Here is a 57,671-nt window from a genome sequence, read left to right on the forward strand (position 1 = left end):
AAGCCCGAGCCGCATATTATGGCAATGGCACAGGAAAAAAAGAAAACAGCGACATGAATTGAAAAACAGCCTGATTTTTTGTTAACCTGGTGTCGATCCAAAAACAAGGAAATTTCACATTACCAATTGTAATCATTAGTAAAAAAAGATCGGAAAGGGATATGCAGAAAAAAGCACCAAAGGAAAAAGCCGGCGTTGTAGCGTACCGCTGTGAAAATGGGAAAGAGCCTGTCGTACTGGTCGTCTCAGCCCGTAAGTATGAGAATCAATGGGTATTTCCCGTCGGTTCGGTTGAAAAAGGGGAATCTCTTGAAAAAGCAGCCAGACGTGAATGCGAGGAAGAGTCCGGCTATCTGGTGGACATTGGGGACAGGCTACCTTCAATTGAAACATCAGGCGATAGCCATGCCAAACGATTCACCTTTTTCCTGGCAACGGTCGTCGGTGAAACGGACGGGTGGGAAACGGACCGGCAAAGAAAATGGCTGCCCGCCTCAACGGTAGCTGAGGCCTTACCGGGCATCTTTCAAGGGGTTGCCCGTCAGGCGGTTGAGCGCATCATGGAACGTCATCAGCGCTGATCCTTAAAAAACCCAAGAAAGTCACGAATCAATCGTGACTTTTTTGGGCGGATAAGGAAGAAAGCGCAGGAATCGTCTTTTTATAAATTTTTTATTGATTCGAAAACCCGCCTTACGGTGCAGGCCAATTGATATTTTCCAGCTTGCGAACATACCGGAAATCAGATATTCGCAGCCCATCTCTTTCAGATGCCCCATGATCGAACAAAGCAGATAATATCCGACGCCCTTGCGCTGAAATTCCGGTCTCACAAAGATATATACCAAATACGCATAACCGGGCAGCAAATGCAGGGTATGCCATAAATCCAATCGGTAATCCCGAAACGTGACCCATGCAAAGGCACAAATTTTATCGCCATGCTCCAGTAACAGGCAGATATCGCCTTCTTCCAAAGCCTGGGCCATGAAGTCGATCTCCTTCACGAATCCTTCCAAAGCGGCAATGGTAAGGATATCTTTGTCTTCAGCCCAGCGCTTGGAAAATTGAATGTCAGACGGCTGTTGCAAGATGGGCTCGCTCAGATCACGAACGAGCTCGATCCAGTTTTCGGAGTCGTTTCCCTGAACAGTCAACCCATCGATAATGTTTCGTAATGTTGGCATTTCGATGACAGGTAATGCTGCACGGTTTTAGGTTGATTACTCCTATTCGCTTGTATCAGCGGCGCCTTGGGTCAAGCATGGGTCGCTTATCAGTGTATACGGATGATGCTGAAGGTGTCCACCGAAATTGCTCTAAGCGCCTGTTTGATAAATCCCTTCAACCAGGCTCTTAGCTTTTTTTCTGCTGGTCTTCTATCGCTACCTCTTCAAAGGTTTTGATATCGGCAAGGACCCGTGTGGACGCATCCAACAGTTCCATGGCCACGGCCGCCCCGGTCCCCTCCCCCAACCGGAACTGAAGGTCCAGCAGGGGCTCCACGCCCAAGTGCTTATGCATAAAGGCATGGCCGACTTCCACGCTACGGTGGCTGGCAAACAGATAATCCTTGGCTGCCGGCGCCAGCTCGCAGGCAACCAGGGCTCCGGCCGTGGCGATAAGCCCGTCACACACCACGGGAATACCTGCGGCCGCCGCACCGATAACCAGGCCGGCCAGGCCACCGATCTCGAATCCGCCGACTTTGGCCAGCACGTCCAGCGGATCCGTTGGATCAGGCCGGTGCAGTGCCAAAGCCTTTTCGATCACCCGGACCTTGTTGGCCAGGGCGCTATCGTCGATGCCCGTTCCCCGTCCGGTGAGTTTCTCAACAGGAATACCGGAAAATGCAGCGATAATCGCCGACGACGGTGTGGTGTTGCCGATCCCCATGTCGCCGGTACCCAGCATATCCAGCGGTCCCCGGGCCATCAGCTCATTGACGATTTCAATCCCCGCACAAACGCTTTGCTCGGCCTGCTCGCGGGTCATGGCCGGCACGCGGGCAAAATTGGCCGTGCCCTTGGCCACTTTCTTGTGAAAGATTGGAAGGCCTGGATCAAAATCGAAATTGACGCCCAGGTCGGCGGCAATCACCCGCGCTCCGGCATGCTTGCCAAGAACATTGATGGATGCCCCCCCACCGACAAAGTTGAACACCATCTGGGGAGTGACTTCTTGCGGAAAGAGACTGACTCCTTCTTCGGTCACGCCGTGATCGCCGGCGCAGGTGATGATCACCTTGTTCGTCAAACGCACGTCCAGGGTGCCGAAAATGGCAGCCAGACGCGCCGAAACGCTTTCCAGCATCCCCAGGCTGCCTGCAGGACGCGCCTGGTCGGCCAGACGCTGGTTGGCCTGGTTAAAAATGGCCTCATCGGGCGGTATGATCGCATTGATGCTTTTCTCAATCAGACTCATGATGACCTCCTTCGATCAACACTTAATATAATGACTTCAATTGACAAATGATTGTTTATAATCGTCGTCGGAATCGTTATCGTCGTACTTGAATCGTGTTATCCCGTCGATTACGACAACGAATACGATAACGGCTGAAAAACGGCCTGGATCCTTGGTTTTCAGAAAGATTCGGCAATTTTGTTAGCTGAAATATCTTGTTTGAACACTTCCATGCCCTTTTGCATGGCACAGAAATCCCCGCACATGGTACAGGTCTTAGGCCGCTCCGGCTGCCGGTTGTCACGGATCGCCTTGGCCACTTGCGGGAAAAGAAGCAGTTCCTGCAAATCATCCCAACGCATGTCACGGCGGGCCATGGCGGCCTGGCGGTCGCGGTCGCGCCGCTCGGGGTATTTACTCAGATCACCGATGTGCACGGCCAGGCGGGTTACCCGCACGCCCTCGCGCACATCGGCCTCTGTGGGCAGGGCCAGGTGTTCGGCGGGTGTAATATAGCAGATCAGATCGGCACCATGGCGGGCCGATGCCGCCGCACCAATGGCAGCGGTAACGTGATCGTAGCCCGCCCCCACATCGGAAGGAATCGGTCCCAGGACATAATAAGGCGCCTTCCCGCTCATGCGTTTTTCCATCATAATATTGCCGGCGATCTCGTCCAGGGGGACGTGTCCCGGCCCCTCGACCATGGTCTGACAGCCCATTTCACGACCGATCTCGGCCAGTTCGCAATTGATGATCATCTCCGCCATCTGGGCGCGGTCGTGACTGTCGTGGATGGCCCCGGCCCGGATGCCGTTACCCAGGGAAAGCACGGCGTCATATCTTTTCATCAGGGCGCAGACCCGGTCGAACTGCTCGTACAAGGGGTTTTCCTTCTTGTTCATGTCCATCCAGGCCACCATGAACGTACCGCCCTTGGAGGCCAGACCGCCGTAACGGAAGCCCTGTTTTCTCAGACGTCGGATGGTGTACTGGTTGATGCCGCAGTGAATGGCCATGAAGCTCAGACCATCGGCCAACTGCTGCTCGATCAGATCGAAAAGATATTCAGGATCCAGTTTGGCGGGATTATGGGTCTTGCGGGTGGTTTTCTTGAAGGCCTGATAAAGCGGCACGTTTCCCACGGGCCGGGTGGTGGCGGCCAGCACGGCGCGGCGCACGGCATCCAGATCCCCACCGGCGGACAGTTCCATGAGGGTATCGGCCCCCTCTTCCTCGGCGGCCACCGCTTTTCTCACCTCAAAATCGATATCACAGATGTCCGAGGAGGTGCCGATGGAGGCGTTAACCTTGGTTTTGAGCCCCCGGCCGATGCCGACCACCTTTTGCATTTTCCGAAAGGGGTTGTTGGGAATGACAATCTGGCCCCTGGCCACCCGCTGGCGGATAATTTCCACATCGATGTTTTCATCGACAGCCACGACCTGCATCTGCCGGCTGACGATACCTTCTCTGGCCATCTCGATCTGTGTCTTCATGGGGATGTTCTCCTTAGGTTGCTCGGCGTGGGAAATTGGACGGGGTCACCGCACAAATAAAAAAACCCAGGACCGAAAATGTAATTTCAGCCTGGGGCTTTGCCATCACCACCAAGACACATCGTTTCACGGCAGGTCTTCTGACTCGCGGATCATCCTACCGGCCGCCCCCTTCCCGCATCGTTTCGGTTACATTAACACGACACAGTGGTTTTGGCAGCCATCGTCCCCGCTCACAGCGACGGGTTCGTCCCGGATTTACACCGGGTTCCCTATTATCCCTTTCAAAGGGCACCGCAAAACATCACTGGTTGATGTAAAAGAAGAATCTGCTGCTGTCAATGGCTTTTTTACCCCTTCCGTCTCGATCGAATGCGTGAGAAATAGAATCTAAATGGTGATTATAAAGCTTGACTTATGTGCCAATCGAAGATAATGAGCATATCCTTGTAACGCGCATAATCGAATTTCACAACTCAGAGAAGCCGAAGCTGTCTCACGCCCGTTACAGGAAACGGTAATAGTTTTACTATCCACCGTTGATCAACGAATAAAACGAGCAACATCTTTAACTCAAGACCACGAAGGTCCATGCAACCGAATACGGTTGCGATCGCGTGGTCTTTTTTTTTAACGACAAAACCCAACAAAAAAAGAAGGCAACCCCACTCCGGCCAAGGAACGCGAGATTGCCTTCGACAAGGAGCCCCTTTCGTAAAGGCGAAAGGATACTCGAGCTGAAGATAGCATCGCAGTATCCCTTTCGTCAATGCAAAGCGCCGGCTTGTTACAATCAATCATGCACGGAGGGAAATGCGATGAAGTTCCACACCACCCCTTTGCTCGCAACGGCTGTTGTTGTTCTCTTGTTGCTGGTAGCAGGAGCCCAGGCCGCCGATGATGGGCAAAACGCGAACAGCAAAAGGGTAAAGCTCAAGGACGTGACGGTCACGGCACCGGGCAACCACAGCATGCCTATCAGCGACCCGGAAAAAACGGTCATTGATGTTGAAGATTACGAAAAAGCCGCGCCTGTCCATAATGTGGTGGATATTCTCAAAGACAGCGCGCTGGTCGATTTCCGGGGCAAAAGCGACATCGATGTCCGATCCGAACGGGGAGAATCGCCGATCCTGCTTCGGGGATTTGATGTTCGGCGTTATGTCAATGCCGTGGACGGCGTCACCTTCGATCAGCCGCTGCATTTCGGCCAGGTGGTGGATTACAGCCTGGTGCCCCTTGATCAGATCGCGTCGGTGGAGATCATTCCCGGTGCCCACTCGGCCAGATATTCGGGCAAGGCCATGGGCGGGGTGATCAATTTCAAGACCAAACCCCTCACAAGAAAAAAAACGGTCAAGCCGGACATCAAGCTTCGCTCGAGTATTGGCGAGTACGCTACCTACGACAATCGGGCCGTCCTTGAAAGCGGCTATGAAGGATTCAATATGGCCGCCACCTATCATCGGTACACAACCAACGGGTACCTGCGCCACGGCGATGCGGTGATGGACAGCTACGGCTGGATGTTGGGTTATACCTTCACCTCCGGGGCATATTTCAAGTACATGGGCAATTACGTGGAAAAGGATCGTGAGTCATACGCAAAAAACGATCCTTCCGGAGACTATGATCCAGCCTATCCGGAGGTCACTTCCAGCACGGCCGGGGATATCGCCGATGATTCGAAGTATCACCTGGAAAACACATCGCATCGATTTTCGTATTTACAACCAACACCCATCGGTGATTTTTCCTTTGGCCTTTCCTATATCGAAAAAGACAAACATTACTCCACCAGCCTGGACGACGGACAACTGGTGGTCAATCCGAATTCGGCCGGCAAAAATCTGGCATTCAACATCCAGGACGAAATCAGGCTGTTCAATGCCCATACCGTGGTGCTGGGGTTTGACTTTCTTGAATACTATGTCAGTTTCGATCCACGTGAAGATGATGACAACCGGGTGAGAAGCAGCCGGTCGGGGTTTATCGAAGACAACTGGCAGATCACGGACAGGCTGAGCGTCCGGGCCGGGTTGCGGTACGAGGAGGTAAGCCTGAGCATCAACAACTACTCCACCATCACCGGATGGGGGTCTGTGGAGGGCTATCAGGTGACCCTCGATCCGCCCCAGCGGTACATCGAGAAAGATTTCGACCAGTGGATGCCCAAGTTTTTCGCCACCTACCAGCTTGGCGATCACGCCGCCTGGCTGCGCGATACATCGATTTCGGCAGGGGTAAGCAAGTTCTGGAACGTGGCGCCATATTGCCTCGTCTGTCCGGGACGCTACGCACAGGTGGAACCTGAGCACGGGATCAACTACGATCTCATATTCAACCGCAGACTGTGGCAGAACATCAACCTCAAGGTCGATTTCTCCTACTACGAGATCAAGGATTACGTGGCGGACAACTGGGACTACGGCCAGTATTCGATGTTCCAGATGCGCGACGGAAGAAAGGTCTTCACCGGAGAAGGCCTTCCCGAGGGCCTCGAGGGCAGCGACATGTATATCAACCTTGATGAAGTGACCCGTCAGGGCGTCGAGGTGGAACTGAACGGAAATCTGCTCGATCCGCTCTCATTTTACATCAGCTACGCCTTTCAGGATTACGAATACGACGGCAGCGAGCCGGCCGGCATGGAGCTCGGTGACGTGGCCAAGCACCGGATCAGTGCCGGATTGCGCTACCGCCCCTTCGAAAAAACGGTGGTCATGCTCGACTACAAATATCAGGATGAGCAGATCGCCCATGACATTGCAGAAATCCCCGAAGGCAGCGGCAACTACGTCTCCATCGACAACCCCATGTCCGCCTACAATGTCTTTGATCTCGGCGTCAGACAGCTCCTTTTCAAAGGAAAAAATCTGATCAAGGATTTAAGCCTCGGGCTCTACGTAAAAAACCTGTTCAACGAAGCCTACGAAAATTCACGGGGGTATCCCATGACCGATCAGTCTTTCAGCGCCGAGGTGAGTTTCCGATTTTAGCATCATTGGACAAACCGAACCGGGCTGCTTAGCGTCAGCGCGTCACAGCCCCAGACTTGGAGCAACAATGAAAAGGACCCGTCCGAACATATGGCTGCTGGCCATCTGCCTGTCCCTGCTGCTGGCCGCCCCCGATTGCATTCTGGCAGCGGAGCCGTTGGTGCTGCCGGTGGCGGACGACTTTCTCAAGGGATCGATCCTGCACAAGGGCGGCGGTCCCACCGGGTCGCTGATCTACGAGGGATTGGTGACCAAAAACAGCCGGGGAGGATACGACGGCTGGCTGGCCAAAAGCTGGCAAAGCGACGCGGCAGCAAGGACCTGGACCTTCCAATTGGTAAAAAACGCCCGCTGGCACGACGGAACCCCCTTCACGGCATGGGATGTAAAATTCACCCATGATTATATGAAGGCCAACCATCTCTGGCTGTCTACGGTGTTGTGGATGGTTGAGCAGGTCCACTGCCCGGATGATCATACGGTAATCTTTCATCTCAAGGAGAGTTTTTCCGAATTCCTGGACCATCTTTCCCATTGCCCGGGAATCGCTATCATTCCCCGCCACATTTGGAAGGATATCAAGAATCCCATGCGCCATGCAGATCGCCATTTGGTGGGTACGGGGCCCTTTGCCTTTGTGCGCCGGATCCCCGGCCAGTTTTTCGAAATGAAGCGCTTCGGCGCTTACCATGGCCGCAAGCCGGCCTTCGACCGGGTGATCCTGCGGGTCGTTAAAAACACCGACATCCAGAACCTGGCTCTCAAGTCAGGCGCGATCCAGGGCATGGATGCCGTGCTGCCCTGGATCGCGCCCATTTTGGAGCGGGAAAAAAACATCTCTCTGCTGCACTGTCCGAGCAAGCGATTGTACGGTCTTTGCTTCAACTGCCGCATGGGCCCCACCGCATCACCTGCTTTCCGCCTGGCGCTGGCACATTTGGTGGACCGGGAGCGGATCACCAGGATCGTGTTTCATGGTTACGGAGCGCCGGCGTACAGCTGGCTGATGCCGCGCCATGCCGCCGACTGCATCGACAAAACCATCACAGCCGACGCCTTTGACCCGCATCGTGCGCAGGAATTGCTCGCCGAGGCCGGTTACCATTTAAAAAAGAATGTCCTTTGCGATCCCTCAGGGCAACCGGTGCGTCTGGTTTTCGTGCTGGGCGGCAAGGGGTCGGCCTGCGTGGTCGAAAAAATCGCCGCGGTACTGCGGGAGGATTTCTCACAGTTGGGCATCGCTCTGGAACTTAAACAGGTTGATTTTTCCATGTGGACCAAGGAAGTGCACAAAAATCACCTGTTCATGTCGGGAATGCCGGACCTGATGCACGATAACGCCGATGACCTGACCCATTTTCAAACCCACTCCTTTTTCGGCCGGCCCAACTGGTACGGATACAGTGATCCGGAATTCGACCGGCTGGCAGCCGATCTCAAGCAGGCAACCGCCACAGACGAGAGGCGGCGGCTGGCGCTGTCCATGCAGGCGATTCTGGCTCGGGACGTGCCGGCAGTGCCAATTTGCCTGGCCGACAGCCTGATGGCCTATCGTACGGACAAGGTTGCATTTGAAGGCACTGGAGAGACGATGTACGGAAATCTTGTGGACCTCAATACACTGCTGGCCATGACACCGGCCAGGGCAAAATAGGCGGGAATGCAAAACGATTATCTTCTTTCGCGCGGGATGTCGTCACTGCTGGCGCTGGCGGTGGGTATCACCTGCAGCTTCTGCCTGTTGCATGCCATGCCCGGGACCTATATCGACCACCTGATAGATACGGTTCCCGGCGGTCCCTTCATGGCTGTTGATGCTGACCTGCTCGGGCGCCAGTTCGACCTTGATCGTCCCATGATCGTCCGCTACATCGATTATGTGGCCGATGTCTTCCGGGGCGAGTGGGGGATCTCCTTCGCCTATGCCCGGCCGGTGGGTCAACTTATCGCCGAAAAGCTGGTTTGGTCCATTACGCTTTTACTGCCCGCCAAAGCATTTTCACTGGTCATCGGGGTGTTGCTGGGCAGCTATTCCGGATGGCATACCGAAAAGAAAAGAGATTTTTTTCTTTTATTCGGCGCCCTGTTGGTCAATGCCGTTCCGTCCTACGTCTGGGCGATCCTGGCCATCCTGGTATTTGGCTACGGTTTGAATCTATTTCCCCTGGGCGGCTTTGTCGGCATCGGGGCGCTGACGGACGGTATGGGGATAATGGACCTGATCCACCACGCCATTTTGCCGTTTATCACCCTGACGATTTGCGCGGTGCCCAACACTTACTATCTGGTGAGAAACAGCCTGGCCCTTGCGGTGGATGCAGATTATATCGTCACGGCGCGGGCGGCGGGCATCGGAGAAATGCGGCTGCTCTTTCGTCATTGCCTGCCCAACGCCCTATTGCCCGTTGTCACCCTCGTTCCCCTGCAGATCGCCCACTTGATGACCGGCAGCGTGTTTATCGAGTCGGTCTTTTCCTGGCCCGGAATCGGGCTGCTGACCTACGAGGCCATTCAGGCACGGGATCTGCCGATTCTTCAAGGCGTGTTCCTGGTTTTCACCGCCGCCGTGGTGGTCGGCAACCTGCTGGCCGATCTAACTTACGGCCGCATCGATCCACGGGTGCAAAACGGTGTATAGACGCATGATCGGCTGGTCGAGCCTGAGCATCCTGGGGACCTTTCTGGTCCTTTGCCTTATATCCCCTGTTATCCTTCCCCACAGTCCCACCGACATCGTGGCGTTGCCGCTGCAGCCTCCCGGTGACCGGCACTGGCTGGGCACCAACGAACTCGGCCAGGACCTGCTGTGCCGGGTCCTGGCCGGGGGACAAAACTCCATCATGGTCGGTCTTGTCGGGGCCGGACTGGCAACACTGATCGGGACCGCATTGGGGATGATCGCCGGCTATTTCGGGGGGCGTATCGACCAGTTCCTCTCACGGCTGACCGACGTGATCATTGCCGTGCCGGTTTTTCCGCTGCTGATCATCCTTTCGGCCTACTACGCGTTGTCGCTTCACGCCCTGGGCCTGATCATGGGGGCGTTGGGATGGTGTCCCTGCGCCCGCATCGTACGCGCCCAGGCCCTGAGCCTTTCCCAATGGCCATTCGTTCAGGGTGTTCGGGCCATGGGCGCAGGCCACATCTATATTCTCGGCCACTATATCCTGCCCTTTGTGCTGCCTCTGTCCTTAGTCAAGTTCATCTTCGCCCTGCAGGGTTATCTGCTGATGGGCGTCGGTCTGGGCTTTATCGGCCTGGGTGGCGCGCAAACCATCGACTGGGGATGGATACTCAATCACGCCTTTACCAGCGGAGGACTGTCCATGGGCTGCTGGTGGTGGTTTCTGGCACCGGTGGGGGCCATTGTCGCCACGTCCCTGTCCATTGCGATGATCGGTTACAGTCTGGAACAACGGCATGAACCCCTATCCGGTGGACGCAACCGCTGGAGCGTGCCATGAGCCTTTTGCAGATTTCGAATCTTGAAATCGGTTTTCGCTCCAAGGACCGGACGATGACCGTTGTGGACGGAATCTTTCTGGACCTACCACGGGGAGAGCGGGCAACCATCATCGGCGAAAGCGGCTGCGGTAAATCCCTGATCGCCATGGCATTGCTGGGAATCCTGCCCGCCAATGCCATGATCCGGGGGACGATTCGCTTCGACAACCAGCCGTTGACCACAAAATACACGCGCAGCCTGCGTCAAATCCGGGCAACCCGGATCGGCTACGTCCCCCAGAGCGCCGGGACCTGTCTCAACCCTGTTCTAAAAATCGACACCCAGCTCAGGGAGGTCCTGCATGCCGGGAATGCCAAGGCAGCGAATGCATCGATAGTCGCAAAAATTCTGGAACGGGTGGGTCTTGCACCGGCCGTGGCCCGTTTGTATCCGCACCAGCTCAGCGAAGGCATGAAGGGCCGGGCCCTGGTGGGAATGGGGACCTGTCGGCACCCCGACCTGCTCGTGGCCGACGAGCCGACCCGGGGGCTTGACAATGACACCAAGGCAACCCTTGTAGCCTTGCTGCGCGATCTGACCGGCGGCGGGAGGCGGTCACTGTTTCTGATCACCCACGATCTCGACGTGGCCCGGGCACTACCTGGAAAGCTGGCTGTCATGTATGCCGGGCAGTTCGTGGAAATCGGTCCCGGCCATGCCCTGCTGAACGCAAAGGCCCGTCATCCCTATACGAAAGGACTGCTGAAAAGCCATCCGGAAAATGGCTTGCACCCCATGCCGGGCCGGCCCCCCGAGGTTTTGCATCGGCCGGCGGGCTGCCGCTTCGCCGACCGCTGCCCTATCGTCGATTCTGCCTGCCGACGCCGGCCGCCTGCATGCACGCAAGTCGCCGCCGACCATTGGGTGAGATGCCACCATGTTTAGGATGCGCCATGTTTAAAATGCATCATATCACCAAATTTTTCTATCAGGGTCAGATATTAAGGCGCAAACGGCAAGTGGTGCAGGACGTCAGTCTGTCACTGGCTCCGGGAGAAACCCTCGGTCTGATCGGCCCCAGCGGGGCAGGCAAATCGACCATCGGGAAACTTGCCGTGCGTCTTATCAAGCCCAGCCACGGACGCCTGTCTTTCGAAGGACGGGATATCACCCACGCCAGCCGCAGTATAGCGAAACAGGTGCGGACAAAAATGCAGATCATTTTCCAGGATCCCCAGGCGAGTCTTCATCCTGGAAAGACAATCGACAATTTGCTCAGGGAGCCGCTGCGTCTGCACCGGCTAATGTCCCGCGCCGAGGAGCCGGGAGCCGTGAAACGGATGCTCCACCAGGTCGGTTTGAACGCGGACATCCTGAACCGCTACCCCAAAGCGGTAAGCGGTGGAGAGAAACAGCGTATCGTCATTGCCCGGGTCATGGCCGTAAAACCCAGGTTTGTGGTTCTCGATGAACCCACATCGATGCTGGACGTGTCGGTGCAGGCCAATATCCTGCATCTTCTTTTAACTCTACAGCGGGAACGGAATATGGCGTATCTGTACATTTCCCATGACATGCGCCTGGTGGCCAGGCTCTGCCAGCGCGTGGCGGTGGTGGACCAGGGTCGCATCGTCGAGCAGGGACCGGTAAACGAAATCATGGCCCGGCCCCGGCATGCATGCACCCGACGGTTGCTAAGGATCGGAAATTTATAGAAAGCAAGTGTAAGGACAATAAAAAAGGAGGAAGCGATGGAAAGACTGGCAACAGCCGTCCCACCGGTTACGGATCAATCCAAGTATCTGCGAGAGCTGGCGGGTGGATTCGAAAAGGGACAAATTTTTCTCACAGCCCTGGAACTGGATATTTTTACCCTTCTGGAAACGCCCTTATCCACACGGGAGCTGGCCGACACCCTGGGCACCCTGCCCCACATCACCAGTCATTTCCTGGATGTTTTGGTCGGCATGCGTCTTCTGATCAAAAATGGGGATCGATACGCCACGGCACCTGATGTGGCCCCCTTTCTGGTCAAAGACGCCCCCTATGCCGCCAGGTACCTGAAATTTGCCACCCAGTCACGCACCACCTGGATGGAGTTGGCCGCGGCCTTGAAAACCGGTCCCACGGAAAAGGCCAAAGCGCATGACCATGTCTATGATCAGCCATGCATCGACTGGATGGCGCGCGGGACCCTGCTCGGCAGACTACAGGGAACGGTAAAGCAATTGGAAGCACTCCCTGAATTTCACAAGGCCACAAAGCTCGTCGACCTGGGCGGCGGCCACGGTCTGTTCGGGATTGCCTTTGCGCAGGAAAATCCAGATTTGGAAGTGGTGATTGTCGACAAGCCGGAAGTAACGCCGATGACCCAGGGGTATATCGATCACTACGGCATGCAGGCTCGGGTCACCACCATGGCCGGCGACTATACCCAGGATGACATCGGATCGGGCTATGATATCGCCTTTGAAGCCTGCTCTTTCGGCGGGCACGGCGACGACGCCCAATCCTTCTACCGGCAGGTATACAGCGCACTAAAGGACAACGGGCTTTTTATCCGCCTGACCTTCACCATCGACGATGATCGCAGCGGGCCGCTCACATCCCTGATCTGGGACCTCAAGGAAAAGATCACCGGTCACAGTCACATGCATATGAAAACCACCACCGAACTGTTCGAAACCCTTGCCCAAGCCGGATTCCAGCGCGAGCGCATGATTGACATGGCGCCTTGGTCAAACATGGATACACGACTGATCATCGCCCGCAAGTCTTCTGCAGGATGACCCTATCGTTGCAAAAGCTGGAAAACTTCAGAGACAATGCGCCGAGGTTGAAGCGGGATCGCCTCATAGCGGTCCCACCGGCCTATCACCATAAATCGCGGTCTGCTGAATCGTCCCCTCATCATTCGTTCTTGCTGGCGAGGCTACACAACGTTTCCGAGCAGCACTCGCTCAAAGGCTTTTTTGGCGATGGGTTTGCAAGAATGACGGACCAGTCAAATTAGAATTTGATTAGAGGTTGTTGCCGGACACAAAACGCCCGGCAACACCATCATCTGGGGACAGTCCCATTGCCTGTTTAAAGCACTTTGCGAATACCTCTTACCGCCTGGTTGATGCGCATGTTATTTTCGATGAGGGCAAAGCGCACGTAGTCGTCGCCGTATTCACCAAAGCCCAGGCCCGGCGAGACCGCCACCTGAGCCTCGCGGATAAGAAATTTGGAAAACTCCACCGATCCCATGTGTCGGAACGGCTCGGGGATTTTGGCCCAGACGAACATGGTGCCCTTGGGGCTCTCGATTTCCCAACCGACCCGCGAGAGGCCCGATATCAAGGTATCCCGGCGGGATTTATAGGTATCGCGGATTTCGGCCACGCAGTCCTGGGGACCGTTCAAAGCAATGATCGAAGCGATCTGGATGGGCTGAAAGATGCCATAGTCCAGGTAACTTTTAATACGTTTGAGGGCAAAAATGGTTTCCGGGTTGCCCACACAAAAGCCCACCCGCCAGCCAGCCATGGAATAACTTTTCGACATGGAAAAGAACTCTACCCCGACGTCTTTGGCCCCTTTGGCCTGGAGGAAGCTGGGGGCCGTGTAGCCGTCAAAGGTCAGATCGGCGTAGGCGAAATCATGGATCACCATAATGTCGTTTTCCTTGGCGAAATCGACCACGCGCTGAAAAAATTCCAGATCGACCACTTCGGTGGTGGGGTTATGGGGATAACTGATCACCAGCACCTTGGGCCTGGGCCAGGTTTGTTTGGTGGCCTGGATCAGGTTGTTGAAAAAATCCTCGTCCGGTCCGGCCGGGATGCCGCGCACGTCCCCGCCGGAAATAATCGATGAATACGGATGAATCGGGTAGGTTGGATTGGGGGCAAACACCACGTCACCGGGCCGGATGGTCACCAGAATCAGATGCGACATGCCTTCCTTGACGCCAATGGTCACGATGGCCTCGCTGTCCGGGTCCACATCCACGTCATAACGGCGTTTGTACCAGTCGCAGATGGCCATGCGCAATTTGGTGATTCCCATGGATGCCGAATAGCGGTGATTCTGAGGTTTTTGTGACGCCTCGGTCAGCTTGTCGACAATGTGCTGGGGAGTACCGATATCCGGATTGCCCATGCCCAAATCAATAATATCTTCTCCGGCACGCCGGGCCTCCATCTTGATCTGGTTGACGGTGGCAAAAACATAAGGGGGCAGACGATCAAGTCTGGCGAATCGGGTCATGATTGATTCCTTCGTGTTTGATTGCGTTTTAGAAAACCGGCACACTTTCCGCCCACTTTGCGATGCACACCAGATATGTCCGAATCAGGCAGAAAGGTCTTGAATTTAGTGGATAAATATAATAGCAGTGAAATATTGTCAAAAAAATATTGGCTGTCCCTGCATCCTTGTCCGGGTTGGGGTTACCGTCAATTTGGCCAACCGGGGCCCTCGGAATTGCGTTTGACTTTTAAACATCACCAGATTATTTTTATACGATTTTGTGATCCAGCCGAAAAAAGCCAGGAGTACCTGAATGAAAAAAAAGCTGACCTACACCGACGCCGGTGTTAATATCGACAAGGCCGACAGCCTTGTTGAAACCATAAAAAAAATCGCCAAAAAAACCCGCCGCAGTGGTGTGATGGGAGAAATTGGCGGTTTTGGCGGGCTCTTTTCCCTGAATACCACCAATATGCAGAGCCCGGTACTGGTCAGCTCCACGGATGGGGTCGGCACCAAGCTCAAGATTGCTTTTCTCATGGACTGTCACGACACGGTGGGCATCGATCTGGTGGCCATGTGTGTCAACGATATTGCCGTGCAGGGCGCCAAGCCCCTTTTCTTCCTTGATTATCTGGCAACCGGCCAACTGAAGAGTCAAACGGTTGAAAATATCGTCAACGGCATCGGCGACGGTTGCATCCAGGCCGATTGCGCCCTGATCGGTGGTGAAACCGCGGAGATGCCCGGTTTCTACCGCGAAGGCGAATACGACCTGGCCGGTTTTGCCGTCGGCATCGTGGACAACAGCAAAATCGTGGATGGCTCTGAGATTCGGCCCGGCCACCAACTGATTGGGATTGCATCCAGTGGACTGCACAGCAACGGATACTCCCTGGTGCGAAAAATCTGCTTCGACGTACTCAACCTGACGGTGGACAGTCACGTACCGGAGCTTGGCAAAACCCTGGGAGAAGAGTTGATCACCCCCACCCGAATTTATTCTGAAACCATTCAGCATCTGCTGCGCGATCTGCCCATCCAGGGTTTGGCGCACATCACCGGCGGCGGCATTATGGACAACATTATTCGGGTCATTCCCCAAGCCTGCGGCATTGCCGTCAAAAAAGGATCTTGGGACATCCCACCGGTTTTTCCGTTTCTGCAGGCTGCCGGCAATGTGGATGAAATAGAAATGATGCGCACGTTTAACAACGGAATCGGCCTGGTGGCGGTGGTGCCTGAAAAAAATACCCAGGACGTGGTCAACCGACTTACCGGCAGTGGAGAAAAGGCCTGGGTGATCGGCGAGGTGACCAAGCCGCGCAAAAATGCAAAATCACGCGTCAAGCTGTTCTAAAAAGAGGTCCGCTAATGTTAAAAAAAATTACCGCACCACTCAATCGGCTCCTTGAATGGGTTGCCGAAGGTCAAAAAAAGCAGCCCATTTGCAAATCCTGAGCGCCTGGAGCACGGCGCCCCGGTCCGAGGCCCGAAAAAAAAGTCAAGTCACCCCGGCCCCGCTAAGAGCCTGTTTTGGAAGTCTGGATCAGGCCCGATAACAAGGCGGAAAGTGGCTCAAAAGCGGAGCATATATGTAATATGTGAGCATTTTGAGCCAGTTTCCAACGCCGTTAGCGGGCCTTAGACGGATTTACCAAACAGGCTCTAAGAGACAACGGTTCGCGTTTGATAGGGGTTCAACGACTGCCAGTCCGTTAAAATGTGTGGGAAATATGGGAAACACGAAAGATCACGGCATATCCAGCACCGCCGACAATTTAAACCTACAGCTGTTTTACTGTCAAATAATAGATGATTGTTCTGGGCATAGAATCCTCCTGCGATGAAACCGCAGCCGCAGTAATACGTGATGGCAGCCATGTCCTTTCATCGGTCGTCGCTTCCCAGGTGAGCGTCCACCACCCCTATGGCGGCGTGGTGCCTGAACTGGCCTCCCGCAAGCATATCGAAGCCATTGTTCCGGTAGTCAATGCGGCCATTGCCGACGCCGGGATCACCCCCGAACAGATTGACGGTGTGGCCGTTACCCAGGGGCCGGGCCTCATCGGATCACTGCTGGTCGGCTTCTCCTTTGCCAAAGGATTCGCCTATGGCCATGGGATTCCCTGGATCGGCATTGATCACCTGGAAGCGCATATCAATTCCGTATTCCTGGAACCGAATCCGCCTGCGTTTCCGTTTGTGGCCCTGTTGGTTTCCGGTGGTCATACCAGCATTTATCTTGTTACCTCCCATCTTGCGTTTCACCCCATGGGCCAGACCCGCGACGATGCCGCCGGCGAAGCCTACGACAAAGTCGCGAAAATGCTTGGCCTGGGGTATCCTGGAGGGGGAGTCATCGATCGCCTGGCCGCCAAGGGCGATCCAACGAAGATCGCCTTTACCCGGCCGTTTTTGGACAAGGATCAGTTTGACTTCTCGTTCAGCGGCATCAAATCGGCGGTCATGCGCCATCTTCAACTTCATCCCGATCCGAGCCAAACGGACCAGCAACATATTGCCGCGGGTTTCCAGGCTGCAGTAGTGGACGTGCTGGTCCATAAAATCATCAACGCCGCAAAAGTAAAAGGCTGTAGTCACCTGGCCGTGGTAGGCGGCGTGGCCGCCAATCATGGCCTGCGCAATGCGATTTCACATGACGCCACAACGGCTGGTATCAGCGTCCATATCCCTGCCATTGAATTTTGTGGTGACAACGCCGCCATGGTAGCGGCCGTGGGGTATCACCGGCTTAAGGCCGGCCAGCACAGTACTATGGAAGAAGATGTATACTCGCGGGTAAAGTTCAGACCCGTTGCGAATTAGTGCCTATCCACGAATGACCCGTTGACCCGACACCTGCGTGATACAAAAAAATTTATTATCGTAATACCCAATCAATAACCCCTGACAACGTTGTTTAGGGAAGCGCCCGGCACCATTATTAAAGGCCTCGATCGTGGTCCGATGGGCCGACTGCCCGTCGCCTATGACCGAATCGCCAAATCGCCTTTTTCAATAGCGGAGGCATTGATCCGGCTACCATATATTGGTGTTTTTTCATGCTTGACATACAATATGTATCCAAGTATTGTGATTACATCAAAGATGTAAAATCTAATTGCCAATCCGGCGCTACACGTTCACAACCCTTAAGCAACAAAGCGACTGAAGTCCATCAATGACTGAACAAACGCCATCCGTTCGAATGAAAGGTGTCGGTAACAGCCTATGGGTGACCATTGTTCCGGACACGCCATTTGACACGATCCAGGCAGATCTGGAAAAATTGTTCGAACCGTTGCGGCATATGGCCCACGCCACGCGTGTGGTGCTCGATACCGGTTCAGATCCCGACAACGGCGATCGTTACCGTCAAATCAAAACGTATTTAAAAGACGCATTCCAACTAAAGGAAATTGTCCCGCCACAGGAGAAAAAGGAGGGGCAACAAACGCATTATAAAATGAAATACACAAAAAACATTATCGCTCAACATCGCAGTGATACGTTGGTGCTTTCAGGTCGAGTGCGTTCCGGACAGAGCGTCAGCGCAAAAAAACATCTGATCATCCTGGGTGATGTCAATCCAGGCTGTGAGCTTGTTGCCGGCGGTGACATCATCGTCCTGGGCAGCTTGTTGGGTATCGCCGCCGCAGGCCAAACGGAAAATTTTGGCGCCATTATCTTGGCCCTTAATTTCCGGCCCACACAGGTCAAAATCGCCGGCATCGTGGCGGCCGGATTGCCGACCTCGGGTCAGGGTGTCCCCGAGTATGCCCACGTCGAAAACGGCACCATCGTCGTGGATGACTACCTGACGGCAAACCCGTTTAAACGGCTTCCGTGGCCTGCGATCAGGTGAAAAAGCATAAGGTTCGATTCAGTTAAACCGTCAATCAGAAATAAGATAGAGGTGAAACGTGGAAGGAAAAATCATCGTTATCTCATCAGGGAAAGGTGGCGTGGGCAAAACCACTGCAACCGCTTCCATCGGCGCGGCCTTGGCGATGGACGGCAAGAAGGTGGCGGTGGTCGATATGGACATCGGGCTTCGCAACCTTGATGTTGTCCTGGGCCTTGAGAATCGGATCGTCTTCAATATTGTCGACGTAGCCCGGGGTAAATGCAAGCTGCAGCAGGCCGCCATTAAAGCCCGACGTCTTGAAAATCTTTTTCTCATTCCGGCGTCACAAAGTGACAACAAAGATGCCCTGACGCCGGATGATATGATCCGTATTTCCAAGGAACTGCGCAAATCCTTTGACTTCATCCTCATGGACTGCCCGGCGGGCATCGAGCGCGGATTCGAAAACGCCGTGGCCGCAGCCGAGGAAGCCCTGGTCATCTGTACGCCGGAAGTCAGTTCGATTCGCGATGCGGATCGCGTCATCGGGTTGTTATTCTCCAAGCAGATCCCGCCTAAGCTGGTCATCAATCGTATCATCCCAGCCATGGTGGAACGGGGCGATATGCTAAGCTATCAGGATGTGGTTGATGTACTTTCCATTGACTTGGTGGGGCTGGTAGAAGTCGATGACAACGTTGTTGTCGCCACCAATAGCGGCACCCCACTGGTCCTGCAAAAGGACTCTAAAGCCGGGCAGGCGTTCAAGCGCATTGCCATGCGGTTGAACGGTCAACCTGATTTGCCCATCGAAGTTCCGGGTGCCACCAAATCCTTCTGGAAAAGAATCGGTTCTAAGATCGGTTTCGGCAAATAGGGGTAATCCAATGCTTAACAGTTTGATCAACAAGTTGTTCAACAAAACGACCAGCAAAGATACGGCCAAGAAACGGCTGCAGTTCGCCCTTGTCTATGACCGCCTGGAAGTATCCGATGATATTCTCAAAGACATGCAAAAAGAAATCGTGGATGTTATCTCTCGCTATTTTGTAATCGATCAGGAGCAGCTGAAACTCGATATTACAAGAGACGAAGACTTGTCCGCGTTGATGTTCAATACACCCATCATTTCCGCCAAACCCCGGCAGCGGATGGCCTAACGCCGTGTTGAGCATGGTCGACGCAATCAAATCAGATCATATCCGGACGTCCATCGTCCGGATAGAAAAGCGCGTTTCAAGCCGATAATTCGCTTGAAGGACCGGCCCCCCATGCGCTTAATGGTGGGATCATCGTTTAACGTGCGCCGAATCGTCCCAGCTGCGGCTTCAATATCCGGCCCTTTATGACAGATCAGGGCAATGTCCACATCGGCAGAAAGGATCTGGCCGATGGCGGTGCAGATGTCATAGGAAGGTTTGATCGCGCCCATATCCAGATCGTCGGTCATCACCACACCGTCATACCCCATGCGCCCCCGTAACAAGTCTGCCGTAATGGCCGGACTCAAGCTGGCCGGCCAAACCGGATCAATCCCCTTGTATCGGATATGGGACAGCATGATGCCCGCCACCTGATTGGCGATGGCCGTCTTAAAAGGGATCAGGTCACTGGCCTGAAGGGTCTTCTCATCGATCTCAAGGTCCGGCAGTGTATGATGACTGTCCAGAACCGTTCGGCCGATCCCCGGAAAGTGCTTGGCCACGGCCATCATCCCGCGGTGTTGCAGATGCTCGATAACGATGCGCCCCATGCTGGCGACCCATTGGGGATCACTGCCAAAGGCCCTGCCGGCCATGATGCTGTCAATGTCCGGGGGAGCAATGTCCAGCACCGGCGCCATATCCATGTTGACCCCGATCTGTTTCAATTCGGCGGCCGTCACCCGGGCAAATTCCATGGCCTCCTGCTCGCCACTCATGGCCGGATTACCGGGAAATTGCGTAAAGGGCGGTTTCAGGCGGGCGACCTGCCCCCCTTCCTGATCGATGGCGACAAACAACGGCGGCAGGCCCTGTTCGGCGGCCGCCGCCTGGCAGTCGCGACACAATTGGGTAATCTGTTCCGGCCGCCCCAGATTACGTGAGAAAAGAATGATCCCGCCGACTTTCAATTCGGTGATAAGAAATTTCAAATCGGCATTGAAATCCGTTCCGTCAAACCCAACCATCAGGCGCTGGCCGGCGAGGATCTCGATCGGTAGTGCAGTCATGGTTATGCCTCAAATGATAAGGGGTCGAGGATTCAAGGGGTCCAGGAGCCAAGGGGTGGAGATGGTTTAAGGCGATTGTACGGGAAGCCGGGTTTAATTGTCAATTATCTCAAGCAAACGGGTTAAAGGGGATAAGGAGCCAAACAGCGCTGATCATCCCCTCGCTCCATGCTCCCTGCTCGTCGCCCCCTTGAACCCTTTAACCCTCGCCCCCTTTATACCAACCCAAAATACCCCACCCCCACAAGAATCAGGCTGATCACCCGCAGCCCCTGGCCCAACAGCAAAAGTTGCAAGCCAAGGGCCGGCGAAAAAATTCCCATGTAGCGGGGCAACTGGTGACGCAACGCGCGGATGGGGAAGGCCACGATGTTTCCCGCCAGAAGGGCGATCACGGTCTGCTTGACGGTCAGCACACCGGCTGACAACAAGGCACCGGCGGCAGCAAACCCAGAGGTGAATTCAGCGGCAAAACTCAAAATTACCACCGATAGCGATTCCATGGGCAAAACGCTGGTAACCACAAATCGCGCCAGCCACTGCCGGGCCACATCAAATCCGCCCATGACATTGATCATGAAAACCAGAACATAAATAGGCACGACATAAACAGCGATGCGCCCCACCCGCCCGGGCAGCCGTTTCCTGATACCGGCAACCACGTCCGTCAGTTTGTTTGCCGAACAGGGTTGCCGGGATAACGTAGCCGCGTCTGCCAGTCCGGGCACGGGCGCCTGGCAAAACAGACGCCCGTAGGCAACAACACCGATGGTGCGCCCTACCAAAGCGATAAACGTGAGCAAAAAATAGAGTGCACCGGCCCATCCGGTCAGGGGCAGGACGATGAAAAACGTCGTGGGCAGGTGCAAAAAATACGCCGGCACCTGGTTCATCAAATTGGCCAAAAACAGCTGACGCCGATTAATGCTGCCCGCGTTGAGAAACTCAAGCAGCATGGCATTGGCCGCCGCACCGGAAAAAAACGCGGTGGTAAATGCCGCGGAGCAATGATCGCCGATGCGGCTGAAGCGAAACAGGGGCGCGGCGACAACACCCAATCGTCGCGTCCAGCCCAGGGCCTCGATGGATTGCCCGACCAAAAGGCCCAGGGTGATGAACAGCAACAGTCGCATCAGAGGCCAGAGCAAACGGGTGGCAATACGATCAAGCCCCAGCCCGTCGAGGTTCATCCAGCCCCAGCCTACAACCAGCAAAGCGATCGTCAATGACAGTCCCAGTGCCGGATAAGGAAACCGGGACTCACGGCGCCTCATGGTCCGTGTGCTTTTTGGCCAGAATAAGGGTCCAATATCCGGGTTTGCGGTGTTTGAGGGTTTTCACATCCTCAATCACCTCTTCATCATCCAGGCCGCAGTTGGCGACGGCCACGCTGCTATCGATCATCTGCTGTTCTTCCAACGCATCGCTGATGTCACCGGCATTACGGTAGGCTTTCATAAAGACCACATTGTCCACGGTTTTGGAGAGTTCTCGCAACCGCTGCCCCCCTTCCACACCCGACAATATCAAAAGCGATTCTTCACCTTCCACCAGCGGCCGATTAACCCTTGCGGCAGCCGCCTGGTAGGCGGTGATGCCCGGCACCGTGACCACCGGCACTTCAGGTGCCAGGGCCAGCACGTATTTAAGCACATAACCATAGGTGGCATAGGTCATTGAATCGCCCAGGGTGAGAAAGGCAACATCATGGCCTTTTTCCAACTCGGCAATGATCGTTTTGGCATGGCCCTGCCAACAGGTCTCTTTTTCGGATTGGTCCTTGGTCATGGGAAACGACAGCAGCTTTACCTGGCTGGTCTCGGGAATGTGCGGTTGGGCAATCTTCACCGCCTGGCTGTGGTCGTTTTTGGTGGAGGATGCAGCAAAAATCACCGCCACATGTTTAAGAATATTAACCGATTTTAATGGGATCAGATCCGGGTCACCGGGACCGACGCCAATACCGTATAAGGTTCCATATTGGTGCGTTTTCATAGTTTCGTTCTACCTGGTATTTTTTTAGTTCTGCGCTTATTCTGGAACGCTTCAGCGCCCCTTTTAATTCCGCGCAGTCGTATGATCATAAAATAGAGTTCATGTCCATCCTGAGACAAAATGGTGTTAGCTAGTGCCCGTCCAGAAATAGGAAAATTTGTTCGAGATCAAGGCGCCCGGAAAATTTAACCACAGGCATATAGCTGATATTCCGAGGATTAAATTTTTCGCGCAACGCCGATATCGGGCAAATTGGCCATTTCTGGATGGGTACTATATGGGTTGGCCGGCCATGATCACCAGGGCGTTGATAACGGCCGCAGCCACATTGGATCCACCCTTGCGGCCCACGTTGGTGATATAGGGGATATCTTTTTCCAGCAACATGGCCTTGGATTCGGCCGCATTGACAAACCCCACCGGCAATCCGACGACAAGCGCCGGCCGGGCGTCGCCCTGGTCCATCAGCTGCATCAGACGCAATAGGGCCGTGGGCGCATTGCCCACCACACAGATGCCACCGGCCAGTTCGGCAGCAGCCACATCCATTGCCGCCGTGGCTCTGGTGATTCCTTTTTGGACGGCGGTTTCACTGACCCGCTGATCGGTCATGTAACAGTGCACCTTAACCCCAAAACGATCCAAATCCCGCTGGCGCATACCCACCCGGGCCATATTGGTATCGGTTACGATGGTGCATCCGCTTTTAATGGCCTTGACACCGGCGCTGATGGCCTCAGGATGCAGTCGAACCATCTGCTGCCATTCAAAATCGGCGCTGGTATGGATCATTCGCCGCACCACCTGCCATTGATCGCTGGGGAAGCCATGGTCCCCGGCCTCGCCATCGATGATTTGAAAACTGAGTCGTTCGATCTCTTGTGGTTGCATGAATATTTTCCTTGTCTACTATTTATGAATTCGAAAAAAAGCCAAAAGCCACTTTGGGGTCTATTTTTCGGCCCACTGCCGGCAAGCTGCAACAAACGCATGCGCCGCCTGCGGACAACTGCCCAGGTGCAGGTGCACATAGCTGCCCAGTGTCTGATGGTTCAAAAATCCTTCGTGGGCCTTTTCCAAGCCCATACGGTCGGTCAGGCGGTAAACGGTTGTGGCATTATCGTTGCCTTCCACGATGGTCGAGTAGTGAAACTCATGCCCCCGCATGGTCTGCCCAATCGGCCCCAGCGGGGTAGCCCGGGTCTGGGTCACTTCCCGGTATCCCAGTGCCTTGCGCCGATCCAGCATGCGCGTTGCAAAGGGCAAACAGCCGGTCATGGGAAACACATGGCCCTTGATATCGCCCATCTCACGGCACAGGTACATGAAACCGCCGCACTCGCCGTAGATCGGCATCTTCATGCGGCTACGGGCCCGCACCTCCTGTCGCAACGAACAATTATCCGCCAGGGCGGTCGCATGCAGCTCCGGATATCCCCCGCCGAAATAAAGCCCGGCCAGATCATCCGGCAGGCGAGCGTCGGTCAACGGTGAAAAATAGACCAGGGTCGCACCCGCCGCCTCCAACAGCTCAAGATTATCCGCATAGTAAAAACAAAAAGCCGCATCCCGGGCCACCCCGATGCGAACAGAATCATCTGATCCGGGGGCGGGCGTGACCGGTTCATCGTCCGGAAAGGCATCGGGAAGCTGCGCCAGCAAAAAGTCGAGGTCCACGGCGCTTTCGATCATATCAGCCAGACGCCGGCAATGGTCTGCCGACAAATCGTGATCCTCACTGGTCATCAGGCCCAGATGCCGCTCGGGGATGGCCACGTCCATATCCCGCCTCAGGCCGCCCAGCACCGGCATGCGCACATGGCCATGGGCGGCCTCCTTGAGGTAGGCCAGATGGCGCGGGCTGCCCACATGATTGAAAAGCACACCCGCAAACGAAAGCGCGTCGTCAAAGCGTTCGTACCCCTGTACCAGGGCCGCGGCACTGCGGGCCATGGACCGCGCCCCCACGACCAGTACCACCGGCAGGCCCAGCCATTTGGCCATCTGGGCCGTGGAACCGGCCTCGCTGCGGCCTTCGTATCCGTCGAACAGCCCCATCACGCCTTCCACAACGGCAACGTCAAAGCCCTTTGCGTGCCGCGCAAAAACCGACTGGTTATAGGCTTTTGAGAGCATCCAGCCGTCCAGATTGCGGCTGACCTGGCCGGTAACCCGGCCGTGATGGCCGGGGTCGATGAAATCCGGCCCCACCTTAAACGGCGCCACCGAAAGCCCTCTGGCCTTGAGGGCGGCCATCAATCCCAAGGTGATGGTGGTTTTTCCGGCGCCGCTGTGGGTGCCACCGATTACAATGCCTTTAATGGGGGACCTCCTCTTGCGATATCAGACAAATCGATCATTTCTGGATGGGCACTATCGGGTGCCCAGTTCTGCCGACCGCAGTATCTGCCGGCCGGCCTCAACGTAAATATCAGGATAAAGCAGGCTGCCGATGCGATAGATGCCTTCGAGCAACCCCATCGTAGGCCGGGAAACAATCGTCTCATCCACCAGATAGACCTGCCCCGTCTTGACGGCGTTGATTACCTGAAAGCCCGGTTCGGCAATGATTTCCTCGACCGACACCTGATTCATGGCACCCTGTTGGGAAAAAAATACGTCGATTTCCCGGGCGTGGGAGAGCAACCGTTCCTTGCCATACACGGCGATGTTGTTGTTCTCCCGCACCGGTGCATCAGCCGCGACATTGATGCCCCCGGCGGTTTCCAGCGTGAAAACGGCCATGGCCGTAGGCGCAAAGGTTTTCATTTTACTGTGCATGGCCTCGAAATACACCCGCTTTCGATGCTTGACCTGGCCGGATAGTGTCTTGAAATCCGCCACGGCCTGATGAAATCGACGGATCATCTCCTCGGCGCTGGCCGCCTGTCCGCTAAGCTGCCCCAAACATCGCCAATAGGCGTCCAAATGCGCCACACTGGTGGGCTGCATGGAGGCCACCGCAATCCCGCTTTTTTCAAGGCGCGCTACCAACCGGGGATACCCGCGCTCAATCATGGGCCGGATTACCACCAGGTCCGGCCGCATAGCCAGAAAGCGTTCCGGATCATCATGATAGGAAAATACCGGCTTTCCCGCAGCCATTGGCATCGTTTTCGATTGGCCGTCAATTCCGATGAGCCGCTGGCCAGCACCGAACTGCAGCAGGTTCTGCGTATGCGCCCCGTATAGTGAAATAATGCGTTCAAACGGCGCCCGGGCCAGAACCGCATCATCCAGTAAAGGCCCATCGGCCATCACGGATGCGCCTGACCACAACAGCCATATGGCCATGCCAACGCCCCAGAAATACCGTTTCAACACCTCCCCCCCCTTTTGTAACGGACCTGCAACCGGCCGGTGAAATCATCCACCGCCACCCGGGCGTCAATATCAAACACCGTTTTCAGGTTTGCCGGTGTCAGCACATCTGCGGTGGGACCGGCGGCCACGACCCGCCCGTCTCTGAGCATTATCAGTTCCTGGCTGTAGGCCGCGGCAAGATTCAGGTCCTGGAACACGCCGATGACCGTGCGCTGTTGAACACTGACCAAGTCGGCCACAAGGTCCAACAACGTCAGTGCATGGCAAACGTCCAGATTGGCGGTCGCCTCATCCAGGATCAGCACCGGCGTATCCTGGGCCAGGGCCCGGGCAAAAACCACCCGCTGGCGTTCCCCACCACTCAGGGCGGTGACAGGACGATCCTTGAATGTCAATACATCGCAATCGGCCATCACCTGCTGCACCCGCTGTACGTCGTCCGTTGAGGGCACGCCGAAGCGAGGCATATGCGGATAGCGTCCCATGAAAACCATCTCTTCCACCGTAAACGGGAAATTGATCCCGTAATCCTGGGGAACCAGGGCGATCTCTCTGGCCAACGTGCGGCGGTCGTATCGGTCCAGGGAACAGCCGGCATACCGCACACTTCCATTCTGGGGAATCCGATGCCGACAGATCAAATCCAGCAGCGTCGTCTTACCACAGCCGTTGGGCCCGATGATGCCGGTAAACCGTCCGGCAGGCAGGTCCAGATCCAAACGGTTGAACACCGGTTTGCCGGGATGGGCAAAGGCAACCCCCTTGAGTGAAAAACTCACGTCTAAAATCCCCTGGCGCCGGTCTGCCGCTTGCGGAACAGATAACAGAAAAACGGACCGCCGATCAGTGCCGTAAGCACGCCAATGGGGATCTCGTGGGGCAACACCGCCCGGGTAATGGTATCGGCCCAGGTTAGCAGGATCGCTCCGCTCAACATCGAAAACGGCAGCAGCAGCCGGTTGTCCGGCCCCACCAGCGTCCGCATCATGTGCGGCACCAAGAGTCCCACAAAGCCGATAATGCCTGATACGGCCACGCAGCCGGCCGCCACCAGGGAAGCCGAAATCAGCAAAATCCATGGTACTCGGCGGGCATCGACGCCCAGCGAAGCGGCCGCGCGCCGTCCCAGACAAAGCAGATTCAAATCTTTTGCGTAAAAAAGAAACACACCTGCACCAACGGCCAAAAACACGCTGGTCAGGCCCACATCGGTCCATGTCTTGGATGCAAAGCTGCCCATCAACCAGAAGATGATCACCGCCACCTGCTCGTCGGCCACAAACTTCAAAAAACTGATTCCCGCCGAGAGGATGGCCGCCACAATAATCCCGGAAAGGATCAGGTTGTTGGCGTTGGCCCCACCGGCCGACGAGCTGAGGTAAATCACCAGCATCAGCGTGGCCGTGGCGCCCAGAAACGCAAAACAGGGCACGCTGTAGGCCCCGGCCACACTCAGGTTGAGCAGCAGCGCCAGGGCCGCGCCAAAGGCGGCACCGGCGGATACCCCCAGCGTGTAGGGATCGGCCAGAGGATTGAGCAGGATGCCCTGAAAAACGACCCCGCACAAGGCCAACCCGCCCCCCACGGCCGCGGCGGTCAATATTCTCGGCAAGCGGACATCCATAATGATCACCCGCATCAACTCATCCAAATCGGCGGTCCATGACGTAATTCCCGTCAGGTGCGCCCCCACAACGCGCAAAACGACCGTCCAGTGAATTTTCATGTAGCCCATGCCGGCGGACAGACTGATCGTGATCAACAGCACCAAGGCCAACAATATGAAGAAAAGCCCGCTATGATGCCTCCGTTTGGCGATGGGTTCCTCATTCATGGTAAAAACGAAACAGTCATCAATCTTGCGGGTTTCCCCAGTTAATAAAACAAAAACCCTTCAAACCTGATACCTGGTATGAAGGGTTGCACCCTGTCTCTTGGCCCTCAACGCTATCGCCGGCTGGAATCCTTTACCAAGAAGGTTTCTCCGGTAAAATGAAAAGGCAGGTCTTCTGGCTTCCCCTAAACATTGAGCGCCTTCCCACACCGGCAACCCGGAAACAGTGGCCTATGGCCCAACGCTCCTCGTCTGGTCTGAATGACAAGGTGAGGGTTACAGCGGCGGGACCGCTCCCGGTTTTCACGGGATTCCCTATTAAGCGCAAGCGCACCTTATTGTCCGCTTGTAGGGTATAACCGTATGCGATGTCAATGCCAAAGGGCGTAAAAAATCAACCCATGGTTGAAAATATCGCCTTAATAATGATATGTTTAGATGTTAGCAGTTCACTTTTAGCGAAGGCACATGTGAATGAGACGATTGACGCGATCTTTCGTGGCATCCGGGTCTTTTGAGGTGGGTAAGAAACAGGAATGTGTGTTGCAGGCATTTCTGGGGACCTGTGTGGGCGTGGCGGTGTTTGATAAAGTTGCCGATGTGGGCGGATTGTTCCATCTGCTGCTCCCCGAACCGGCCAGCACCGGCAGCACCGACCAGCCTGAAAAATATGCCACCACTGGAATGCCGTTGTTTTTGAAGCAGTTGATGGATCAGGGCGCCACCCCGGCAAACATGAACGCCGTTGTGGCCGGGGGTGCCCTGGTAGGACCGGTGACGCCCCAGGACATTCATTTGGACATTGGCGGCAGAACGGCCGAAAAAGCCTATATTGCCCTGCATGAAGCGGGAATCAAGGTAGAACGATCGGAAACCGGGGGTTTTTTTACCTGCAGCATTGAGCTGGATATGCTGCACTGGCAGTGCCGTATCGAACCTTCCGGGTTCGACGCGGTTGGGCCGTCAACCCCTGAGTCGTCTCCAACCAAGGCGGAGATTCAGCACGCGATCGAATCCATTCGCCCCATTCCCCAAGTGGCCTTGAAGGTGCTGCGGATTATCAAAGAGGGCGATTATGATATCCAAAAAATTACCGAAGAGGTAAAAAAAGACCAGGTCATCAGCGCCAGAACCATCCAGCTTTGCAATTCTGCGATATTCACCAAACGACACGACGTGGTCAGCCTGGATCACGCCATAGTCTTCCTTGGCCAGGAGCTTTTCATCAAACTGGTTATATCGGCCGCTGTAAAAAGCTATTATGACCAGTCCGGCAATGGGTACAGCCTGTGCAAAGGCGGACTGTATCACCACGCCATCGGCACCGCCATGATTGCCGAGAAAATTGTTGGCCTGACGAAAAATATCCCCCCGGCCATCGCTTACACCGCAGGTTTGCTGCATGATATCGGCAAGGTTGTGCTGGATCAGTATATTGTCGCTGCGTATCCCATGTTGTACCGTGAATTTCAAAACAAATCCGCCGATCTGATTGAGGCCGAAACACACATCTTGGGGTTGGATCACACCCATGTGGGAGGACTGCTGGCCAAAAAATGGTCGCTGCCCGCAGCGCTCGTGGATGTGATCCGGTTCCATCATGAACCCGAAAAAAGCCACAACGACAGGCCGTTGACCACCATCGTCTATCTGGCGGACCTTCTCATGTCACGTTTTCACACTGGCCTTGAATTGGAGCGCATTGGCGCGGCACGGTTGATTGAACGGTTGGCGACGCTCGGTCTTGCCCCAGCCCATTTCCAGTCCCTGGTAGACTTGATACCCGATAAAGTGTTTGAACCGGTCGAGGAAAAATCAGAAGAAAACAATGGATGAAAATAAACAGGCTCAGTTGAGGCGGCTGCCCGGTGTGGACCGTATTCTTGAATACGGCACCAACAACCAGCAATTTGACAATATTCCCAAAACAATTCTCATACCCTCTATTCGAAAAACGATAGAGGCTCTGCGCCAGATCATTATGGCCTCGGATAAAGCGCTTGACGAAGCAATGTTTGCCCTTGATGCCCTGGTCGCAAAGGTCTGCGATCATGCATCCCGGGCCATGGCGCTGCGCCTTAAACGCACCATCAATGCCACGGGTGTGGTGGTACACACCAACCTGGGCCGATCGCTACTCTCCCCGGCCGTTCTGGACAATCTGACGACCATCGCCAGTCGCTATTCCAACCTGGAATTCGATCTCAAGGCGGGGCGGCGGGGCTCCCGCTACAGCGCCGTCGAAGATATTTTGTGCGAATTAAGCGGCGCCCGGGCTGCCATGGTGGTCAACAACAATGCCGCGGCAGTACTGCTCTGTCTGGACACGCTGGCTAACGGGCGCGAAGTCATTGTTTCGCGCGGCGAACTGGTCGAAATCGGCGGTGCCTTTCGCATCCCGGACGTGATGGCCAAAAGTGGGGCCATACTGAAAGAGGTGGGAACGACCAATCGCACCCATGCGCGCGACTATGAGAACGCCGTCAACGAACAAACCGGCCTGCTGTTCAAAGCGCATACCAGCAATTACAGCATCGTGGGGTTTACGGCAGCGGTTGGCCTGAATGAGTTGGTGGCCATCGGACGCCGTCATCAACTGCCGGTGATGGAAGACCTGGGCAGCGGGACTCTGGTTGACTTTTCCCAATACGGGTTGACCCGGGAACCAACGGTTCAGGCGTCTTTGGACGCTGGGGTGGATGTGGTGACCTTCAGCGGTGATAAACTTTTGGGCGGCCCCCAGGCGGGGATCATCCTGGGCGGCAAAACGCACATCGACCGCATCAAGGCCAATCCACTCACCCGGGCCGTGCGGATCGACAAAATGACCCTGGCCGCCCTGGAAGGGACCCTTCAATTGTACCGGGACGAGTCCAAGGCCGTGCAGCAAATTCCCACCTTGCGCATGCTGACCATGCCCCTGGCCGCGATCGCGTCCCGTGCCGCCGATCTAAAGTCCCGCCTTGAAAAACTGGCCGACGGCAGACTGCGGGTCGACGCCATGGATTTGGCCTCCAAGGCCGGGGGCGGGTCCCTGCCCCTGTTAAACCTGCCCAGTCGCTGTATCGGGGTGTCGGTCGATGGCATGTCGGCCAATGGCGTTGAACTGTGGATGCGCCGGCACACACCGCCTGTGATTGGCCGCATCGAAAACGATCGGTTCATCATGGATCCCCGAACCCTGCAGGAAGAAGAGTTGGAAATGATAGAAAAGGCCTTTGCCAGAATGCTGGCTGACAAGGCCTCTAAAAGGTGAATCGATGGTGAAATTCGTTCCGGATTTGTTCCACAATCGAAGTGCAACCCGGGATTTTCTTGTCTCCCACACTGATGATATTATCCATGAAGGAGAGCCCGGGCCCCATCCTGCCGCACTGACGGCCGACCTTCCCGATCTTTTGGATCGTCAAGGCCTGGAAAAGGCCATCGAGACCCAAATGGCATCTGCAACCAGCCTGGGCGTGATCGCGATCCACATTGAACCGCCCCTGACGGAAAAATCTAGCTCGGAAGAATCAATAAATGATCAACAAGAAACAATGGTAGCCGATCCCATTGTTTCCATCGTCACCCACCCCAGCGCTGGCAAGGGTATCTGGGGGCGTATGGGGCCGGATCGTTTTGCCTGTGCAATGGCAGGCCTGAACGAAAAGGACGCGCAGGCGCTTGCCGAAACGTTACTGCAGTCGGGCAAAAAGACCGGCAACATCGATATCACCATCGGTATGTCCGTTTACCCGACGCTACATTACACCCGCCGCCAAACACTTGAAAATGCTGAGAAAGCCCTTGACCATAGCGCATTTTTCGGTCCCGGCACCATCACCCTTTTCGATGCGGTGAGCCTGAACATCAGCGGCGACCGCCGTTACCAGACAGGCGACATTGAAGGGGCCATCGATGAATTTAAAAACGGCCTGTTGATCGATCCGGCCAACGCCAACCTGCATAACAGCCTGGGCGTCTGTTATGGCGTTTTAGAAGACTATGACAGGGCCCTTGCCGCTTTTGAAAAAGCCCATGGGCTGTCCGAAGATGTCATGGCGATTTACAACAAAGGGTACATCCTGTTGCTCAAAGGGGAAAACGGTCAGGCCCTGACCTGTCTGTTGGAAGCCAATGCACGTGAGCCGGATGTTTTCGAGGTGGTCTTTCATATCGGCCAGATCTACATGGAAATGGATCAAGCCGGCAATGCCCGTCCGTTTCTGGAAGCCGCCAGTCGTGCCAATAACCGCTCAGGGGCAGCGTTTCGGAACCTTGGTACCTGTTTAGACAAATTGGGGTTGACCAAAGAGGCTATCCAGGCCTACAAGAGCGCCGTGAAAATAAACCCTGAGGATACGCTATCCCTGTCCACCCTGGGTCGGCTTTACACCAAACGGAAAGAAAGTCTGGATGTGGCCGTGGTGCTTTGCCAGCAAAGTGTCCGCCTGGACCCGGACAATGGACACTATCGGCACCGGTTGGGCGAAGCCTACCTGAGCCAGGGAAAGCTGGAAGACGCGTTGTCATCCTTTGAAGCCGCCGTTAAGTGCGGCCATGACAGCCATTCCCGGGTTGAGGAAACGCAAGACCGATTGTTGGCTGCCAAGGCGTCCTGAAAAAGGACCGTCCCCATCATCCGGTCAGCCACTTTGGCTGAGCGTTCCTGCCTGTGGCAAACCATATCCCAGAAGGTTGCTTTTTGCCTGTTGATGCTTAATGTAATACCTTTGGCAGAACGAGCTATCTTACCAAAGGGTGGCGGGCCATTTATGGTCTGAAAAAATTTGTGAATAACAACGAATAAGGAGCAAGAGCCCCCATGCCCATCTACGAATATCATTGTAACGGATGCGGTCACGATTTTGAATACCTGGTACTGGGGGGCAGTGAACCCCACCAGTGCCCCGCCTGCAAGGCCGATACGGTCTGCCGGCTCATGTCTACCTGCGGGTTTGTCAGCAAGGGTCAAGGGGGTGAAACGGTAGGAAAGTCCGCCGGCACATCATCCTGCGCGGGCTGCAGTGCCACCAGCTGTGCCGGATGCGGCAGCTGATGGCGACGAGCAAAATCACCATTGGCACGCGGGGGAGCCAACTGGCCCTCTGGCAGGCCAACTGGGTCAAAGACGCCATCACCCGGACGAATCCTGAATACACCGTTGATCTTGCCATCATCAAAACAAAGGGGGACAAAATTCTGGATGTTCCTCTGGCCAAGGTCGGCGGTAAGGGGCTTTTTGTCAAGGAAATCGAAGAGGCACTGCTGGATGGACGCATCGATATAGCGGTTCACAGCATGAAGGATATGCCTGCCGAAATTCCCGAGGGGCTTTGCATTGGCGCGGTGCCGGAGCGCGAGGAACCGCGTGATGTGCTGATCACAAAAAGTGGCCTGCCTTTCGAGAAGCTTGTGCACGGTGCCCGCATTGGCACCAGTAGTCTGCGCCGGTCGGCCCAGTTGCTGCATCACCGGTCGGACATTCAGATCGCTGCCTTACGGGGCAACCTGGATACCCGTTTAAAAAAACTGGAAACCGAACATCTGGATGCCATTGTGTTGGCAGCGGCCGGCGTACGCCGTCTGGGACTGGCCCATCGAATCACCCAGGTCCTTGATGAATCGCTCATGCTGCCCGCTGTGGGCCAGGGTGCGCTGTGTATTGAAATCCGGGAAAAAGACCCGCGTATTGGTGCGGTGATGGAAACACTCAACCATCTGGCCACCAGACAGGTCGTGATGGGTGAACGCGCCTTTCTCAACCGTTTGGAAGGGGGATGTCAGGTTCCCATCGCCGGTCACGGCCATCTTATTGATAGAAAAGAATTTTCGCTCACCGGATTGGTTTGTGACGTGGATGGGTCTCATCTGATCAAGGAAACACGCAGCGGTCCCGCCGATCAAAGCGAGGCCATCGGCCTGGAACTGGCCGATGCGCTTCTGGCCAGAGGTGCCGGCGATATATTGGAAAGATTAAATCAAAATGCACAATGACAAGCAGACAGGCACCGTATTTCTGGTGGGCGCCGGCCCTGGTGATCCGGATCTGATTACCGTCAAGGGGGTCGAATGCATTCAGCGCGCTGATGTGGTGGTTTACGACTACCTGGCATCCCCGGCCCTTTTATCCTATGCCGCAGCCGATGCCCAAGTGATCTATGTCGGTAAGAAAGGCGGGGATCACACGTTGCCCCAGGAGGGAATCAACGCGCTGATCGTTGAAAAAGCCAAGGCCGGTAAGATCGTGACCCGCCTGAAAGGCGGCGATCCCTTCATCTTCGGACGGGGCGGTGAAGAGGCCGAAGAGTTGGAGGCCGCCGGGATTCCTTTTGAAATCGTTCCGGGTGTGACCGCCGCGATTGGTGCCTCGGCGTTTGCAGGGATTCCCCTCACCCATCGGGACTATACGTCCAACGTGGCGTTTATCACCGGCCATGAAGACCCCACCAAACCCACATCCAGGATCGACTGGCAGGCACTTGCCACCGGCATCGGGACCCTGGTCTTTTTTATGGGGGTCAAAAATCTGCCTTCAATTGTGGACAACCTGATCACCCATGGCCGGCCGGCACAAACCCCCGTGGCCGTCATCCGCTGGGGGACCACACCGCGCCAGCGAACCGTCACCGCGACGCTTGCCACCATCGTGGACACGGTTCACAAAGCCGGTATCAAGGCACCGGCCCTCATCATTGTGGGCGATGTCGTGAGCTTACGCCAGCGCCTGCAGTGGTTTGAACGGCGGCCGCTATTGGGACGACGCATTGTCGTTACCCGTGCCCGCCAGCAGGCCAGTGATCTGGTCCGCAAACTGACCGAGGCCGGCGCCGAGTGTATCCAGTGCCCCACCATCAAAGTCGCGCCGCCTTCCGACTGGACGCCCCTGGACCAGGCCATAGAAACCCTGGACCAATACGCCTGGATCGTTTTTACCAGTGTCAACGGCGTGGATTACTTTTTCCAGCGCCTGTCTGACAAGGGGCTGGATGTGCGCGCCCTGGGACACGTCAAAACCGCGTCCATCGGTCCGGCTACAGCCGATCGTCTCAGGACCTGGGGCCTTTTCAGCGACATCATCCCCAAAAACTATCGGGCGGAATCCGTGGTGGAGGCGTTTGCCACCACACCAATCAAGGGACTCAAGGTTCTCTTACCCCGGGCCATGGAGGCCCGCAGCGTGCTTCCCGAGGAATTGACCCGCATGGGCGCTGCGGTCAACGAAGTCACCGCCTATGAGACCCACCAGGTGGCGGATGCCGCCCAGACACTGCTTAAGGACCTTGAGGCCGGAACCATCGACATGGTGACCTTTACCAGTTCTTCCACGGTAAAAAACTTTCATCGGCTGCTGCCCAAAGATCGTATCGATTCGTTGATGAAAGCCGTCACCGTGGCCAGTATCGGTCCGATCACCTCTCAAACCGCCCGGGACCTGGGGTTTAAGGTTGCCATTGAAGCACAGTCCTATACGATTCCGGGCCTGGTGCAGGCGATTGTCGAGCAGTCAGGCCAAGACTAACAACAGGATCAAGACTTACTAACGGACCCCAGCAATGGAAACATCAAAAAAAAATGAAATGATTAGCATTGGAGAACTGGTGGATCGGGAAAAACGCCATCTGAACTACTTGCGGATTTCCATCACCGACCGCTGCAACCTCAGATGCCTTTACTGTGCACCGGATGGCCGAATCCCGAAACTGAACCATAGAGAAATTCTCAGCCTTGAAGAAATCATGCGCATCGTGAATGTCGGCATCCATCTGGGCATCCGCAAAATACGGATTACCGGGGGCGAACCGTTGGTCAGACGGGGGGCGATCGACCTTCTGGGTCGCCTGGCCCGCATCCCCCAATTGAAGGATGTCTCACTGACCAGTAACGGGGTTCTTCTCGAGGCCAATGCTCAGCGCATTTTTGACGCCGGCATCAGACGCATCAATGTCAGCCTGGATTCACTCATCCGAGAAAAATTTGCCCACATTACCGGATACGACTACTTCGATCGTGTCTGGGCCGGCATCATGAAGGCATATGAAATCGGCTTTGCACCGATCAAAATCAATGCGGTAGCCATGCGGGGCATCAACGATGATGAAATTCTCGATCTTGCCAAACTGACATTTAAGTATCCGTTCCACATTCGTTTCATCGAATACATGCCCATCGGCAACAGCCGGTCCGATTCCACAAATCAGATTCTGACCCCTGAAATCCAGGAACGCGTCGCCACATTAGGCGAATTGATCCCCTTGGACAACGGCCAGATTGACGGACCGGCCAGACGCTATCGAATTACCGGTGCAAAAGGCGAGGTCGGCTTTATCAGCGCGTTGAGCCATCATTTCTGCGCCACCTGCAATCGCCTGCGGCTGACCGCCGACGGCAGACTGCGCCCGTGTCTGCTTTCCGACCAATACATCCCCATGAAAGAGACAATCAGGGGGGATGGTTCGGATGAGCAACTGGCTCAATGCTTCCGTAACGCGGTCAAACAGAAGGCCGCCAAGCACCAGTTGAGTCTCAACGGGGCAGCGGCAGTAAAGGACCAGATGCAGGGGATCGGCGGATAGTGCCTTTGCCTTGCGTCAGGCCCTGAGGGTCGCGGTCAGACGCAGCGGATTCATCAGCAGCTCAAGCGCGTGAACGATATCCGTGCAGACAACATCAGCCGCATTCAAGCTTACCGTTGATGCCCCTTCCGCCAAGATGACGGCAATCCCCAATCGGGAAGCGGAAAGCATCAGGGCATCGTTACGCCCGTTGCCGATGCTGACGGTTTGATCGGCTCCCAGGCGTTCGATGAAATCCGCCTTGGCTTGATCCTGATGGCCTTTTTCCAGAATGGTCATTTTGCAATTCACGCCTAAAAGCCCCTTGGCCGCCAGCCCAAACGTATCGGCAGTGATCACATGAACGCTTAAATTGTCGGCCAGACGATTGAGCGCCTCCTTGACGTCTGGCTGCAGCATGCCATCCACAGCCAACGTGCCATTATAATCGAGGACCAAATGGTTGAGCGTCAGGGGCCCGAACCCTGGAATGGGAATGGATATCAACTGTTCCTCCTTTCTTGTCAGCGATTGAGTGAAATACCGGTTCATCATTCCGTCTCTGCGGTCCGATCAATCGGAATGGATGATCCGTCCTCCTGCAACTGTTAGTTGGTTCAAAGAAACACCGGCGATTACCATCATCGCCCCCACCAGCAGCGCGGGCGTCAATGATTCGCCAAGGATCACATGCGCCAGTAAAATAGCACTGATGGGCACAAAATTACGGAAAAAGGCTGCAGAAAATGGCGTAACGCTGCCGGCCAGCATCCTGCCGGAGATGAACGTGCCCCCCCAGAACATGGCCGTCAGCAAGCGTTTTAAATAGGTCTGCAGCATGGATTTCGAATTAATTCAATGCGGATTTTATTATTTATATCCACCCTCAAGTCCTTGGCATTGATGCCGATAGAAAGGGTACCGGAAAAATTGTTGTAGCCCTTTTTCATTTAATTCACCAGAATTTTGTTCCCCCACCATGGTTTAACGTTTGCCAAGGTGGGACCGGAGGAGCTCAGGATAATTTATGTTGGAAAATGAATCGGCGTCGGAAGGCTCTAATAACGTAGATGATATTGTTGACTTTATTATCAATTTACCCCTGTTCGAATTCCTGGAAACAGATGAATTGCACGTGGTGGCAGCAAAGATGCATTTTCTTGAGCTTGATTCCGGAGAAATACTTTTTGAGGAATGGGACAAAGCGGATTTTGTCTGTTTTGTTGAGCACGGTGAATTGGACGTAACCAAAAAAACAGGTCCCAACAGCCGCGATGTGAATGCCACGTTGCGGCGTGGGCGTTCCATTGGCGAAATGTCGATTATCAACAATTTTCCGCGATCGTCTACGGTGATTGCCCGAACAAAGGTCAGATTAGCGGTTTTTCCAAGCCAGGCCTTCGAGGAAATCATGGAAACGCAGGTTCAAATCGGCATCAAAATTTTAAAAGGCCTGGCCAATCTGCTCAGCATTAATCTGAAAAAGGTGTCCAGCCGGCTCGTTGATAATATGCTTCCCCTGGGATAAAAAGAGCTTTGATAACCAGTGACAGCACAAGTCGTTGGTTCAAGATGCGTACTGGTTTAAGATCGATATTCAACCGGTTCATTGTTCCGAGGCCCGTTCCGCTTTTTCCTCCAGTTCCCACAGCTCGTTTTCGTTTACAATTCCTTTTTCGACCATGATATCACCGATACCGGCCCACCGCAGCTCATCCTCCTTTAAAATGGTCTCGGCACGCTTATTGTCCATGCTGTAAAATGTGTATTTCAGGGTCAGCTCCGCTTTGGGAAGCAGGGAAATCGTTTTGTTGTAGTATATGAAATGGTTGCTGAGGATAAAATATCCAAGCGCAATAAAAATAGCGGTCCAGATGTATTTTTTTATCTGTGTCCACATAAATCATCCTCCTTGGAATCCTGACGTATTGCCCATCCATTGCAGTTAGCCTGTTTCCGAGCAGATACAATCAGGATATATTGATATCATAAAACAATCAAATAGCTCAAAAATGGTCACAAAAAAAAATCATTCCAGGAACCGTGCTGATCATGCGGTACCCGGTTTCGGTGACCAAAAAAACGTCTTCAACCCCGGCACAAAACGCGTTTTCAAAAACCAGCTTGGGCTCCAAGGCCAGGGTCATCCCCGGCATCAGTCGCGTCTGGTGTCCTTTGGCGATAAATGGCGGTTCAACCAATTCGAGCCCCACCCCATGTCCAACAAATGACACTTTATTACCATAAGGGCCAAGGTATTGTTCATCAACGCCCAGCGATGCGGCGCGGTCAACGGAAATATCAAACAATTCACCGACACTCACTCCGGGTTTAACGTTCTCAAGAACCGTGTCGTGGATATCCATCGCGGCATGGCAGGCTTTCAATGCGGGTTCAGGCATGCTGCCAATGGCAAACATTCTGGTTTCATCCAAATGATAGCCGTTCATGACCGAGGAGAAGTCGATCATGATCGGCTCATCTTTTTCGATCAATTTATTGCCTGCACCACAAGGAAAGGCCGCAGACGTGCCATCCCCGCTGGCCGGAGCATCCAACAGCCCCACCCGTCCACCACTGCGACCGGACAACAGGTGCCAGGTGTACCCCTCGGTCAGAAAATTTCTGATCCGCAGCATGGCCCCATGCCCGTGTTTGCGCGCAAAGGCCTCGAACATTCCGCTAAACTCAATTTCACTGAAACCCGGACGAATGGCGGTCTGCATATATTCAAACGTTTTCTTTGAAAGGATGGCGGTTTTTTGCATCTGTTCAATTTCCCAAACGGATTTGCGCATCCTTGTTTTCAGAATAAGCGGTGCCGCGTCTACAAATTCCACGCCGTCAAACAGATTTTTGAGTTTAAGAAAATATGCAACCGGCAGAACATCAAACTCAAGGCCGATAAGCCGTGGCTGTCTTTCATAGAACGCTGCAATCTTCTCGGGGATCTCTTTTATGGAACGAATGGGAACAATATTTTCTACGGTAGACTCTGCTTGAGCTCTGGGCAGATATTTTTTTATGAGCAGAAGTGGCGCACCATCCGCGGGGATATACATAAACCCGTTCTGGGCCGTTCCCGAGAAATAAAAAAGATCGACGCGCTGGATGATCAACAAGCCATCAATGCCCTGTGCCTGAAGCAGTGTTTGGATTCTCGCTGTTCGCTCGTTGATTTCGCTGGCAGGTACACAAAAGGGTTCTTGCATGGTATTCAGTATCCTCCTGATCTGATATCGAAAAGGTCAATTACGGCAGATTTGATGGAGGATATCGCAAAAATAAACATCGGTTTCAAGGCCCAAGCACGCTCGCGCTTCAATAAACAGGCGCTAAAGAAGCAGACGCCAACCTTGCGTCGGCATATAGTCAAAGGCCAACGGCGGTGTTCATGTTTTTGGATTTATCCAGATTCATGGCATCTTCAAGATTTGCATGGGTCAGGTTGGCACCATCCAGATCTGCATTCCTGAAATTCGCTCTTTTAAGAATGGCCTTTGTAAAATTGGTCTTTTTCAGCAAGGCGTTGGAAAAGTCTGCATCAACTAAATTGACGTTGGAAAAATCCGATTCGGTCAAATCGCAAGAGGAGAAATTGGCGCTATAGAGAATGACTTTGTTAAATTTGATATGGGATAAGTTCGTTCCGGAAAAATCGATGTTGTTCATATCGACTTTTTCCAGAGTCGCCGCTTGCATGTTGATCCCCTTTAAATCGCAGCCAACCATATTCACGTTTCTAAGTGTTGATCCGCTGAGATTGGCATTGTTGAATGAGGCGCTTGATATTTTTGCGTCTTCAATCCATGCATCGGTCAAATCAGCACCGGTCAGATCGGTTTTTACGAGAATGGTCCGGGTCAATCTTGCCTTCTCGAGCACGGCATGGGATAAATTGGCATAGGACAAATTTGTTCTATTGAGCTTACAACCGGTAAGGTTGGCATGTTGCATACTGAACTCGCTCAGATACATGCCACTGAAATCAACACCACTCAGATTAACATGATTGAAGTCGACATTTTTAAACGCTGCATTCTTGAATGTGCCATGGGACAGATTCGAATGTTCTACCAATGAATTGACAAATCTGGCTTTGCTAAAGTCGCAATTGGACAAATTGCAATGGACCATGAATGTATTTTCAAAGGATGCACCGCTGAAATCTCTGTTCGCTATATCAAGCCCACTCAGATTTTTACGATCAAAATTCTTTGTTGTTTTAAGAATGACGTCAACGCTGTTGATGTCCAGCGGGGTAGCGTTGATGCGTGGACTTAAAAGCCCTTTCTTTTTATACAATGCGGCCCACGTGAACGCTTCTATCGTCAATTCCACCGAATCATGAACCGTTTCACCGCTATGGTCCTTAACCGTCGCCGTAATCGTATGTTGTCCAACGGATAGGTTAGCGTAAACAAAGCTGGGGTCATGTCCGATTTCTCCGTCCAATGAGGAAGCCCAGACAATCGGCCGATTAACCAGCTCACCGTATTCGTTAATCGCCTCAAATTTTATATCTCCACCATCATAGCTTGACTCCCTATTTAACGGTTGAGAAATGATGACACTGATCGGCCTATTGTCATCGACTTGCTCACTTTCCTCATCGTCTCCAATAAGTCCACAGCCAGCAAATAAAAGAACCACCCCCATAGCAGCAAAAAGCATCAGCCCTTTCCGCCGACATGAAGGCTGGTGCATCCGGCTATTCATCCTCATATGTGTATACCTCCTATATTTTAAACCGCACCAATTTTAAAACGTCCAACGAGCGTATTGAGTTGTTCAGCCATTTGAGACAACATCGTTGCATTGCTTATGATACTGCGGCTGTTTTCGGTCATCTCTGTGGCTTCTGAACTGACCTCGCTGATATTTTTGGAGATGTCCGTGGATACCACCGAACTTTGAGCAACGTTCTGAGTTACCTCCTGAATCCCCTGGGAGGCCTCGGCCACATTACTGGCGATTTCTTGAGTCGACGTCGATTGTTCCACGGTATCTTGGGCAATCTGGGCCACAATCTGGTTGACATCGTTAATGACGTTCATAATCGTGTCAATTTCCGTGACCGTTTTATCCGTCGAGGATTGAATGCCATCAATCTTATCACGGATATCTCCAGTAGCTTTGGCGGTTTGTGCGGCCAGTTCCTTGATTTCATTGGCCACCACGGCAAATCCCTTGCCCGCCTCTCCGGCACGGGCAGCCTCGATCGTGGCATTCAAGGCCAATAAATTGGTCTGTTCGCTGATTTCGGTAATCACCTCGGTAACCTTGGAAATATCCACGGCGGCGCGTCCCAATTCACTGACCTGATCCACCGTTGTTTTCCCGCTATGCACCGCCCGCTGGGTAATATCCTGGGCCTTGTCCGATCTCTTGGCGATTTCACCGATTCGACCGGTCATGCTCTCAGTGGCCGAAGCGACCATGTTAATATTAATGGAGGCCTGCTCACAGGCTGCTGCCACAGACGTCATATTCGCACTCATCTTTTCCGTTGCCGTGGCAACGCCATTGGATTTGTAAGACATCTGTTCGATTCCGCTGGACATTTGCTGGGCGATACGAGAAAAATCGGCGCTGGATGCCCCAAGCTTTTGGGCATTTTCACTAATTTGAGCAATCAACCCGCCCATATTATCAATGAACACGTTAAACCAGTGTGCCAAATGACCGATCTCATCCTTGCTCTGGATGTCCAATCTCACCGTCAAATCCCCTTCCCCTTCGGCAATATCCTTTAAACTGGCAGCAACCCGCTTTATCGGTCCGACAATCACCCGTGTGGATAATACGGCGGAAACGACACCGAGCAGCACGGCCGCAATCACCGAACCGATAATGATGGTCATGGAAAAGTTTTTGATCTGCTGCATTTCTCTCAGCGCTCTGGCTCTAACGGCATTCAGCCCCGCCCACAAGGTGTTTTGTATGGATGTCATCCGCGATTGATCGGCGGTTTGCCGGGTAAACGCATCGTTGTATTGGGTTAGCTTCCCATCGAGGGTTTCAAAGGTTGTGAGCATCTCTTTGCCAATGGGCGATAGGGTGTCACTGTTGATGACCTGTTCATTCCAGTCAATGATGGCCTTACGCGCCGCATTGCGAGCCGGGGTGATCTCATTCCAGCGCGTGGTTGTATTGCGCTCGAGATACCCTTCGACATCAGCCCTGAAAATGCCATAGGTCAAAATGATCTCATCGACTAGAAACTCACCTTTTTCATACAATTCTTTTATTTTTTCGAAACCCGCCATGATTTGCGGGACAGCATCCGTCTTGTCTTTTTCTGCTGCGGCAATCCTGTCAAACGCTTTCGAATACGCCTCAAGTTCTGACTCAACGCTGTTGAGCTGTTCTTGAACTTGACCGGAAAGGTCGTCTCGGGCTTGCATATCTGCCAGTGCCTGGCGGCACGTTTCGAGTGTTTCCAATACGTGTTTGTGAGCCTCGGCCTGCTTTTGGCGGCCTTCTTGATAGCTGTTTAAAAAGAACTGGTCCACGTGTGTCTGGGCATTGGCAAACAGGCTCATCACTGAGTTGGCATCCTGGTTCAACGCCGATTTGGCCAACACATTTCCAAGTGCCACGTAGCCGACAATCCCCACCACAACCGTCAAAATCAGCACCACCAGAAAACCCAGACCGATTTTCACTCCCAAACTATAGTTTTTCATGGTCTCATCCCTTTTCAAACCGATTGCTAAGATTGTTTTCAAATGACTTTCAATTGAAATTGACAACAAAGAACCAATGCTCACCAGTGTATTCTCTCTTATCCAACCTAGAAAAAATTTGGCATGGCATAAGAATAGTATCGGTTGGTCTTTGAAAACGTTTACCAAAATCATTCCCATCCAATATCACTGGCCTGCGGGACAATGACATTTTATTTGACTTTTTTTTGATGCTTGGTTAATGTAGCTGCAATCAAGCTATATTAAAGCTACAAACTTTCATATTTTTCCAACAATGATGACGACTACACGATTCCATCACATCGGTTTTACCTGAGGGAGCTGAGTTTAAGCTTGTCCGTGCTGACACGCTCCGAAAACGTGTTCATCCAGAACCTTGATGAATACGAATAATCCGATGGTGATGGGCCCGCTTTTCACTTTTTCATTATCGGTCCCCCCACCAGTGTTTCAATCGAGCCATAGCTATTGTTGTCGATGTCTTTTGCGATACGGTGTCTGCCGCCATAAGGCGTTGTGTTCGTCACTGGCAAAAGGCATTTTGAGCGTCTCCCCGAATGGTAAGGCATTAAGGGGGAGTAAAGGGACCCACTTTAATGAAAAGGACGAAGCAACGTGGAAAACAAATGCCTTGAAACAGCTTTTTCTGACACCTTCGCCAATCGTGGATTTGGCGATGTATTGATTGTGGGCGCCGGGATCAGCGGCATCCAGGCCGCTTTAGATCTGGCCACAGCAGGTTTCCGGATCTATCTGGTCGAAAAAAGACCCACCATTGGCGGTAAAATGGCGCAGCTGGACAAAACATTTCCCACCAACGACTGCTCCATGTGTATTGAATCACCAAAATTTTTGGAGTGCAAAAGACATCCCAACATAGAAATTCTAACCATGACCGAGGTCGAAAAGGTCAAGGGTGAGGCAGGCGATTTTACCGTCACCCTGGTAAAACAACCGCGCTATATTATCGAGGATAATTGTACCGGTTGTACCAGTTGCGCGGAGTATTGCCCGGTTTCCGTGCCGGACCCGTTCAATCAGAACATCTCGGAAAACAAAGCCGTGCACATGTACTTTGCCCAGGCGATCCCTTTGGTGCCTTACGTCCACGAGCAGTGTATTTTCCTGGACGGTCAAAAATGCACCATCTGCCAGGGGATCTGTAAAAACAACGCCATTGATTTCAACCAGACGGCCGAAACCCTGACGCTCAATGTCGGGGCCATCATCCTGGCGCCCGGCATCGAGCCCTATGACCCAAGCGTGAAAAACGATTATGGTTACGGGAAATATGCCAACGTGGTCACCAGCCTGGACTACGAACGCCTGCTGTGCGCCACCGGTCCGTATGAAGGAGAGATCCTTCGCAGCTCGGATAAAAAACATCCCCGTAATATCGCCTGGATTCATTGCGTGGGGTCCCGCCGGGTGACCGAGGGCGATAACAGCTATTGCTCGGCGGTGTGTTGCACCTACACCCAAAAACAGGTGATTTTGACCAAGGACCATGACGCCGATGCCCGGTGCACCATCTTCCACAACGACATCCGATCCTACAGCAAAGGATTCGAACGCTTTTACCAGCGAGCAGAAGCGCTTCCCGGCATTCGATTCATCAGAAGTTATGTTTCCATCGGTAGAGAAATCCCGGAAAACAAAAACGTGACCCTGCGCTATGCAACGGCCGAGGATGGGGTCAAGGAGGAAGAATTCGACATGGTGGTCCTGTCCGTGGGATTGACCCCACCAGCCGAATTCAAAGCGCTGTCCGACAAGTTCGGCATTGCGCTCAATACTCACGGTTTTTGCCAAACCCGTCCCACCCACCCCATCGAGACGACCCGACCGGGTATTTTTCTGAGCGGTGCCTTCCAGGGCCCCATGGATATTCCCGAAGCGGTTTTCACCGCTAGCGCCGCCGGTTCCAAGTGTGGTGAAATTCTCACCAAAAGACGGGGCAGACTTTCCCAGGCACGGGTGTACCCACCGGAAAAAGATGTCTCCCAGGAAGCCCCCAGAGTTGGCGTATTTGTTTGTCACTGCGGCGCCAATATCGGCCGCGTGGTGGACGTGCCCTCCACGGTCGATTACGCCCTGAGCCTGCCCGGCGTTGTCCATGCCCAGGAACAACTCTTTTCGTGTGCCACCAATTCCGCCAAGGAAATCACGGACATGATCAAAGAGAAAGGGCTCAACCGGGTGGTCGTGGCCGCCTGTACGCCCAGGACCCATGAACCGGTGTTTCGGGACACGCTTCGGGAAGGCGGAATCAATCAGTACTACTACGAAATGGCCAATATCCGGGAGCATTGCTCTTGGGTGCATTCCAAGGAAAAGGAAGAAGCCACCCAAAAAGCCAAGGACCTGATTCGCATGTCCGTGGCCCGAACGCATCTTCTGGAACCGCTGGACGAATTTGATCTGCCGGTCAACAAAACGGCCGTGGTGGTCGGTGGCGGCATATCCGGGATGACCAGCGCCTTGAGTCTGGCTAAGCAGGGGTTCGACGTGCATTTGCTCGAAAAAGACAAAGACCTGGGCGGCATGGCCCGCCGGCTCCACAGCACCCTGGACGGCATGGATGTGCAGGGCTATCTGAAAGATACGATAAAAAGCGTCTACCAGCATCCGCAGGTGCATGTCTCCCATGAGGCAACCATCACCGATGTTGCCGGATATGTGGGCAATTTTACGACAACCGTGAAAACCGAAGGCCAAGTCAAGGTGATCCGGCACGGCGCGGCCGTCCTGGCCACCGGCGCCGCCGAATACAAACCGACCGAATACCTGTACGGCCAGGATGATCGGGTATTGACCCAGCTGGAACTGGAAGGCTGCATCCACGATGGAGACGACCGACTGACCACTGCCCAGGCCCTGGTCATGATCCAGTGTGTGGGCTGTCGGAACGAAGAGAGAGATTACTGTTCACGCATCTGCTGCACCCATGCGATTAAAAACGCGCTTTCATTGAAGGCGGTCAATCCCGACCTTGACATCTACATCCTGTACCGCGATATGCGCACCTATGGGTTTAACGAAGATCGATATCGGGAGGCATCGGACAAGGGAGTGATGTTCATCCGCTATGAACCGGAAAACGCCCCCCAAGTGGAAACCGCCCAGGCCGAGGACGGCCGGCCAGTACTCCGGGTCGTGGTACCGGATCCCATCCTGGGCCAGCGACTGGAACTTGACGCCGATGTGTTGACCCTTAGCGCAGCTATCATCCCCACCGAAGAGACCCAGTTGCTGTGCAAACAGTTCAAGGTTGCCCTGAGCCCGGAAGGATTCTTCCAAGAAGCCCATGTCAAGCTAAGGCCCGTGGATTTCGCCGCTGAAGGCGTGTTTCTATGCGGGACGGCCCACTATCCCAAGCATATCACCGAGTCCATCAGCCAGGCGTACGGTGCGGCCGGCCGGGCCGCGGTGCTGCTTTCTCAGGATACGGTCACGGCGTCCGGCTCGGTTTGTACCGTTGACGAAAGCAAGTGCATCTCCTGCGGGGCCTGTATCACGGCTTGCAGCTACGGAGCCATTGAATTTGCCCAAACCCCTCAAGGCAGAAAAGCCAGGGTGATTCCCGTGCTTTGCAAGGGAGACGGCCTGTGCAACTCCAAATGCCCCACGGACGCGATTCAACTCAAACACTACACGGATGAGGAAATTCTACATCAACTGGATGCGGCATTCCCGGAACTGTTGGCAGCGGCGCAGTAGCCGATTTCTGAATATCAGAATGAAATATTCTACAAAAGCATAAGGAGAAGAAAATGGGCGCAGGCGGCTCTTTTAGACCTAAAATCATCGGTTTTTTGTGCAATTGGTGCTGCTATGGCGGTGCAGATTTGTGTGGGGTGTCGCGTTTTCAGTACCCCCCGTATTTGAGAGTGATCCGGGTGATGTGCTCCGGCAGGGTCGATCTTAAATTCGTTCTCAAAGCCTTTCTGAACGGTGCCGACGGCGTGTTTGTCGGTGGCTGCCACCTCAATGACTGCCATTACAATCCCGAAGGCAACTATGATGCGCTGATCATGTCCAAGATTTGCGCCAAGATCCTGTCGCGGGTGGGCATCAACACCGACCGGTTCAGGTTGGAGTGGGTCTCGGCTGGCGAAGGCATCCGTTTTGCCGAGATTATGAATGCCTTCAGCAAAAGGGTAAAGGAATTGGGCCCCTTGGGATCCAGTGAAGGCCTTGCCAAAGAGGACCTGACGTTTCATCTGGACGCCGCCTTGAAGCTGGTGCCCTACATCAAACTGGTGGAACGAGAACGGCTGCGGCTACCGGTCAGATCGGAATCCGGGGTTGAAGCATTCCTCGACAGCGGTGACTTGGATGCCATTTTTGAGCAGACCATCGGCGAGAAACTGGCCATGAGCCAGATTTTATCACTCCTTCACCAAAATCCCATGTCCACCGCAGAAATTGCCGAGACATTGGGACTCAACCCCTCCGATATTTCAAGACACATCAACAATTCGACCAAGCACGGATTCGTTCGTTATGATGTTCAGCAGAATTGTTATGCGATTGCTTGAGAGGTTGGTTAGTTTGTTGGGTTAGTTAGTTGGTTGGTTGGTTAGTTGGGTTTGTTGAGTTTGTTGGGTTTGTTGAGTTGGAGCTATCAAAAAGACAGCATTCCACCAGCCCTTCAACCTTCAACCTTCAACCTTCAACCTTCAACCTTCTACCTTCTACCTTAACAGTCATACAACAGTGGATCTCTGATCACCAATCAAGGAAGTACGGTCTTCCATAATGCGTGAGAGCGTGGGGCGTTTTTTTGCCCTTTCGCTCTCACCCGCGTTTTGTCCCCTTTAATCGATCAGCTACCAGCCATGAACTGATCAACTCTCCAACGCTTTGATAATCGCCCGCATGAACGCCGGCAGGTCATCGGGCGTTCGGCTGGTAATCAGCGGGCCATCCACCACAACGTCCTGATCCACCCAGTTGCCACCGGCATTGACCAGATCGTCCTTGATGGAATAATACGACGTGACCTGTCGACCGCGGACGATATCGGCTGAGACCAGCATCCATCCGGCATGACAAATAGCGGCCACCGGTTTGCCGGCCTCGGCAAAGGCTTTGACCAGACCGACCATGGGCGGGTGGCGGCGCATGTGATCCGGTGCATAGCCGCCGGGGATTACCACCCCGTCAAAATCGGAGACCTTGATTTTCTCCGCCGACGTATCCACATCCACCGGCATCCCGATTTTACTTTTATAGGTTTTGGCACTGCCCGAGCCCACCACGGTAACCTTTGCACCGGCCTCCTTGAGCCGGTAGTATGGATACCAGAACTCCAGTTCGTTATAGAGCGTCTCCACCAAAACAGCGATTTTTTTACCGTTAAGTTGCATGTCCTCACCTCTCATGCTTGTCGATGGTCACGGCCTAAAAACTCCGGAAAGCTCCAGTTAACATCTGTTCCAGCCTACTGGAGAACCGCGTAAAAGAAAACTAATCGTTAAGGATCAGTCTGACGGAATGCACCATCTTCTCAGGGTAATAGGATTTTTTGGCCTTGGTCAGCCCCGGGATCCCCATATCACTTTCCTTGTTCAGATAGGTATACCCGTTGAACAGCATCCGCGCACAGGCATTGTCAAAATACTGATAGAGCCCTTTAATGCTGCCAAGCGCTTTTTCATATTGTAAGGTCGCCATATCCGCCGTCAAGGGCGCGGAAATGCCAAAGGCACACACCTTACCGTCAATACGCAGCAGAATTCCTTTCAAATCAAACGCATCATAATGGACAAGAGTATTGATGGCCGCCTGTTTTTCACAGGCCAGATCAAACTGATCGTCGGCATCGCAATCCCTTTCTTGACACCACTCTTCGAGGAAGACCATACAGGCCTCGGCGTTATCGGCGGCAATGGGTTCGATGGACACCCGTTCGGTGCCATCGTATTCACGCCGGAATTGGTTGATCAGGTTGCGTTTTTTGGAATAGCGGTTGCCCTTGAGTTCGGCCAGATCCTGGGCACGGTAAACATAGTCATCATACGCCGCATGGTGTTTGATCGTAAAATAGCGCTCGACCAGCGCCTGACCGAAATGGTCGATATAATCCTGGGGAACAAACCAATACTGGCGGTGCTCGGCCAGCCTGGCTACGTCAACCAGTTCTTCGGGAGAAAACATCCGCTCTGGAGAAATGGGCAACAGCAAGTGCCGGTTTTGCTTCTCCTCCGTAAATTCGGCAGCAACAATGAATGCGTCTTCGTACTCAGCGCCATAGGGTTTGTATTCGTTATTGCTCCAGGCAATAATCGACGCAAGGGAGTAAGCGCATAGTTCGTAACGTTGGTTTTCAAAATAGTGGCGGTATTTGGCATAGTCCGGCGGTGTCAACTGTGAAAAATTCATCATTTTGTCTTTAGCATGGGCACGGAATCGGCCATGGGGGAAAATCCCAATGGCTGATAAAATGGATGCGTTTTCCTTTCTGCAATCAATCCGATCCAGCCGATACCATCGGCTTCCAGGCGCGTTACCAGTTCGGTGACGATTCGAGAGCCGATGCCCTGTCCCCTGAACGCAGGGTCCACGGTGACGTCCTGAATATAGGCATCGCTGATCCGGTCACTGATGGCACGGCCCATACCGACGATGGTCTGGCCGTTACGGGCAACCAAAAAACAGTGACTGCCCCGGACAATGCCGGCAACAGCCTCTGGATTGTCGGCCGGGTCCGTCCACCACCGGGCAAGCCGGTAAAGATCGGTCAGCCGGGCAATCTCAGTCTGGGTCGGGGTTAAAAGAAATTGATAATCGATCATAAAAATGGTTAGCTATAGGTTACGTGGCAGGGTTGGCAAAAATACAGGAAACCTTGTTGCGTCCGTTTTGTTTTGACTGATACATGGCCTGATCAGCGCGTTGGACAAAACTGGAAATCGGCTCTTCATGACAATATTGGGTGACACCAATGCTGATGGTAATGCGATTTTCAGCGGTATCATTATCGGCGAAATCCTCGGCGGCCACGGCAGCCCGCAGGCGTTCGGCAACGGTTTTGGCTTCTTCACCCGGGGTGCCAGGCAAAACAATGGTAAACTCTTCACCGCCATAGCGATAGGCCGTATCCATTTTGCGCAGGCAGCTTTTGATAATGCGACCGATACGAACAAGGATCTTATCACCTTCCAGATGCCCGAAGGTATCGTTGTAGGCCTTGAAATGGTCGATGTCCAATAGCAGCAGGCTCAGTTGGTGGCCGTAGCGATTGAAGCGTTCGATCTCTCCCTTGATTTGGCTGTAGAAGTACCGGGAGTTGTATAGCTGGGTAAGGCCGTCGGTAATGGACAGTTTCTTGAGCTCTTCCAGCATCTGAAGCCGTTCCTGGTTCAACCGACGCTCTTTGAGCACCCGTTTGAGGCGCAGGTGCAGTTCTTCCAGGCGTACCGGCTTGAAAACAAAGTCACTGGCCCCTTTGCTGATTGCCTCAGCGTAGGAATACTCGGTGCTGTAAGCGGTCATGACAATGACATCGATATCATAAGTGCGCTTGATTCGATCCGTCAATTCAAGGCCATCCATTCCGGGGAGCATGATATCGCTAATGACCACTTCAACCGGCGTATCGGTGAGCACGCCCAACGCTTCTTCGGCACTGGCCGCCACGCACACGTCATAACCGGCCATTTGGATAAATTCATGCACCGTATCCCGAATGGGAAGGTCATCTTCAACGATAAGAATTTTTAGCGCCATAGGCTTTGTTTCATCTTAAGATCCAATCGCTTGCGGATACCGGTTGACATGTCCGAAAACGATCTGATATTAAAAAAGATTTTTATAAAACAATTGATTATAACCACGCTAAAATCCGGTGTCAACTAACAGATATCAACCGGTTTTTTGTAAAGCTTCAATAATATGAAAAACATACGCAACTTCAGCATAATCGCTCACATTGATCATGGCAAGTCCACCTTGTCGGACAGATTGATCCAAAACAGCAAAATTATTTCCGACCGGGATTTCAAGGATCAAATTCTGGACACCATGGACATCGAACGGGAACGCGGCATTACCATCAAGAGCCAGACCGTGTGCCTGCCGTATAAGGCCAAGGATGGCAAGACTTACATTTTAAACCTGATCGATACGCCGGGCCATGTGGATTTTACCTATGAGGTGTCCCGGGCCCTGGCCTCCTGCGAAGGCGCCCTGCTGCTCATCGACGCCAGCCAGGGGGTGGAGGCACAGACCCTGGCCAACCTTTACCTGGCCCTGGAACATAATCTGGAAATCATTCCGGTGATCAACAAGATCGACCTGCCCTCGGCAGACATCGAGCGGGTCAAAAGCCAGATTGAGGATGACCTGGGCCTGGATCCGGAATCGGCCATTTTAACCTCGGCCAAGGAAGGCCTGGGGATCGAAGACATCCTGGAGGCCGTCATCGATCACCTGCCGCCGCCCACGGGTGATTCCGATGCGCCGTTACAGGCCCTGATTTTTGATTCCCACTATGATCCGTTCAGGGGCACCGTTGTGCATTTTCGCATCATGGAAGGCACCATCCGTCCCGGGGACCGGATCCGCTTCCTATCCAATGACGCCACGTACAAGGTGGAAGAAGTGGGCCTGTTTCAGATCGTTCGCGTCCCGCAAAAACAGCTGAGCGCCGGTCAGGTGGGCTATATGATTGCCGGTATCAAAACGGTCAGCGACACCCGCTGCGGTGACACCGTCACCCACCACCGTGCCCCCTGTGATCAGCCGCTGCCTGGTTTCAAGGAAGCCAAGCCAGTGGTATTTTCCTCGATTTATCCGGTGGCCTCCGATGGATATGAAGATCTGACCGTGGCCATGGAAAAGCTCAAACTCAACGATGCCTCCCTGATCTATGAAAAGGACAGCAGTGCGGCCTTAGGGTTTGGGTTCCGCTGTGGGTTCCTGGGCCTGTTGCACCTGGAAGTCGTTCAGGAGCGCCTGGAACGGGAATATGACCTGTCCCTGATTCTTACCGCACCGTCGGTACGCTACCGCCTGATGATGAACGATGGAGAGGAACTGGTCATCGACAACCCGGCCCTTTATCCGGATCCGACCACCATCGAGTATGCCATGGAGCCTTTTATCAAGGCGTCGATCATCGTGCCGGACCGCTACATGGGCGCGGTGATGAAACTGTGTCTGGAGCGCCGGGGCATCAACAAGAATTACCAGTACCTGACCAACAATAGGCTGGAAATGATTTTCGAGCTGCCCCTGGCGGAAGTGATCTACGATTTTTACGACAAGCTCAAATCCATTACCCAGGGGTATGGGTCCTTTGATTACGAGCTGATCGAATATCGCCAGACGAATCTGGTCAAGCTGGATTTTCTGATCAACGGTGAACGGGTGGATGCGCTCTCCATGCTCACCCACAGTGACAATGCCGTCTCCCGGGCACGGGTGGCCTGTGACAAGCTCAAAGATGAAATTCCTCGCCAGATGTTCAAGATCGCCATTCAAGGTGCCATCGGCGGCAAGATCATCTCCCGGTCGACCGTCTCGGCATTTCGCAAGGACGTGACCGCCAAGTGTTACGGCGGCGACATCACCCGCAAACGCAAGCTACTGGAAAAGCAGAAAAAAGGCAAAAAGCGAATGAAAATGGTCGGTCAGGTGATGCTGCCCCAGTCAGCATTTCTGGCCGTGCTGAAAACGGATACGGATTAGAAACTGCACAAAAAAGGAAAATCATGGGAAGAACCATTGCACAGAAAATATTCGACGACCATCGTGTCGGCACACCGGATGCGGATATTCATGTGATCCGTCTGGACGCCGTCTTCTGTCATGAAATCACCACCCCGCCGGCCATCGTGGACCTTGAAGCACGAGGTAAGGACCGGGTCTTCGATGCGGACCGGATCAAAGTGGTCATCGATCATGTCTCGCCGGCCAAGGACTCCAAAACCGCTTTACAGGGCAAAATCCTGCGTGAATGGACCCGGCGCCACGCCATCAAGGATTTCTTCGATATCGGCGCCAATGGTGTCTGCCATGCTCTGTTTCCTGAACAAGGGTTCGTCCGCCCCGGATACACCGTCATCATGGGCGATTCGCACACCTGCACCCATGGAGCCTTTGGCGCCTTTGCCGCCGGTGTGGGCACCACGGACCTGGAGGTGGGCATTCTCAAAGGCGTGTGCGCCTTCAAAACCCCGGAAACCATTCGCATCAATATTACCGGTGCGCTTCCCGAGGGCGTCTTTGCCAAGGACGTGATCCTGTCGGTGATCGGCCGCATCGGCGTGGACGGTGCCACCAACAAGGTCATTGAATTTGCCGGGCCGGTGGTATCGGCCATGGATATGGAGTCGCGCATGACCCTTTGCAACATGGCCATTGAAGCCGGCGGGACCTGCGGCATCTGTGAACCCGACCGCGTGACGGTGGATTACCTGTGGCCGTTTATCAAGGATGAATACGACACGCCAGAAGCGGCGCTGACGGCGTTTGCCAGCTATCTGCCCGATGCCGATGCTGATTATGCACAAACGATCGATTACGATGTCTCCAGTCTGACGCCCATGGTGACCTTCGGCTACAAGCCGGACAATGTTAAACCCGTGGCCGAGATGGCCGGCACCCCGGTCAATCAGGTGTATATCGGTTCCTGCACCAACGGCCGGATCAGCGACCTGCGCATCGCCGCCAAGGTGCTTGAGGGGAAAAAGATCAGTGACTCGGTTCGGGCCATTGTTTCTCCGGCTACGCCAACGGTGTACCGTCAGGCCCTGGACGAGGGACTGATCAAGATCTTCATGGATGCGGGGGTTTGTGTCACCAACCCCACCTGCGGCGCCTGCCTGGGCATGAGCAACGGCGTGCTGGCCGATGGTGAGGTCTGCGGCGCCACCACCAACCGCAATTTCAATGGTCGCATGGGCAAGGGCGGCATGGTGCACCTGATGAGCCCGGCCACCGCCGCCGCCACCGCCATTGCCGGCAGTATCGCCAATTCGCCGATTTTCAACGGATAGAACAGGAGCCGAACATGAAAAATTTTAGCGGAAAGGTCCTTTTCCTGGACCGCTCTGATATCAATACCGATGAAATTATTCCCGCCAAATATCTTACGGAAATTTCCCGTGAGGCTTTAGCCCCCAACCTGCTGGAAGATCTGAAGCTGGATGGATTCGATCCGTCCCGGGATATCGCCGGCAAATCGGTGGTTCTCACCCGGGCCAATTTCGGTTGCGGCTCTTCCCGGGAACATGCCCCCTGGGCCCTGGAGGTCAACGGCATCAACCTGGTGGTCGGAGAAAGCTTTGCCCGTATCTTTCGCCAGAATATGTTCAACTGCGGCATGATGGCCGTGGAACTGCCGGAAGGCACCATCGATGGCCTGTTCAGCACCTTTGCCGGGCGTGAAACCGTGGCAACAACCGACTTTGATGCGCGGACGATCACGTTCTCAGCGGACGGAACGTCTGAAACCATCAGCTTCTCCATCTCCGGTTTCGATGCCGAACTGGTCACTGCCGGCGGCTGGGTTGATTATGCGGATGCCAATTATTGATGCTTGCCTGCGCCCTTAGTGCCGGTTTGCAAACGGTGGATTGGACAATCGAGAAAGCAACCGTATGGGCACGCGTCAGCGACAATGGTCAGTTATCCTTTTTTGCACCGATGGGTTTACATTCGTTGATCTCATTTTTTTTTTAAGGAGAAGAAGACGATGAGCACTCGATTCAGGTTAAAAAAGCGCATGATTCCCGTAATTTTCACCATACTGGTTATAAACCTGACATCCTCGCCGGCCCAGGCCCTGGTTCACGGCAAGGTCAAACACTTTTCGGCGGACAATGTATCTTTGGACCCGGCTGGCAAGGTTGTTTCGACCTCCAAAATCTACGTATCAGGCGATGCCATGAGAATTGACGGATTGCCTGGTGCCGGTAAAAACGGCGGCCCGATTCCCAGCATTTCCATGCTGGTATTCAAAAAACAGGACAAAATGGTTGTCTACAATCATGATAAAAAGCTGGTTTATGAGGGGCCGGTAGAAGAAAAAAACATTGGTTCCGGCTACAAAGCCCTGGATAATATTGAGTCTGAAAAAGTGCTGGGCGAAGAAAAAGTATCCGGCTACCTGTGCGTGAAAAAAGAAGTTGTCATGTCTGTGGACGCTGCGGGATATACATTCAAGGATAAAATGGTTGTCTGGGAAAGCAATCAATTCGATTTCCCGCTACGGACATTGGCCGGTGATGGGTCCATGAGTGAGATAAGAAACATCGAGGAAAGCACGCCGCCCAAAAAACTGTTTCGCCTAATCCCCGGTTATAAGAAAGTGGACAACCTGATGGCAGCCATGGGCATGGATATTGGTGCGATGATGGCCCGGCATAATGCTCAAAAAGGAGAGAAAACGAATGCTCAGGGATCTGGCCGGGATGCCATCAAAAGCACGGATGTCAATCAGATGATGGAGAGCATGAACCAGGCCATGGGAGATAACATGGATCCCGAGCAAAAAAAGCAGTTGATGCAGATGATGGCCCAGGCCATGAACGATGCCCAGCAAACCAAGGAAGGCCCCGGCGCTGCAGATGATTTATGGCAGATCATCCCCAAACGTCCCGGTGACAAAATCAGTGCGGAATTAAAGACCCGGAGCTTGCTAAACGTCACCATGGGAAGCAAAGACGCGTTAGCGGATGTGTTCAGTTTCTATAAAACCAAACTGATCGCAAAAGGCTGGAAAGACAATGGCATGTTTCTGCAAAACGGCGAAGGGTTCCTGCACATGTTAAAAGACGATTATATCTTGACCATTTCTTCATCGGAAGAACCGGGAACAAACGGTAATTTTACCCAGTTCTACACCATCCAGCTTCGGGGGCCGGATATTTAAACCGCGTCAGACGTCTTCCTTGTACCGCCGGCAAACTCGGCAATCGCCCAGTCGAGTTAAAAGGTCCGCTCCGGCAATAAACTCGAAAACGACTCGAGAACATCGCATCTTTTCATATGCGGTTTTATCTTGAGTCGTTTTCCATTATCACCGCAAGGTTTTGGGCTACGGGTCAGGAGCCCTGCCTTTTCCAGTTGTCCGCCAAAACGCGATACTTATCCTCACGAAGTATCTCCTTGATCATTTCTGACCTATCATTGGGGTACGGGGCGTTCGGAAATGATTTGAAAAGAACCGTGACTTTACTCAATTCGTCCAGTTCCCGCAGACAATCCTTTAGCGTTTCGTTTGACTCGACCCTGAAGGCGCTGGTCATGAATACCGGTTGATCCTGTAATATCCATCTATTTTGCAGATGATTGGCCAATACGCCAGAACAGGAACATCGGTTGGCACGATCAAAGAGGCCACAATGGTTTGTTAAAAATGTCATCAGATGTCAACGCGCCCTGGAAATGCGTTTGCGAAACGCCGCAGGGCTGATCTCAAGAATACAGGCACCTTCCCGGCTGGATATATCCATCACAACGCCCAGTATAAATGCCAGTCGATGGGGCCTGTCCATTACCGTCAATAACGCCTGGGTGCATCTGAGGCGAGCTTCGATTTCAAGCATTTTGGAAGGTGCGGCCGGCGGGTTGGCCAACCAGCCCCTTGCCGCTGCCTGATCCACGAGCCCGACGGCCTTCTCCCAGCTGATCTCAAAGCGCTCCATCCTGCTCTTTCGGATCGTTTTCAGGTGGTTCGCAGCAATCCGATAAACCCATGCCTGAAACCCGCCCTCAAAACGAAACGTTTTCAAATGGGTGATGACTTTTATCAAAATCTCCTGGGTGGCGTCCTCTGCATCTTCCGGGTGGGAAAGCATGCGCAGGGCCAGCCCATAGATCCTGTCTTGAAATAGCAGCACGATTTCCTCAACAGCGCGGCTGGATCCCGCTAACGCCTCATTGACCAACGCTGTTATGGGCTTCTGATGTTTTAGATTTTCTTTCATTTTTCCGGTTCATGTATTTTCATAATTTATCAATTTATTGACGGTTCCGTAAAAAGTCGAAAATACCCATTTGGCGTCATTCCGGCGCAGACCGGAATCCAGTAACTTCAATAGGTTGTGGATACCGGATCAAGTCAAGCATGACGAGTCAAGCACTTTCTATGGGTTCATCAATTTATTAGATGACCAAATAAATCAAACGAACAATTTTACCACCATTAAATTTTTTCAGTCACAACGGGTGCGATATCTTGTCACTAATGACAGAGCAATGCCAGGGCTGATTTTGATGATTGGAATTTTCGAATGCGGGAGCAATGAGAAACAACCCAAAAGGAGGGCGATAGAAAAAACGATTGAGGTCACATCATCATCATTTACTAACTGTAACATCCAATCTTCCGGAACACGCGATGTTTGGGACCGGACAATCCTGGAGGTAAGTATTATGTCGATCAATCCGAATTTTGTTGCGCCATGTGGGCTTTATTGCGGAGTCTGTGCCATCCATATCGCCGGGCGAGACAATAACGAAAAATTTAAAGAAAGGCTGGTCAATCTGTACAAAGGAAATGTTGACGGTAAAGGCACGCTGCCCAACAGTGATCACCTTACCACAGCGGATATCAAATGTGGGGGGTGTCTGTCTGATGATCCATTCATGCACTGCAGCCAGTGTGAAAT

Annotated in this window: 52 protein-coding genes and 2 riboswitches (1 of these 54 cut by a window edge); of the genes, 28 read left to right on the forward strand and 24 right to left on the reverse strand. The window is 53.7% G+C overall.

Annotated elements, in window-relative coordinates; all coding sequences use genetic code 11:
• Positions 1 to 161: 161 nt before the first annotated feature.
• Positions 162 to 581 carry an NUDIX hydrolase gene (locus Dvar_RS25475; protein WP_419655934.1) on the forward strand — a complete coding sequence of 140 codons (420 nt, stop codon included), beginning with the start codon at positions 162 to 164 and terminating at the stop codon, positions 579 to 581.
• Between the two features lie 21 nt (positions 582 to 602).
• Here Dvar_RS25475 and Dvar_RS25480 read toward each other — a convergent pair whose 3' ends face one another.
• From Dvar_RS25480 to thiC, 3 genes are all read right to left on the reverse strand, one after another.
• Positions 603 to 1,187: an N-acetyltransferase family protein gene (locus Dvar_RS25480; RefSeq protein ID WP_419655935.1), complete on the reverse strand. Its 585-nt coding sequence runs from the start codon at positions 1,185 to 1,187 to the stop codon at positions 603 to 605.
• Positions 1,188 to 1,356: 169 nt separating this feature from the next.
• Positions 1,357 to 2,424 (reverse strand): nicotinate-nucleotide--dimethylbenzimidazole phosphoribosyltransferase, encoded by a 1,068-nt coding sequence (gene cobT, locus Dvar_RS25485; RefSeq protein WP_419655936.1) that lies wholly within the window; start codon positions 2,422 to 2,424, stop codon positions 1,357 to 1,359.
• 161 nt (positions 2,425 to 2,585) lie between these two features.
• The gene (thiC, locus tag Dvar_RS25490) at positions 2,586 to 3,905 is read right to left on the reverse strand and encodes a phosphomethylpyrimidine synthase ThiC (protein ID WP_419655937.1); all 1,320 of its coding nucleotides are present in this window, start codon (positions 3,903 to 3,905) and stop codon (positions 2,586 to 2,588) included.
• Between the two features lie 112 nt (positions 3,906 to 4,017).
• A riboswitch (cobalamin riboswitch) is annotated at positions 4,018 to 4,219 on the reverse strand.
• 504 nt (positions 4,220 to 4,723) lie between these two features.
• On the opposite strand from thiC, the gene Dvar_RS25495 reads away from it, so the two are divergent.
• The 7 genes from Dvar_RS25495 to Dvar_RS25525 all read left to right on the forward strand — a co-directional run bounded on the left by Dvar_RS25495 (position 4,724) and on the right by Dvar_RS25525 (position 13,138).
• Positions 4,724 to 6,904: a TonB-dependent receptor gene (locus Dvar_RS25495; protein ID WP_419655938.1), complete on the forward strand. Its 2,181-nt coding sequence runs from the start codon at positions 4,724 to 4,726 to the stop codon at positions 6,902 to 6,904.
• 67 nt (positions 6,905 to 6,971) lie between these two features.
• Positions 6,972 to 8,558: an ABC transporter substrate-binding protein gene (locus tag Dvar_RS25500; RefSeq protein ID WP_419655939.1), complete on the forward strand. Its 1,587-nt coding sequence runs from the start codon at positions 6,972 to 6,974 to the stop codon at positions 8,556 to 8,558.
• A 6-nt stretch (positions 8,559 to 8,564) separates the two neighbouring features.
• A complete protein-coding gene (locus Dvar_RS25505; protein ID WP_419655940.1) occupies positions 8,565 to 9,542 on the forward strand; it encodes an ABC transporter permease in 978 nt (325 codons plus the stop codon).
• Positions 9,535 to 10,368, forward strand: a complete 834-nt coding sequence (locus Dvar_RS25510) for an ABC transporter permease (RefSeq protein WP_419655941.1) — start codon at positions 9,535 to 9,537, stop codon at positions 10,366 to 10,368. Before Dvar_RS25505 ends, Dvar_RS25510 begins: the two co-directional genes overlap by 8 nt.
• Entirely contained in the window at positions 10,365 to 11,294 is a 930-nt protein-coding gene (locus Dvar_RS25515) for an ABC transporter ATP-binding protein (protein ID WP_419655942.1), read from the forward strand. Before Dvar_RS25510 ends, Dvar_RS25515 begins: the two co-directional genes overlap by 4 nt.
• An 8-nt stretch (positions 11,295 to 11,302) precedes the next feature.
• On the forward strand, positions 11,303 to 12,064 hold the full coding sequence (locus Dvar_RS25520) for an ABC transporter ATP-binding protein (RefSeq protein WP_419655943.1): 762 nt from the start codon (positions 11,303 to 11,305) through the stop codon (positions 12,062 to 12,064).
• Between the two features lie 36 nt (positions 12,065 to 12,100).
• A complete protein-coding gene (locus tag Dvar_RS25525; RefSeq protein ID WP_419655944.1) occupies positions 12,101 to 13,138 on the forward strand; it encodes a class I SAM-dependent methyltransferase in 1,038 nt (345 codons plus the stop codon).
• A 298-nt stretch (positions 13,139 to 13,436) separates the two neighbouring features.
• Here the strand turns inward: Dvar_RS25525 and Dvar_RS25530 are convergent, their stop codons facing one another.
• On the reverse strand, positions 13,437 to 14,603 hold the full coding sequence (locus Dvar_RS25530) for an aminotransferase class I/II-fold pyridoxal phosphate-dependent enzyme (RefSeq protein WP_419655945.1): 1,167 nt from the start codon (positions 14,601 to 14,603) through the stop codon (positions 13,437 to 13,439).
• 295 nt (positions 14,604 to 14,898) lie between these two features.
• Between Dvar_RS25530 and purM the strand changes: the two genes are divergently transcribed.
• From purM to minE, 5 genes are all read left to right on the forward strand, one after another.
• On the forward strand, positions 14,899 to 15,945 hold the full coding sequence (purM, locus tag Dvar_RS25535; protein ID WP_419655946.1) for a phosphoribosylformylglycinamidine cyclo-ligase: 1,047 nt from the start codon (positions 14,899 to 14,901) through the stop codon (positions 15,943 to 15,945).
• Positions 15,946 to 16,400: 455 nt separating this feature from the next.
• Complete coding sequence (gene tsaD / locus Dvar_RS25540) at positions 16,401 to 17,414, forward strand: tRNA (adenosine(37)-N6)-threonylcarbamoyltransferase complex transferase subunit TsaD (RefSeq protein WP_419655947.1); 1,014 nt, start codon at positions 16,401 to 16,403, stop codon at positions 17,412 to 17,414.
• Positions 17,415 to 17,769: 355 nt separating this feature from the next.
• Positions 17,770 to 18,453, forward strand: a complete 684-nt coding sequence (minC, locus tag Dvar_RS25545; protein WP_419655948.1) for a septum site-determining protein MinC — start codon at positions 17,770 to 17,772, stop codon at positions 18,451 to 18,453.
• Positions 18,454 to 18,511: 58 nt separating this feature from the next.
• Entirely contained in the window at positions 18,512 to 19,312 is an 801-nt protein-coding gene (minD, locus tag Dvar_RS25550; protein WP_419655949.1) for a septum site-determining protein MinD, read from the forward strand.
• 10 nt (positions 19,313 to 19,322) lie between these two features.
• Entirely contained in the window at positions 19,323 to 19,595 is a 273-nt protein-coding gene (minE, locus tag Dvar_RS25555; protein ID WP_419655950.1) for a cell division topological specificity factor MinE, read from the forward strand.
• A 26-nt stretch (positions 19,596 to 19,621) separates the two neighbouring features.
• On the opposite strand, the gene nagZ is transcribed toward minE, so the two are convergent.
• The 8 genes from nagZ to Dvar_RS25595 all read right to left on the reverse strand — a co-directional run bounded on the left by nagZ (position 19,622) and on the right by Dvar_RS25595 (position 27,800).
• Complete coding sequence (gene nagZ, locus Dvar_RS25560; protein ID WP_419655951.1) at positions 19,622 to 20,647, reverse strand: beta-N-acetylhexosaminidase; 1,026 nt, start codon at positions 20,645 to 20,647, stop codon at positions 19,622 to 19,624.
• Between the two features lie 215 nt (positions 20,648 to 20,862).
• Positions 20,863 to 21,921: a nucleoside recognition protein gene (locus Dvar_RS25565; protein WP_419655952.1), complete on the reverse strand. Its 1,059-nt coding sequence runs from the start codon at positions 21,919 to 21,921 to the stop codon at positions 20,863 to 20,865.
• Positions 21,908 to 22,642 carry a precorrin-2 C(20)-methyltransferase gene (gene cobI, locus Dvar_RS25570; RefSeq protein ID WP_419655953.1) on the reverse strand — a complete coding sequence of 245 codons (735 nt, stop codon included), beginning with the start codon at positions 22,640 to 22,642 and terminating at the stop codon, positions 21,908 to 21,910. The genes Dvar_RS25565 and cobI overlap by 14 nt, the downstream gene beginning before the upstream one ends.
• Before the next feature lie 273 nt (positions 22,643 to 22,915).
• Positions 22,916 to 23,533 (reverse strand): precorrin-8X methylmutase, encoded by a 618-nt coding sequence (locus Dvar_RS25575; protein ID WP_419655954.1) that lies wholly within the window; start codon positions 23,531 to 23,533, stop codon positions 22,916 to 22,918.
• Positions 23,534 to 23,593: 60 nt separating this feature from the next.
• The gene (locus Dvar_RS25580; protein WP_419664161.1) at positions 23,594 to 24,964 is read right to left on the reverse strand and encodes a cobyrinate a,c-diamide synthase; all 1,371 of its coding nucleotides are present in this window, start codon (positions 24,962 to 24,964) and stop codon (positions 23,594 to 23,596) included.
• Between the two features lie 51 nt (positions 24,965 to 25,015).
• Complete coding sequence (locus Dvar_RS25585; RefSeq protein ID WP_419655955.1) at positions 25,016 to 25,966, reverse strand: ABC transporter substrate-binding protein; 951 nt, start codon at positions 25,964 to 25,966, stop codon at positions 25,016 to 25,018.
• Complete coding sequence (locus Dvar_RS25590) at positions 25,960 to 26,745, reverse strand: ABC transporter ATP-binding protein (protein WP_419655956.1); 786 nt, start codon at positions 26,743 to 26,745, stop codon at positions 25,960 to 25,962. Before Dvar_RS25590 ends, Dvar_RS25585 begins: the two co-directional genes overlap by 7 nt.
• Positions 26,746 to 26,747: 2 nt before the next feature.
• The gene (locus Dvar_RS25595) at positions 26,748 to 27,800 is read right to left on the reverse strand and encodes a FecCD family ABC transporter permease (RefSeq protein WP_419655957.1); all 1,053 of its coding nucleotides are present in this window, start codon (positions 27,798 to 27,800) and stop codon (positions 26,748 to 26,750) included.
• Between the two features lie 147 nt (positions 27,801 to 27,947).
• A riboswitch (cobalamin riboswitch) is annotated at positions 27,948 to 28,153 on the reverse strand.
• A 121-nt stretch (positions 28,154 to 28,274) separates the two neighbouring features.
• Between Dvar_RS25595 and Dvar_RS25600 the strand changes: the two genes are divergently transcribed.
• The 7 genes from Dvar_RS25600 (at position 28,275) to moaA (ending at position 36,358) form a co-directional block, all read left to right on the forward strand.
• On the forward strand, positions 28,275 to 29,636 hold the full coding sequence (locus Dvar_RS25600) for an HDOD domain-containing protein (RefSeq protein WP_419655958.1): 1,362 nt from the start codon (positions 28,275 to 28,277) through the stop codon (positions 29,634 to 29,636).
• Entirely contained in the window at positions 29,629 to 31,056 is a 1,428-nt protein-coding gene (gene selA, locus Dvar_RS25605) for an L-seryl-tRNA(Sec) selenium transferase (RefSeq protein ID WP_419655960.1), read from the forward strand. The genes Dvar_RS25600 and selA overlap by 8 nt, the downstream gene beginning before the upstream one ends.
• Before the next feature lie 4 nt (positions 31,057 to 31,060).
• On the forward strand, positions 31,061 to 32,404 hold the full coding sequence (locus Dvar_RS25610) for a tetratricopeptide repeat protein (RefSeq protein ID WP_419655961.1): 1,344 nt from the start codon (positions 31,061 to 31,063) through the stop codon (positions 32,402 to 32,404).
• A gap of 203 nt (positions 32,405 to 32,607) precedes the next feature.
• Positions 32,608 to 32,841, forward strand: a complete 234-nt coding sequence (locus tag Dvar_RS25615) for an FmdB family zinc ribbon protein (protein ID WP_419655962.1) — start codon at positions 32,608 to 32,610, stop codon at positions 32,839 to 32,841.
• The gene (gene hemC / locus Dvar_RS25620; protein ID WP_419655963.1) at positions 32,841 to 33,779 is read left to right on the forward strand and encodes a hydroxymethylbilane synthase; all 939 of its coding nucleotides are present in this window, start codon (positions 32,841 to 32,843) and stop codon (positions 33,777 to 33,779) included. Before Dvar_RS25615 ends, hemC begins: the two co-directional genes overlap by 1 nt.
• Complete coding sequence (cobA, locus tag Dvar_RS25625; protein ID WP_419655964.1) at positions 33,769 to 35,304, forward strand: uroporphyrinogen-III C-methyltransferase; 1,536 nt, start codon at positions 33,769 to 33,771, stop codon at positions 35,302 to 35,304. The genes hemC and cobA overlap by 11 nt, the downstream gene beginning before the upstream one ends.
• A gap of 34 nt (positions 35,305 to 35,338) precedes the next feature.
• Positions 35,339 to 36,358 carry a GTP 3',8-cyclase MoaA gene (gene moaA / locus Dvar_RS25630; protein WP_419655965.1) on the forward strand — a complete coding sequence of 340 codons (1,020 nt, stop codon included), beginning with the start codon at positions 35,339 to 35,341 and terminating at the stop codon, positions 36,356 to 36,358.
• Between the two features lie 15 nt (positions 36,359 to 36,373).
• Here moaA and Dvar_RS25635 read toward each other — a convergent pair whose 3' ends face one another.
• Both Dvar_RS25635 and Dvar_RS25640 read right to left on the reverse strand, forming a co-directional pair.
• Positions 36,374 to 36,844, reverse strand: a complete 471-nt coding sequence (locus tag Dvar_RS25635) for an HAD family hydrolase (RefSeq protein WP_419655966.1) — start codon at positions 36,842 to 36,844, stop codon at positions 36,374 to 36,376.
• A 66-nt stretch (positions 36,845 to 36,910) separates the two neighbouring features.
• Positions 36,911 to 37,177 (reverse strand): hypothetical protein, encoded by a 267-nt coding sequence (locus Dvar_RS25640; protein ID WP_419655967.1) that lies wholly within the window; start codon positions 37,175 to 37,177, stop codon positions 36,911 to 36,913.
• Positions 37,178 to 37,364: 187 nt separating this feature from the next.
• On the opposite strand from Dvar_RS25640, the gene Dvar_RS25645 reads away from it, so the two are divergent.
• Positions 37,365 to 37,865, forward strand: a complete 501-nt coding sequence (locus tag Dvar_RS25645; protein WP_419655968.1) for a cyclic nucleotide-binding domain-containing protein — start codon at positions 37,365 to 37,367, stop codon at positions 37,863 to 37,865.
• A gap of 78 nt (positions 37,866 to 37,943) precedes the next feature.
• Here Dvar_RS25645 and Dvar_RS25650 read toward each other — a convergent pair whose 3' ends face one another.
• From Dvar_RS25650 to Dvar_RS25665, 4 genes are all read right to left on the reverse strand, one after another.
• A complete protein-coding gene (locus Dvar_RS25650) occupies positions 37,944 to 38,237 on the reverse strand; it encodes a hypothetical protein (RefSeq protein ID WP_419655969.1) in 294 nt (97 codons plus the stop codon).
• Positions 38,238 to 38,343: 106 nt separating this feature from the next.
• The gene (locus Dvar_RS25655; RefSeq protein ID WP_419655970.1) at positions 38,344 to 39,549 is read right to left on the reverse strand and encodes a M24 family metallopeptidase; all 1,206 of its coding nucleotides are present in this window, start codon (positions 39,547 to 39,549) and stop codon (positions 38,344 to 38,346) included.
• A 160-nt stretch (positions 39,550 to 39,709) separates the two neighbouring features.
• Positions 39,710 to 41,011: a pentapeptide repeat-containing protein gene (locus tag Dvar_RS25660; protein ID WP_419655971.1), complete on the reverse strand. Its 1,302-nt coding sequence runs from the start codon at positions 41,009 to 41,011 to the stop codon at positions 39,710 to 39,712.
• A gap of 71 nt (positions 41,012 to 41,082) precedes the next feature.
• Positions 41,083 to 43,026: a methyl-accepting chemotaxis protein gene (locus tag Dvar_RS25665; protein WP_419655972.1), complete on the reverse strand. Its 1,944-nt coding sequence runs from the start codon at positions 43,024 to 43,026 to the stop codon at positions 41,083 to 41,085.
• 636 nt (positions 43,027 to 43,662) lie between these two features.
• Here Dvar_RS25665 and Dvar_RS25670 point away from each other — a divergent pair.
• Positions 43,663 to 46,767, forward strand: coding sequence for an FAD-dependent oxidoreductase (locus tag Dvar_RS25670; RefSeq protein WP_419655973.1), 3,105 nt, complete (start codon positions 43,663 to 43,665; stop codon positions 46,765 to 46,767).
• 53 nt (positions 46,768 to 46,820) lie between these two features.
• Entirely contained in the window at positions 46,821 to 47,588 is a 768-nt protein-coding gene (locus tag Dvar_RS25675; protein ID WP_419655974.1) for a hydrogenase iron-sulfur subunit, read from the forward strand.
• Between the two features lie 309 nt (positions 47,589 to 47,897).
• Here Dvar_RS25675 and Dvar_RS25680 read toward each other — a convergent pair whose 3' ends face one another.
• The 4 genes from Dvar_RS25680 to Dvar_RS25695 form a co-directional block, all read right to left on the reverse strand.
• A complete protein-coding gene (locus tag Dvar_RS25680) occupies positions 47,898 to 48,419 on the reverse strand; it encodes a type 1 glutamine amidotransferase domain-containing protein (RefSeq protein WP_419655975.1) in 522 nt (173 codons plus the stop codon).
• A 100-nt stretch (positions 48,420 to 48,519) separates the two neighbouring features.
• Positions 48,520 to 49,437, reverse strand: a complete 918-nt coding sequence (locus Dvar_RS25685; RefSeq protein ID WP_419655976.1) for a DUF2156 domain-containing protein — start codon at positions 49,435 to 49,437, stop codon at positions 48,520 to 48,522.
• On the reverse strand, positions 49,434 to 49,847 hold the full coding sequence (locus Dvar_RS25690) for a GNAT family N-acetyltransferase (RefSeq protein WP_419655977.1): 414 nt from the start codon (positions 49,845 to 49,847) through the stop codon (positions 49,434 to 49,436). The genes Dvar_RS25685 and Dvar_RS25690 overlap by 4 nt, the downstream gene beginning before the upstream one ends.
• Before the next feature lie 19 nt (positions 49,848 to 49,866).
• Complete coding sequence (locus Dvar_RS25695; RefSeq protein ID WP_419655978.1) at positions 49,867 to 50,781, reverse strand: diguanylate cyclase; 915 nt, start codon at positions 50,779 to 50,781, stop codon at positions 49,867 to 49,869.
• A gap of 165 nt (positions 50,782 to 50,946) precedes the next feature.
• On the opposite strand from Dvar_RS25695, the gene lepA reads away from it, so the two are divergent.
• The 4 genes from lepA (at position 50,947) to Dvar_RS25715 (ending at position 55,930) form a co-directional block, all read left to right on the forward strand.
• The gene (gene lepA / locus Dvar_RS25700) at positions 50,947 to 52,743 is read left to right on the forward strand and encodes a translation elongation factor 4 (protein WP_419655979.1); all 1,797 of its coding nucleotides are present in this window, start codon (positions 50,947 to 50,949) and stop codon (positions 52,741 to 52,743) included.
• A gap of 23 nt (positions 52,744 to 52,766) precedes the next feature.
• Entirely contained in the window at positions 52,767 to 54,053 is a 1,287-nt protein-coding gene (locus Dvar_RS25705) for a 3-isopropylmalate dehydratase large subunit (RefSeq protein ID WP_419655980.1), read from the forward strand.
• A 14-nt stretch (positions 54,054 to 54,067) separates the two neighbouring features.
• Positions 54,068 to 54,592, forward strand: coding sequence for a 3-isopropylmalate dehydratase small subunit (locus tag Dvar_RS25710; RefSeq protein ID WP_419655981.1), 525 nt, complete (start codon positions 54,068 to 54,070; stop codon positions 54,590 to 54,592).
• Positions 54,593 to 54,751: 159 nt separating this feature from the next.
• The gene (locus tag Dvar_RS25715) at positions 54,752 to 55,930 is read left to right on the forward strand and encodes a DUF4412 domain-containing protein (RefSeq protein WP_419655982.1); all 1,179 of its coding nucleotides are present in this window, start codon (positions 54,752 to 54,754) and stop codon (positions 55,928 to 55,930) included.
• Between the two features lie 172 nt (positions 55,931 to 56,102).
• Here the strand turns inward: Dvar_RS25715 and Dvar_RS25720 are convergent, their stop codons facing one another.
• A complete protein-coding gene (locus Dvar_RS25720; RefSeq protein ID WP_419655983.1) occupies positions 56,103 to 56,306 on the reverse strand; it encodes a hypothetical protein in 204 nt (67 codons plus the stop codon).
• A gap of 123 nt (positions 56,307 to 56,429) precedes the next feature.
• On the reverse strand, positions 56,430 to 56,987 hold the full coding sequence (locus tag Dvar_RS25725) for an RNA polymerase sigma factor (protein WP_419655984.1): 558 nt from the start codon (positions 56,985 to 56,987) through the stop codon (positions 56,430 to 56,432).
• A gap of 448 nt (positions 56,988 to 57,435) precedes the next feature.
• Between Dvar_RS25725 and Dvar_RS25730 the strand changes: the two genes are divergently transcribed.
• Positions 57,436 to 57,671: the 5' portion of a DUF3795 domain-containing protein gene (locus Dvar_RS25730; RefSeq protein WP_419655985.1), read on the forward strand. The gene runs 256 nt beyond the window's last position; 236 of the gene's 492 nt are visible here — the first part of the coding sequence; it begins with the start codon at positions 57,436 to 57,438; the stop codon falls past the right edge of the window.

Origin of the sequence: Desulfosarcina variabilis str. Montpellier, assembly GCF_048565275.1 — a bacterium.
Classification (GTDB): Bacteria; Desulfobacterota; Desulfobacteria; order Desulfobacterales; family Desulfosarcinaceae; genus Desulfosarcina; species Desulfosarcina variabilis.

Coding starts and splice junctions, on each gene's coding strand:
- Dvar_RS25475 (WP_419655934.1), top strand. CDS start 162: ATGCAGAAAAAAGCACCAAAGGAAAAAGCCGGCGTTGTAGCGTACCGC.
- Dvar_RS25480 (WP_419655935.1), bottom strand. CDS start 1,187: ATGCCAACATTACGAAACATTATCGATGGGTTGACTGTTCAGGGAAAC.
- cobT (WP_419655936.1), bottom strand. CDS start 2,424: ATGAGTCTGATTGAGAAAAGCATCAATGCGATCATACCGCCCGATGAG.
- thiC (WP_419655937.1), bottom strand. CDS start 3,905: ATGAAGACACAGATCGAGATGGCCAGAGAAGGTATCGTCAGCCGGCAG.
- Dvar_RS25495 (WP_419655938.1), top strand. CDS start 4,724: ATGAAGTTCCACACCACCCCTTTGCTCGCAACGGCTGTTGTTGTTCTC.
- Dvar_RS25500 (WP_419655939.1), top strand. CDS start 6,972: ATGAAAAGGACCCGTCCGAACATATGGCTGCTGGCCATCTGCCTGTCC.
- Dvar_RS25505 (WP_419655940.1), top strand. CDS start 8,565: ATGCAAAACGATTATCTTCTTTCGCGCGGGATGTCGTCACTGCTGGCG.
- Dvar_RS25515 (WP_419655942.1), top strand. CDS start 10,365: ATGAGCCTTTTGCAGATTTCGAATCTTGAAATCGGTTTTCGCTCCAAG.
- Dvar_RS25520 (WP_419655943.1), top strand. CDS start 11,303: ATGTTTAAAATGCATCATATCACCAAATTTTTCTATCAGGGTCAGATA.
- Dvar_RS25525 (WP_419655944.1), top strand. CDS start 12,101: ATGGAAAGACTGGCAACAGCCGTCCCACCGGTTACGGATCAATCCAAG.
- Dvar_RS25530 (WP_419655945.1), bottom strand. CDS start 14,603: ATGACCCGATTCGCCAGACTTGATCGTCTGCCCCCTTATGTTTTTGCC.
- purM (WP_419655946.1), top strand. CDS start 14,899: ATGAAAAAAAAGCTGACCTACACCGACGCCGGTGTTAATATCGACAAG.
- tsaD (WP_419655947.1), top strand. CDS start 16,401: ATGATTGTTCTGGGCATAGAATCCTCCTGCGATGAAACCGCAGCCGCA.
- minC (WP_419655948.1), top strand. CDS start 17,770: ATGACTGAACAAACGCCATCCGTTCGAATGAAAGGTGTCGGTAACAGC.
- minE (WP_419655950.1), top strand. CDS start 19,323: ATGCTTAACAGTTTGATCAACAAGTTGTTCAACAAAACGACCAGCAAA.
- nagZ (WP_419655951.1), bottom strand. CDS start 20,647: ATGACTGCACTACCGATCGAGATCCTCGCCGGCCAGCGCCTGATGGTT.
- Dvar_RS25565 (WP_419655952.1), bottom strand. CDS start 21,921: ATGAGGCGCCGTGAGTCCCGGTTTCCTTATCCGGCACTGGGACTGTCA.
- cobI (WP_419655953.1), bottom strand. CDS start 22,642: ATGAAAACGCACCAATATGGAACCTTATACGGTATTGGCGTCGGTCCC.
- Dvar_RS25575 (WP_419655954.1), bottom strand. CDS start 23,533: ATGCAACCACAAGAGATCGAACGACTCAGTTTTCAAATCATCGATGGC.
- Dvar_RS25595 (WP_419655957.1), bottom strand. CDS start 27,800: ATGAATGAGGAACCCATCGCCAAACGGAGGCATCATAGCGGGCTTTTC.
- Dvar_RS25600 (WP_419655958.1), top strand. CDS start 28,275: ATGAGACGATTGACGCGATCTTTCGTGGCATCCGGGTCTTTTGAGGTG.
- selA (WP_419655960.1), top strand. CDS start 29,629: ATGGATGAAAATAAACAGGCTCAGTTGAGGCGGCTGCCCGGTGTGGAC.
- Dvar_RS25610 (WP_419655961.1), top strand. CDS start 31,061: ATGGTGAAATTCGTTCCGGATTTGTTCCACAATCGAAGTGCAACCCGG.
- Dvar_RS25615 (WP_419655962.1), top strand. CDS start 32,608: ATGCCCATCTACGAATATCATTGTAACGGATGCGGTCACGATTTTGAA.
- hemC (WP_419655963.1), top strand. CDS start 32,841: ATGGCGACGAGCAAAATCACCATTGGCACGCGGGGGAGCCAACTGGCC.
- cobA (WP_419655964.1), top strand. CDS start 33,769: ATGCACAATGACAAGCAGACAGGCACCGTATTTCTGGTGGGCGCCGGC.
- moaA (WP_419655965.1), top strand. CDS start 35,339: ATGGAAACATCAAAAAAAAATGAAATGATTAGCATTGGAGAACTGGTG.
- Dvar_RS25640 (WP_419655967.1), bottom strand. CDS start 37,177: ATGCTGCAGACCTATTTAAAACGCTTGCTGACGGCCATGTTCTGGGGG.
- Dvar_RS25645 (WP_419655968.1), top strand. CDS start 37,365: ATGTTGGAAAATGAATCGGCGTCGGAAGGCTCTAATAACGTAGATGAT.
- Dvar_RS25650 (WP_419655969.1), bottom strand. CDS start 38,237: ATGTGGACACAGATAAAAAAATACATCTGGACCGCTATTTTTATTGCG.
- Dvar_RS25655 (WP_419655970.1), bottom strand. CDS start 39,549: ATGCAAGAACCCTTTTGTGTACCTGCCAGCGAAATCAACGAGCGAACA.
- Dvar_RS25660 (WP_419655971.1), bottom strand. CDS start 41,011: ATGCTTTTTGCTGCTATGGGGGTGGTTCTTTTATTTGCTGGCTGTGGA.
- Dvar_RS25665 (WP_419655972.1), bottom strand. CDS start 43,026: ATGAAAAACTATAGTTTGGGAGTGAAAATCGGTCTGGGTTTTCTGGTG.
- Dvar_RS25675 (WP_419655974.1), top strand. CDS start 46,821: ATGGGCGCAGGCGGCTCTTTTAGACCTAAAATCATCGGTTTTTTGTGC.
- Dvar_RS25680 (WP_419655975.1), bottom strand. CDS start 48,419: ATGCAACTTAACGGTAAAAAAATCGCTGTTTTGGTGGAGACGCTCTAT.
- Dvar_RS25685 (WP_419655976.1), bottom strand. CDS start 49,437: ATGATGAATTTTTCACAGTTGACACCGCCGGACTATGCCAAATACCGC.
- Dvar_RS25690 (WP_419655977.1), bottom strand. CDS start 49,847: ATGATCGATTATCAATTTCTTTTAACCCCGACCCAGACTGAGATTGCC.
- Dvar_RS25695 (WP_419655978.1), bottom strand. CDS start 50,781: ATGGCGCTAAAAATTCTTATCGTTGAAGATGACCTTCCCATTCGGGAT.
- lepA (WP_419655979.1), top strand. CDS start 50,947: ATGAAAAACATACGCAACTTCAGCATAATCGCTCACATTGATCATGGC.
- Dvar_RS25705 (WP_419655980.1), top strand. CDS start 52,767: ATGGGAAGAACCATTGCACAGAAAATATTCGACGACCATCGTGTCGGC.
- Dvar_RS25710 (WP_419655981.1), top strand. CDS start 54,068: ATGAAAAATTTTAGCGGAAAGGTCCTTTTCCTGGACCGCTCTGATATC.
- Dvar_RS25715 (WP_419655982.1), top strand. CDS start 54,752: ATGAGCACTCGATTCAGGTTAAAAAAGCGCATGATTCCCGTAATTTTC.
- Dvar_RS25720 (WP_419655983.1), bottom strand. CDS start 56,306: ATGACCAGCGCCTTCAGGGTCGAGTCAAACGAAACGCTAAAGGATTGT.
- Dvar_RS25725 (WP_419655984.1), bottom strand. CDS start 56,987: ATGAAAGAAAATCTAAAACATCAGAAGCCCATAACAGCGTTGGTCAAT.